The organism is Spongiibacter marinus, assembly GCF_016906995.1.
GTDB classification, from domain to species: domain Bacteria; phylum Pseudomonadota; class Gammaproteobacteria; order Pseudomonadales; family Spongiibacteraceae; genus Spongiibacter; species Spongiibacter marinus.
The window spans coordinates 57672-115342 of the sequence record NZ_JAFBBD010000011.1 but is presented as its reverse complement, the minus strand read 5'-3'; the positions used below and the strand labels follow the sequence as shown (position 1 = coordinate 115342).

Below are 57671 nucleotides of genomic sequence, written 5' to 3'. Positions count from 1 at the left end.
ATTTCTGTCATACCAAACGCAGGGTACTGCGTCGACGCGAAAGGCAGGGACTGCCTAGGGCCGAGCACGATACAACATGCCCTGTAAAAATGGAACGCAGCCCCGAGACCGCAGGCGCCACAAAAGCTAGAAATTACGTTAACATTCGGTAAATACGCCTTATAGCACCACAAGTCTTTGTTATAATGGTCAAAAAAACGCCAAATGACATTTACCCGGAACCACGATGCTTGACCGCCAAAAAAAACGACACGCAGCCTTCCGGGAAGGCCCTCGCTTCCCACGGCGGCATTTAGCTATTGCCGCGTCAACGCTGATCGCCTTGGGGATCTCCCTGCTGATGCTGCCCGGAGAAAATGCCGAGGCCAAACGCACAGCGATTCCTCTTAACCTGGAACTCACGCCGATCAGTCCGAGCGAACAGGAACCGGAGCCCCTCTCACCCATAGAACCGCAGCGCGAGTGGCTGGAGATCGAGGTTCGGCCAGGCGACTCGCTCTCAAGCATTTTCAATCGCGCCAAGCTGAGCCCGCAAGACCTACACGAGCTGATAAGCACCGCTAAGAAAACCAAGGCATTGAATCGCATTCGCCCCGGCCAGAAACTCGGCTTTCAGATTAGCGACCAAGGCAAGCTGGACGCGATGAGCCTGCAAGTTGATAAGCTCAACAGCCTGATATATGAGCGCGGCGTAACCGGCTTTTCTACGACAGAAGTCAGCGAAACCCCAGAGGTTCGACAACGCGTCGCGAGTGCGACCATTACCAGTTCTCTATATAAAGCAGCGCAAGAAGCCGGGGTCAGCCAGAGCATCATCATGGAGCTTGCCAATATTTTTGGCGGGGTTCTGGACTTCGTCTACGATGTGCGGAAGAACGATTATTTCATCGTCATCTATGAGGAACTCTACCTCAATGGAGAACACCTTGGCAGCGGCCAAATCCTCGCGGCCCAGTACTTTAACCGCGGCGACTCCTTCCAAGCGTACCGCTATGTGAACAAACAGGGTGAGATCGACTACTTCTCGGAAAGCGGCGAGAGCATGCGCAAGGCGTTTTTGCGAGCCCCACTCGATTTTACCCGCATCAGCTCCCGCTTTGACCCCAAACGCCTTCACCCCGTCTTTAAAACGGTGCGCCCGCACCGAGGCGTTGACTACGCAGCCCCCCGCGGCACACCGGTATATGCGGCAGGCGATGGCAGAGTGCTGGAGGCCGGCTACTCAAGAGCAAACGGCAACTACGTTTTTATCAAACATGGCGAAGCGTACGTGACCAAATACCTCCACCTGCACAAACGCGCCGTATCTCGCGGAGAACGAGTTCGGCAGCGGGAGACTATTGGCTGGGTAGGCTCAACAGGCTATGCCACGGGGCCACACTTGCACTACGAATTCCTGATGAATGGCGTGCACCGCAACCCCGCCACGATCGTCGACAAATTGCCGCCGCCTACTCGCGTCGGGCGTAACGACATGCCGGACTTTTTACAACAGATCAGCGGTCTGCAGTTACAGCTGCGCACCTATGCCGCACAGCGCAACTACAACAGCCCCGGCTCCGAAGGGTGAGCAGCTCGCTATATATTGGGCTGATGTGTGGCACCAGCCTCGATGCAATAGACATTGCCCTGATTGACACCGCGAACCAGTGCAAACTACTTGCCGCCGCCGAGGTGCCACTGCCCAGTGCGCTTCGCAACGCTCTGCTCGCACTGTGCAGTGCTGGCGACAACGAAATTGAGCGAATGGGCCAGGCCGATCGCGAGCTTGCCCTCGCCCTTGCGCAAGCGGTGAATCAGTTTCTGCGCTCCCAAAGCTTAAACGCTCAACAGATCGCCGCCATCGGCTCTCACGGCCAAACAATACGCCACCGCCCCACAAGCCCGCAAAGGCCTGTTGAGCAGGCATATACACTGCAGATTGGCGACCCAAACACACTTGCCGAAGAGACCGGCATAACCACCATTGCCGACTTCCGTCGCCGCGATATCGCCGCTGGCGGCCAAGGTGCACCGCTCGTCCCCGCCTTCCATGCGGCCGTCTTCTCCCGCGCGGACAGCAATCGGGTGATCGCAAATATCGGTGGTATGGCCAACATCACTGTATTGCACAAGAACGGCAGCGTTAACGGCTATGATACCGGCCCTGGCAATGTCCTTATGGACAGCTGGATTCAACATCGCAGGAATAGCGAGTACGACCGCGATGGCGATTGGGCCCGCAGCGGAACCGTAGACACCGGCTTACTCGAGAAGCTGCTCGACAACCCCTATTATCGGCAAACCGGCCCCAAAAGCACCGGCCGAGAGCACTACAACCTTGCCACCCTGACGGCACTGTTAAATACACTCCCGCCAATACCCGACAACGACGTTCAGGCAACACTGCTTGAAGCAACAGCGGTAACATTGAGCGATGCGATTAAAGCTGAAAGCTTGGAGGGCGAGGTATCGCTATTTCTTTGTGGCGGAGGAGCATATAACGGCGCATTGCGGCAGCGGCTTGAAGAAAAACTATCAGAGATGATCGTTGAAAAGACAGATGCTCTCGGCATTCCGGCCAACGCAGTAGAGTCCGCCGCATTTGCGTGGCTGGCCTATGCCGCGCTCAACGGCAAGCCCGGCAATGTGCCAAGCGTAACGGGCGCCAAAGGCGCCCGCATACTAGGGGCTATCTACCCCGGCTAAGTTAGCGCTTAAAACTTGTAACCCACGCTAATGGTGTAAACCATCGGATCCACATCAATATCTGCGGTGAACTTACTACCACCGTCAGTGCGAATTTCGGCCTCAGTTTCCAGGTCGAGCCAACGCGCCGACACATTCACTAACCAACGCTCGTTCACGTGGTAGTCAGCGCCCACTTGCAAGGCGATACCGAATGAGTCTTCAAGGTCGATACTGCCCTTGTCTACCGCGCTTTCGAATTCAGACGTCAGGTCCTCGTCAAACAGCACTGTATAGTTCAAACCCACACCAGCGTAGGGTTGAAAGCCGTTCACCGATGCAAAGTGATAAACCATGCTCAAGGTGGGTGGCAAATGTTTGAAGGTAGCGATATCAACACCGGCTAACGCACCGCGACCTGTCGCCGTATGTTCGAACGGTGTTGCCGCTAACAACTCGACCCCCCAGTTCGCATCCAGCATATACTCGGCGGTAATACCCAACTGCGTGTCGCTGTCCAGGCCCACTTTCGCGGCCATCGGGCTTCCATTCGCAACGATATTATCGCTACTTTCCCGCGGGTCAGTCGTGGTAACACCACCACGCACCACCCAATCACCAGCTTCGAAACTGTGTGCGGCAATTGGCGCTACCAAGCTACCAAGAAGAAGGGGAACCCATGCTTTCATCTGTTTCATATCGTCATCCTCATGAGGAGTTATCTTCGTTCTGGGTTCCATTAGAACGAATTTTCTGAGGGCGACTCTTGATCTAGATTAAGCCTTACTAAAAATAAGGGAATTTAGCGATTGCATAAAAAAATACTGGCTGGCGCCAGTATCTTAAATGCGCGTCAGCGCAGATTTACTCAGACGAGAGTTAAATAGAAAAGGACGAACCACAACCACAGGTAGTACTGGCATTTGGGTTGCTAACAACAAAACGCGAGCCTTCCAAGCCTTCGGTATAGTCGAGCTCAGCACCTTCAATATACTGATAGCTAAGCGGATCGACCAATACAACGACGCCCTCTTTCTCAACCAGCGTATCGTCTTCCTCTGCCAACTCGTCAAAGGTAAAACCGTATTGAAAACCAGAGCATCCACCACCGGTGACAAACACCCGAAGCTTGAGGTCATCATTCGCCTCTTCTTCCATCAGGTGTTTAACCTTCGCCACAGCACGCTCCGTTAACTGCAATACTGACGGCGTATACTCTTCTACTACTGACATACCTTACCTCACTGCTTTTACCCAAAGGGCAGGACACAATTATCCTCTTATCCGAGTAAAACAGTCAAGAATGCCAGACACTAGGGCAACAGCGCGGCACCATCCAGGCCCGCAGACTCATCCAAGCCGAACATCAGATTCATATTTTGAATGGCCTGGCCCGAAGCACCTTTTACGAGGTTGTCGATCACCGACAGCACCACCAGCGTGTTGCGGTTTTGCGGGCGATGCAGCGCAATGCGGCAGGTATTTACACCGCGCACTGTCCTTGTTTGCGGCAGACTTCCCAGCGGCATTACGTCGACAAAGGGTGCATCGGCATAGCGCTTTTCGTACATAAACTGCAGCTCGTCCAAACCCACGGCGGGGTCCAACAGCTCTGAGTACAAAGTGGCGTGGATACCGCGCACTTGTGGCAACAAATGCGGTGTGAAGGTCAACTGCACGGGCTTGCCAGATGCCGACGACAACTCCTGCTCAATCTCAGGTAAATGGCGGTGGCCCGCCACGCCATAGGCTTTAAAGCTACCATCTAACTCGGCAAACAAGGTATCCACCTTCGCCTGCCGGCCAGCGCCACTCACCCCAGACGCCGCACTGGCAATAAGCCGCTGATCGTCAATTAGCTGCTGCTCAAGTAGTGGCAAAAACCCTAACTCCACCGCCGTTGGGTAACAACCCGGGCAGGCGATCAAGCGCGCGCCTTTTATCGCGTCGCTGTTGCGCTCTGGCAACCCGTACACCGCTTCGGTGAGCAACTCGGGGCAGGCGTGCTCTTCGTTGTACCATTGTGACCACAACGCGGCATCGCGGATACGGAAGTCGGCCGACAAATCAATCACCCGCGTGCCGCCAGCAAGCAGTTCGGGCACCAGCTGCATTGCGACGTTGTGCGGAGTCGCGAAGAACACAACGTCACAGGAAGACAGTGCTGCCACATCAGGCACTGAGAAGGCGAGATCACAGACACCGCGCAAACTTGGAAAGAGCTGATCAACCGGCACGCCGTCTTCGGCCCTTGAGGTAATCATTGCCACTTCAGCATTGGGGTGGGCGGCAATAAGGCGCAGCAGCTCCGCACCGGTATACCCCGTTCCACCAACAATCCCAACCTTTAACACGGGCCTATCTCCTATTCACTTATCTGTCGTCGATGAAGTATTGCTAGCGACCTCATCATCTTGCTTGCTTTTGAGCAAATGCTCCCAACTGCGAACTAAATCCTGTGCGAGCACGTGGTATACCGGCTGCGGCATTACCAGCTTTGAAACGACCGTTGCCGCTAATGCACTCACCATTAAGGCCGGTAGTATATCGTGATTATTCCCTGTTAACTCTAAAACAATCACGAAGGCGGTGATTGGCCGCTGCACCACACCAGCGAAATAGCTCGCCATGCCGACGAGTATCAATGCTGTCGCCTGCACATTGGGGAAGAGGCTCGTCATCGATGCACCCAACTCCGCCCCCGCCGCCAAGCTGGGCGAAAAGATCCCGCCGGGAATACCACTGAAATAGGTAAGCATCGTCGCCAGAATCCGGCCAAACGCCGTCCACCAACTGCCCTCCGCTTGCTGAGCCAGCAGCGCTTTTGCCTCCACGTAGCCACTACCCATGGTCGCGCCGCCGGATACCAACCCCATCAGCGCCAACACCACGCCAATCACCATTGCCACTCGCATTGGTCGCGCTCGCACCAAAGGCGCCACCGCACGACTTCCTTCGACCAAAAAGAAACTGAACAAACCACCGAGTAATCCGCAGACGACACTGGCAGCAATAATGAAGGGATAGTCTTCAAACGGCATGGCGGCGACATCTGGCACGCCGAAGTAACTGTAGTGACCAGCAAACATGAGCACGACAACACCCGAGAGGATGATTGCCATAATCAACGTCCCCGTTGTGCGCGCCTCCATCGACTGCTGCAGTTCTTCGATGGCAAAAACGATACCGGCCAACGGTGCATTGAACGCAGCAGACACTCCAGCGGCACCCCCGGCCACAATCAGGCTGCTTTCAATTTGTTTTTGCTTCAACTTTGCCCAATGACCAAATTGATACATTAGCGCGGCGCCAACATGTACGCTGGGACCCTCACGCCCCACTGTTGCCCCCAACAGCAACGCGGCACAGGTTAGCAGTACTTTTAATATCGCGACCGGCAGCGATAGGAAGGGGCCTCGAAGCCAGTGATAACTCTGTTTGTGCACCAACAGCACCTGCGGTATCCCACTGCCTCGCGACGCCTTGGCCAAACGGTTCATCAACCACACAATCGCCATCAGGCCGAGTGGCGTTATCACCAGAAACGCATACGGATACTGCGAGTGCGCGTGCTCAAAAAGAGAAAAACTCTCCTCAGAGAGCCAGGCGAACCCCTGTATCACCAACCCCACAGTTAAGGCGCCAAGCCAAAACACTGCACGCATTTTCCAATCTTCCAGCGTACCGAGCTGACGCCGAGTGTGACGACGGTTCAATATCCACCACAAACGCAAGCGACGACGAGCGCGAGCAATGATGCTGTATTCCATGCCAATAAAGCCTGCGGGTAATTGCGAGAAGTGAGATAGCAGCCTAGCCAGACTGCCCAATAAGCGCGCAACTATTGTATGCTAAAGCCACCTACCGCCCAACTGCTGAGTAACATAAGCGAGCCCCACCCCATGCTCTGGTTTAAAGCCCTGCATATTATTGCCGTTGTTTGCTGGTTTGCCGGCATATTTTACCTCCCCCGCCTGTTTGTTTATCACGCCATGGCTGAAGACGCCGCCACCCAGCGTCATCTCTCTACCATGGAGCAAAAGCTCTACCGCTTCGTTAGCCCGTTTGCGATATTGACCGTCATCTTTGGCATCGCCATGATGGCGTACAACCCCAATTACTACCTGCACGCTGGCTGGCTGTGGCTTAAGCTGGCCTTTGTCGCCTTTTTAATCGTGTACCACCTATACTGCGGCAAACTCGTAAAACGCTTTGCGAATAACGAGAACCAACGTGGCCATGTGTTTTACCGCTGGTTCAACGAAGCGCCCGTTATTGCGCTGTTCGCTATTGTATTTCTTGTTGTACTCAAACCCTTTTAAAACCCGTATACCCAGTGAAGCCGACGACAAGATGTCGCGCTTCCCTAGGAAAAATCGCCCCAAGTCGGGATAATACCCGGCGCTTATCTGCCCAATATTGAGGTTCTCGCATCCACCATGAGTCGTTCAGAGCAGCTATTCCAGCAAGCCCGCCAACACATCCCCGGCGGTGTAAACAGCCCCGTCAGAGCCTTCAAAGCCGTTGGCGGCACCCCGCGTTTTATTGAACGCGCAGAAGGGGCCTATGTCTTTGATGTCGATGGCAAACGCTATATTGACTACGTTCTCTCGTGGGGGCCTATGCTGCTCGGTCACGCCAACCCCTCAGTGATTACTGCGGTAACAGAACAAATTCAAAAGGGCCTCAGCTTCGGCGCACCCACCGAAATAGAAACACGACTGGCAGATCGTCTTTGCGATATCGTTCCCGGCATGGACATGGTGCGCATGGTGAACTCTGGCACCGAGGCGACGATGAGCGCGATACGCCTGGCGCGAGGTGCCACGGGGCGAGATAAAATTATCAAATTCGAAGGCTGCTACCACGGTCACTCCGACTCCCTGCTAATCAAAGCCGGCTCTGGAGCACTGACCTTTGGCGTACCCAGCTCACCAGGGGTACCGGCCGCACTCGCCGAGCATACCGTCACCCTCAGTTACAACGATATTGAGGGCGTACAAAAGGCGTTTGCTGAGTTTGGCGACCAAGTTGCCTGTGTGATCGTTGAGCCCGTCGCTGGCAACATGAACTGCGTTCCCCCGCTGCCCGGGTTCTTGGAGTGCCTGCGCGAGTGTTGCGACGCTCACCAAAGCCTGCTGATTATCGATGAAGTAATGACCGGCTTCCGTCTTGGCCTGCAAGGCGCTCAAGGCTATTACGGCGTAACAGCAGACATCACCTGCCTGGGCAAAGTGATCGGCGGCGGCATGCCGGTGGCTGCCTTCGGGGGTCGACGCGACATTATGGAACAGCTGGCACCCAGCGGCCCCGTCTATCAAGCGGGAACCCTGTCCGGCAACCCCGCGGCCATGGCCGCCGGTCTGGCGATGATTGACGCCATTTCTCAGCCGGACTTCTACAACATACCCTTCGCTCGCACTGACATGCTTATTAATGGCTTACATGCACGCGCTGAAGCGGCTGGCATTCCCCTGAGCAGCAACCATGTTGGCACCATGTTCGGTGTGTTCTTCACCGAAGAGAAACGCATCAGCAACTACCAGCAGGTCATGGCCTGTGACACCGACCGCTTTAACCGCTTCTTCCACGGCATGCTGGAGGGCGGCGTATACCTCGCCCCAGCGTCCTATGAAGCAGGCTTTATGTCGGCGGCCCACACTGAGGCCGATATTCAGGAAACGCTGGATGTTGCTGAGCGCGTGTTCGCCAACCTTCGCTGATCCCACATTACAAGGATGCAAATCATGACGACCTCCCTGCAACGCGGTGCTTTTCCTGCCACGCGGATGCGTCGCTTACGCGCAGCTGATTTCAGTCGCCGCCTGGCGCGCGAAAGCTCACTCACGCCGGACGACCTGATATACCCGATGTTCGTCCACGAGGGTGAGAATCGGCGCGAGGCCGTGGCGTCCATGCCCGGTGTCGAGCGGTTGAGCATCGACCTGCTCGCCAAAGAAGCGAAAGTCTTGGTCGAGCTCGGCATACCGGCGATTGCCCTGTTCCCTGTTGTCGGCGACGGCGGCAAATCTCTTCACGCCGAAGAGGCTTACAACCCCGACGGTTTGGCGCAGCGAGCGATCAAAGCCGTCAAAGATGCCGCGCCCGAACTGGGCGTGATTACCGATGTCGCCCTCGACCCTTACACCACGCACGGCCAAGACGGCATCATTGATAAGCACGGCTATGTACTCAACGACATCACCACCGAAGTACTGTGTAAGCAGGCTCTCGCACAAGCGGATGCTGGCGCCGACGTCGTGGCCCCCTCTGACATGATGGACGGCCGTATCGGCGCCATCCGCCAGAATCTCGAAGCCGCGGGGCACATCAATACCTGCATACTCAGCTACGCCGCCAAATATGCATCGAGTTACTACGGCCCGTTCCGCGACGCCGTCGGCTCAGCGGGCAACCTGGGTAGCGGCAACAAGTACAGCTATCAAATGGACCCCGCCAACAGCAACGAAGCACTTCATGAATGCGCTCTCGACCTTGCCGAGGGTGCCGACATGATCATGGTGAAGCCCGGCATGCCCTACCTGGACATTGTTCGCCGAGTGAAAGATGAGCTGCGTGTCCCCACCTACGCCTACCAAGTGAGTGGGGAATACGCCATGCACTGCGCAGCATTCGACAATGGCTGGCTGAATCGCGAAGCAGTCATTTTGGAATCGCTACTGTCATTCAAGCGCGCTGGCGCCGACGGTGTTTTGAGCTACTTTGCCAAAGAAGCGGCAATATTACTGAACCGCTAGTCTTTACCCTGTAACAGGGAGGACTTATGGTTCTAAAACAATAGTTACGCACAACAAGAAATAACGACCACAACAGGGGAAGAGCATGATCAACAAAAAATTGATGACCGCAGCAATGCTAGCGACATTCGCGGCCGGCACACAGGCCGACATTCTCGGTGCCACAGCAGGTGCCTATCAGTGGAAGCAAAGCTGGGAAGGTGACGTTCAATCAGGCCCAGACGCCATCGACATGAACGACGACCTGGGCTACGACGACGAGACGGGCACCAGTATTTACGTCGCCCTGGAACACCCCATTCCGGTACTCCCTAATATCCGCCTGCAGCGCACCGACCTGGATATTTCTGAGCGCAACAACCTGTCTCGTACTTTCACGTTCGAAGGAGACGTCTACACCGCGGCTGATACCGTCGATTCAACGACCGACCTCACGCATACCGATGCCACGTTCTACTACGAAGTGTTGGACAACTGGGTAAACCTGGATGTCGGCCTGACGGTTCGTATGTTCGACGGTGAGGTTCGCCTGGCCACCACCGGCCGCGAAGGTTCGATCGAGCTGGATGCGCCGGTACCGATGCTCTACGGTAACGCACGTTTCAACCTGCCCTTAACCGGTTTGTATGCACAGGCAGTGGGCAATGTGATTAGCTTTGGCGACAACAGCGTGACCGACATGGCAGTAGGACTGGGCTACGAAGTGGCTATCGTGTCTCTGGAAGTCGGCTACCGCAACTTTGACGTCTCGCTGGAAGATGACGACGAAGAAGCCAGTGTGACTGTCGATGGCATTTACTTTGGCGTTAACATCGACATCTAAGCCCCGCGGTAAATAGAGGCTTCACAAACGCGCAGTACGGGGAACCGCTGCGCGTTTTTATTTGTCTGATGATCACATAGCCCCGCGATAACCCGAGTACGACAACATGCTCCGATTATTCGGCCCACTGCTACTCTCATTGCTAAGCCCATCAGTCCTCGCCTGCGACTGCCTGTGGCAGGGCCCCTTCAAAGCCGTATACGACAACGCAGACCTGCTCGCGCATGTGCGTGTTGAGGCCACCAAAGGCAATAGCGCCGACCTCAGGTTATTAGAGACCCTATCCGGAAAAGAGTATCGTGAGAACATTCGCTTGTGGGCAGACACTGGTGAACTCTGCCGCCCGGAAATCGACCAGTTCAGCGAGGGCAGCGAGTGGGTAATTGCGGCGCAGCGCATCGACACCCCGCCCGAAGATAGCTTTAACCCCTTCAAGCCCAACATCAGTTTTGGCCGCCGAGGCGATTACTTTTTGTCCAGCTGCGGCGTATATTGGCTCCCGGTCAAAGGCGGACGCGTCAGCGGTAACATATTAACGGCAACCCGCTGGCAGTACCTCGACCCCAAAAAAACGCCTGTCATCATGCCCTTGTTTTACCAGTGGCTAAACGGCGAAGTCAGCGACGCCACGCTAAACGAAGCCGTTCGTCCGCAGCCAGGCTCTCGCCAACTGCTTAACGATACAAAAATATTCCTATGGCAGCTTGAGCGGGAGCGGCGCGAGACCGAGTAACTCGTCCAGCATCGCCAGGGACATTCCCCATATCCGCCGACCACCATAAAAGTAGCAGGGTAAATTCAACGCCAGCTTTCCCCTGCGCCACTCCATTCGCTCGCGGTTACTGTGGTCCATTAAGAATGCCAGTGGCACCCATACCGCTTCGGCCACTTCGTGATTGGGGGTAATGCCCACCGGCGTATGCAAGCGGTAAACGTAGGGCGAAACCACCATTGGCCGGCGCCCGGAATGAGGCCTGCTGACCAAGTCCGATAGTCGGCCAATGCAATGACCGGCCTTTTCCAAATCGACACCCAGCTCTTCCAAGGTTTCGCGCTCTGCAGTGCGAATGCCCGTTATGTCATCTGGATCCATGCGCCCACCGGGAAAACCCATGTGACCGGACCAGGGGTCGCCCTCCCTTTCGGCCCGCTTTATCATCAAAACCTCTAACTCATCAGCATGCTCGCGAAGCACAAGCGCCACCGCCGAGCGCTTAACCCAACGACGCCACCAGCGGCGGCGCGGGCGCGATGCGCTAAGTGCCGACATGAGATGTTTCAGGGTTAATTTGCTGCCTTTCACCGTTTTCAGCCTCGCGTTTCCCAGAACTTAGCCATAAAGGCGTTGCAAGCGATCTACCGCTTTTTCCAGTTGCGCCATACTGGTGGTATAGGCAAACCTAACATGCTTCTCTGCACCGTAACGGCCGAAGTCTGCCCCCGGTGTTATTGCAATGCCGTGCTCCTCGAGTAATTCCAGGCAAAATTGCTGGCTGTCCTTGGCAAACCGGTCAATGCCCGCGTAAAGGTAGAACGCCCCAGCCGGACAATGTGGAATCGAAAAACCGAGGTCGCGCAGCGCTGGGTACAAGAAGTCGCGGCGACGGGCAAACTCGTCTCGACGCGCATCCAGAATCACTCTGCTTTCAGGGGCAAACGCTGCCAAAGCGCCGTACTGCCCCATCGTCGACATGGAAATAAATAAATTCTGCGCGAGCTTCTCTAAATGAGGCACCGCCCACTCCGGCGCCACCAGCCAGCCCAGCCGCCAGCCGGTCATACCAAAGTATTTTGAGAAACTGTTGATCACAAAGGCCTCGTCGGTAATCGACAGGACACTCGGTGCCGCCTCGCCAAAACTCAGGCCATGATAAATTTCATCAACAACGAGGTGGCCGTTGCGCTGTTTGCAGAGCGTGTGCAGATCGCGCAATTGGCTGGCGCTCAGTATCTCGCCACTCGGGTTGGCGGGCGAGGCCACCATCACCCCGCAGGTATTGGGGCGCCAGTGCTGCTCGGCAAGTTGCGCATCGAGCTGATAACGCTGCTCGGGACCAACCGGCACCAATTGACCCTCACCCTCGACCAAGCGCAGGAAGTGACGATTACAGGGGTAGCCTGGGTCGGTCATCAACATTCCCTCACCAGGGTTGACCAGCAGGCCCGCCAGCAACATCAGCGCTCCACTCGCGCCCGGCGTGATCATGATGCGCTGCGGATCGATGTCCAATCCGTAGTCACTGCGGTAATAGTCTGACAGCGCCTGGCGCAGCTGAGGAATTCCCGCAGCGGGACTGTACTGAGTCTCGCCCCGCGCCAACGCCTGCTGCGCAGCGACAACGATGGGCTCTGCCGTTGTGAAGTCAGGCTCACCGGCCGCCATGTGAACAATATCCTCACCGGCCTGCTGCAGGGCCTTGGCGCGAGTGAGAACCTCTACAACACGAAACGGTTCAATATCAGCGAGACGATCCGCGAAACGCATTACCACAACGACCTCCAGTCCGTTTTTCAGCCCCCTAGTGTAACAGCGCCCCTCACCCACCGGCAGCGCTACATCGCTTTCTGCGCGTTTTTCTGTAGCACCAACTACACTTATCTGGTAGTTTTGCCGGTTTGGCGGCACAGCGTCGCGCGCACATCCGCGGTCTGCGGTTAACGGCTTGTTAATAAAGAGGGCCAAGCATGCCTGCAAAGGACACAGCACAAGAAAGCCTTAAGTCATTTGTTCCCTACGTTCCCAAAAAGGGCGAGGAATACATGAACGAGGCGCAAAAAGATCATTTCCGTAAAATCCTGTTCAGCTGGAAGGCCGAACTGATGGAGGAAGTTGATCGCACGGTAACTCACATGAAAGACGAGGCGGCGAACTTCCCCGATCCCGCCGACCGCGCCACCCAAGAAGAAGAGTTCAGCCTGGAACTTCGCACCCGTGATCGCGAGCGCAAGCTGATCAAAAAGATCGACGCCACGCTCGACCTTATTGATGAAGACGACTACGGCTTCTGTGACACCTGCGGTATTGAAATCGGCATTAAACGCCTAGAGGCACGCCCAACGGCGACACTGTGCATTGATTGCAAAACCCTGGACGAAATTAAAGAGCGCCAGGAGCGCGGTTAAACGACAGGGCGGCCACCGCCGCCCCATAAGTCTCTGTGTATGGCCCACTCCCACGCTGGCTATGTCGGCCGCTTTGCACCCTCGCCCACCGGCCCCCTGCATTTCGGTTCACTGTGTAGTGCGCTGGCTAGCTATTTAGATGCCCGCGCTCACAACGGCCACTGGCTGCTACGTATAGAGAACCTAGACCCTCCTCGCGAACAAGTCGGCGCCGACCACGCCATTATCGAGTCGTTAAAAGCCCATCGGTTGCTCTGGGATGGCGAAGTACTCTGGCAAAGCGATCGCCTGAGAGCCTACCAAGATGCACTGGACCAACTCCTGACAGCCGAACACGCCTTCCTTTGCAGTTGCTCGCGCGCGCAGCTGGCAAGTCGTAATGGCATTCATCTCGGTAGCTGCATTGCCCCCCTGGACCGCAACGACGCGGCCGTCAGGCTGCGCACAAACCACCAAACCTATACCATTGAGGACCGACTGCTAGGCCCACAGCAACACCGCGTCGAGGACGGCGGCGATGTCGTGCTAAAGCGCCGGGATGGTCTGTTCGCCTACCAACTTGCCGTCGTCGTCGACGATGCCTACAGCGGCATTACCGATGTCGTTCGCGGCAGCGACCTGCTCAGCTCCACGGCCTGGCAATGGTTGCTGCAAGAGCGCTTGAACTACGCGCACCCAAGGTACCTCCACCTCCCCCTGCTCACCGACGACAAAGGGGACAAACTCAGCAAACGCAGCCACGCCCCGGCGCTAGACAACAGCTGCGCTGAGGACAATATTCGCGCTGCGTTGCGCTACTTGGGTCAGCCATCGCCACCACCACTAGGGAGCCTTGATGCAGTGCTAACGTGGGCGGCTCAGCATTGGTCTGCCAGTGCGATTCCCCACAGCGATATCGTCGTGCGCTAACACAGGCTTTGCAGTTTGCCGATGCGGCAGTAATAATTCGCACCATTACCTCTGCACACGGCTCACTCATGCGCTTACAAGCCCCACTACTATTGCTGCTCTGTTTCATGGTGGTGTTCACCCCCACGCTGAACCACTGGATATACAGCGGCGGGCAGGCCTGGTACCGACTGCATTTACTGTGGCTGGCCGTTATTGTTTTTGTTTTCCTGGCCAACTATCGGCGCAAGCGCGATGTTTGAAGCCAATGTTCTGCTGCTCTGCGCGCTCGCCTATCTGCTCACCTTGTTTGCCATCGCTTATGCCAGTGAGCATCGCTGGCTGCCGAGCAAGTTAATTGATCACCCGGCGGTCTATGTTTTGTCGCTCGGTGTCTACGCCAGCGCTTTCGCTTTTTACGGCGTAACGGGCATGGCCAAGGCCTATGGCCTGGGTTACCTTAATTATTACCTTGGCATTTCAGCTGCACTGTTTTTGTTACCGATCGTTATTACCCCGCTGTATCACATCTGCAAAAACTACCAGCTGCATTCACTGGCCGACTTGTTGAGCTTCCGCTATCGCAGCCAGTGGGTAGGCTCTTTAACGACTGTTTTCTGCAGCATCGCCATGTGGCCGCTGCTGGCGATGCAAATTCAAACAGTCTCCGATGCCACGCTACTACTTACGCCCTCAGCATCTGAGACTGACAGCAGCACGTTCAGGCACCTGTCTGCATTTATGTTCTGCCTGATCATTAGCCTGTTTACCATCCTCTTTGGCTCTCGCAATTTATCCTCGCGCGATAGCCACCAGGGGTTAGTCGTCGCACTGGCATTCGAGTCGCTGGTTAAACTTGTCGCTTTTATTTGCCTGGGCGCCGCGGCGATATTTGGCATATTCGGCGGTTTCAGCGACATGCAGAATTGGTTGCAAACTCAGCCTGAGTTAATTGAAAAATTACGAGATGCCAGCCAGCGAGAAAATGCCCGCATGATGCTGGTGCTGTTCTTCTCGGCATCGCTGTGCATGCCACATGTCTTCCACATGCTCTTCGCGGAAAACCCCAGTGGCAAAAAACTCTACGGCGCAGGCTGGGGCCTCCCCCTTTATTTATTGCTTATCAGCCTGCCCGTACTGCCACTTTTGTGGGCAAGCACGGCAATTGGCGGCGGGGAAAGTAGCGGCGACTATGCCGCGCTGCACGTGCTGAGCGCGCTTGATAGCCCTTTACTCACATTGCTCGTATTCATTGGCGGGATCTCCGCGGCCAGCGGCGCAATTATTGTCGCCACCCTGGCAACCGCCTCCATGAACCTCAACCACATTGTCCTGCCGCTACACAGCCCCCAGCGCCGCCCAGGCGATATTTATCGCCAATTGCTCTGGTCGCGACAGCTGCTGATATTCACCACCATCATGCTGGGCTACTTGCTATACGTCCTTATCCCTGAGCGGCAAGTGCTCAGCTCACTGGCCGTCATTTCCATCGCCGGTTGCGCGCAGTTTCTACCCGGTTTGCTGGCGGTCATGTACTGGCCCTCTGCAAACAGAAACGGCTTTATCGCCGGACTGCTTACCGGCTTTTCTGTCTGGCTACTCGGCCTGCTGATACCAGCATTTGGCCTGGAAACACCTGCGCTAATCCTTGCCCTGCCAGGCATCGACCCCAGCCGAGGCCCGCAGTGGATGGAGATCGCCACACTCTCACTCGGGCTAAATGCCTTTGTAATGATCCTCGTCTCACTATTAAGTGAAACCTCCAAAGAAGAACAAAGCGCCGCAGAAGCCTGCGCCATTGACGACTTAAACCGCCCTGGCCGCCAGGCACTTACGCTCAAAAGCGCTCACGAGATGCGCCACCGCCTTGCCGAGTCGCTCGGCAGCGCCGTCGCAAAGGAAGAGCTGGATCGGGCTCTGGAGGAACTCCAACTCGACGACAATGAGACCCGCCCTTACGCCCTGCGACGTATTCGCGACCGCATAGAGGTCAACCTCTCTGCGTTACTCGGCCCGACGATCGCCCGCAGGGTCATCGACCGCAGCCTGCCTTATGCCAGCAATTTGATGGGCGAGGGCGAAGACATCAATTACATCGAAGATCGCTTAGAGCATTATCAGGCCCACCTCACGGGGCTGGCCGCCGACCTCGACGCCCTGCGGCGGTACCACCGCCAAACCCTCGAAGATTTACCCACAGGCGTCTGCGCCTTGGCCGCCGATCAGGAAATCCTGCTGTGGAATAAAAGCATGGCGACCATCACCGGCGTGGCCAGCGGCGATATCACCGGGTCCAGCCTCAGCGGGCTCCCCGCCGAGTGGCAAACCTTGCTGCGAGATTTCAGCGCGAGCAAAGACCAACACTGGAGCAAGGCAGGCATTGTTGTCGACGGCGCGCCCCGCTGGCTAAATCTCCACAAAACGGATTCCGAGCTGCCCGGGCGCGACGAGCTGATTATCGTCGTTGAAGACATCACTGACACCCAGCTGCTGGAAAAAGAACTCGGACACCAGGAGCGACTAGCCTCTATCGGCCGACTGGCCGCTGGCGTTGCTCATGAAATCGGCAACCCGGTCACCGGTATCGCCAGCCTGGCCCAGAACCTGCGCTATGAAACCGACGACCCCCTACTACTGGAAAGCGCCGAACAAATCGTCAAGCAGACCCAGCGCATTAGCAGCATTGTGCAAAGCCTGGTCAACTTCGCGCACAATGGCCGCGAACACCCAACGCGAGCGAAAGAGGCGGTTGCGATACGCAGCTGCATCGCCGAGGCCATTCAGCTACTCGAGCTCGATCGCGCCGCCGAGCAGGTCCGCTTCGTGAATCAATGCCCCACTGACCTCGACGTCGCCGGCGACCAGCAACGGCTAATGCAGGTATTTATTAATTTGCTCACCAACGCCCGGGATGCCAGCCCCGGCGGCGGCCAGGTGACTATCGATGCCAATGCAGACGACCACCGTCCCTGGGCACATATTCGAATCAGCGACCAGGGCGGCGGCATCGATGCAGATTTGATCGAGCAGATATTCGAGCCATTCTTTACCACAAAAGAACCTGGCAAAGGCACCGGACTAGGCCTTGCTCTGGTCTATCGAATCATCGATGACCTCGGCGGCGAAATCAGCGTAGAAAGCCCCTATAACGACGGCGCTGAGCGCGGCACCCGCTTCCATATCCGGCTGCCTCTGGCCTGTCACCTCAGCGGCGACTGCGCTCCCCCAACACCCTCTGAAAAGTAGAAATATAGAGCCGGACGCGTTATGTTGTTCGGCTGAACTCAGGCAAGCAAATGTAGCGATGGAGTCCTCAATATGCCTCGTATTTTGATCGTTGAAGACGAAGATGTCATTCGCCTTGCGCTGCGGCGCCTGCTCGAACGCAACGACTATCAGGTAGACGAGGCCGGTTCGGTTCAAGAGGCCCTGGAGCGCTTCGACCTCAATAGTTACCAGCTACTGATCAGCGACCTGCGGCTGCCCGGCGCACCGGGCACGGAGCTGATTAGCAAAACCGAGCGCCCGGTTCTTATCATGACCAGCTACGCCAGCTTGAAGTCCGCGGTCGACTCGATGAAACAGGGGGCAATTGACTATATTGCCAAACCCTTTGACCACGATGAAATGCTGGAAACCGTCGCGCGCATCATTGCCGATAACGCCAGCAATCCGCCGCCGATGCCTGGCCAGCAAAAAGCCCTGCAGGCAGACACCAGCGGCATGATCGGTAGCTGCAAACCCATGCAGCGATTATATGAATACATCAACCGCGTAGCCCCCACCGACACAACCGTACTGGTACATGGTGAAACCGGTACCGGTAAAGAGCTGGTGGCCAGAGCCATTCACAGCCAGAGCACCCGCGCAAGCAAACCCATCGTTTGCGTGAACTGCGCGGCAATACCTGAGACTTTAATTGAGTCAGAACTTTTCGGATACGAGAAAGGTGCCTTTACCGGGGCGAACGCCAATCGCATCGGCCTTATCGAAGCCGCGGATGGCGGCACGCTCTTCCTCGACGAAATTGGCGAGCTGCCACTGGAAGCGCAAGCGCGCCTGCTGCGCTTCATTCAGGAAGACGAAATCCGCCGCATCGGTTCAGTGGAGTCAAACAAAGTCGATGTACGGCTGATTTGTGCCACGCACCGCGACCTCAAAGACATGGCCCACAATGGCCGCTTCCGCGAGGATTTATATTACCGCATCAATGTGATGAAGCTGGAACTCCCCCCTCTTCGCGAGCGCGGCAAGGATATCCTGGAAATCGCGGAAACACTGCTTAGCCGGCGCTGCGAGGCACTGGGGCGGGGGCCACTCAAATTCAGTCCCAAAGCCATCCAAGCAATTACCACCTACGTTTGGCCCGGCAATATTCGCGAGCTGGAAAACGCTGTGGAGCGCGCGGTGATTCTCTGCGAAGGCGATGAGATCGACAACGAGCTATTGGATATCGATCTGGAGCTGGTAGACATCAGCCAAATTCGCGGCCGCAAACCCGACCGCAATCGCAGCAGCAATAATCTGGGAAGCGATCGCAAAGACAGCCGCCCCAGCAGAGTGCGAAGCTCGGATCCCGCGGAAGACCTGTCACTCGAAGACTACTTCCAACGCTTCGTACTGGAACATCAGGACAGCATGAGCGAAACAGAGCTCGCACAGAAACTCGGTGTTAGCCGAAAGTGCCTGTGGGAAAGAAGACAACGCTTGGGCATTCCGCGCAAGAAGAGCTCGCGCTCCAGTAGCAACTGACACCGTTACCCAAACCAGCTGCGCGTAACAAACACCGTTTACTAAGGTAACAACCGGCCATAAAAATCACGTCACCGCCAACACCCAAAAAAACACAACCCATTGATTTATATACAAAATAAAAAGTTGGCACAGGCAGTGCATTTATAAGCAACAAAGAAGAATAACAAATACAATAAAAATAATAAGAACGCGGAAAAATAAAAATAATAGACGTAGTAAAAAGACCTGGGTGGGGAAGACATTGTTTTCCCCTTCTTCATTTCTGGCCCCTCGAAAACCTTTCCCCTTCCAAAAAGCGCCTTCAGTTCTGCTTGTGCTAGAATACTCGCTTTGCCCTTCCAGGCTGACATCGAGAGCAATGAGCGCAAACACCGTTTCAGGACTTTGGAAAAAACTCGCTGGCAAACTAAGCCGTTCCAACAAAGGTTCGCATAGCCCGACTATTATCCCCCGCGACGACCACGGCGTGTCGCGCAGCATGATCAGCGACAGCGCCCTAAAGGTCATTCACCGCCTCAACCAATCGGGCCACGAGGCCTATCTTGTAGGCGGCGGCGTCCGCGACATTCTGCTGGGCGGCGATCCCAAAGACTTTGACGTCGCCACCGACGCCACCCCCGAGCAAGTACGGGGCTTATTCCGCAACAGTCGCATCATTGGCCGGCGCTTTCGCATAGTCCACGTCCGCTTTGGGCGCGAAGTTATCGAGGTGACCACCTTTCGTGGCAGCCACGATGCTCCGACTTCGCAGAGCAGCCCGAAAGGCAAACACTCTGCACGCAATGAAGCCGGCATGCTGCTGCGGGATAATGTCTATGGCAGCATCGATGAAGATGCCATGCGCCGCGACCTCAGCATTAACGCGCTGTACTACTCCAGCCGGGACTTCGCCATCTACGACTTCGTCGGCGGCATCGAAGATTTGGAACGCAGACTGATACGCGTAATCGGCGACCCCGAAACACGCTATCGAGAAGACCCTGTGCGCATGCTGCGCGTTGTGCGCTTTGCCGCCAAGCTAGACTTCGACATTGAAGCTGCAACAGAGGCGCCCTTGCGGGAACTCGCGCCACTGCTTGGCGATATCGCCGCCGCCCGTATGTTTGACGAGGTGCTAAAACTATTCATGGGTGGCCGCGCTCTGCAAACGTATGCCCTGATGCAGCGCTACGGGCTATTCGCCCCACTATTCCCTGCCACTCAGCGCTTGCTTGATGAAGAGTGCCCGGAAACACAAGAACTCATCCATCAGGGCCTGGCAAATACCGACGCGCGCATTGCCGCAGGCAAGCCAGTCACCCCGGCCTTCCTTTACGCGGTACTGTTATGGCCAGTCGTGAAGAAGCTGCATAAAGAGGTGCTGGAGGATGGCGTCCCGCCGATTCCGGCCCTCCATCAAGCCGCCGAGCGCTGCCTCCACAAGCAGCAGCAACGCATTGCTATTCCCAAGCGCTTCTCGCTACCTATGCGCGACATTTGGGAGCTACAGCTGCGCTTTGAGCGCCAGTCCGGCAAACGCGCCTCGCAATTAGTCGAGCATCGCTATTTCCGCGCCGGTTACGATTTCCTGCTATTGCGTGAGCAATCCGGCGAAGTCAGCGAGCAGCTCAGCCAGTGGTGGCAAGCATTCTATGAGGCGCAGCCAACAACTCGCAGCGATATGCAGAAGCACACCAACGACGCCGCCGAGCGGGAGCGCAACCGCCGCCCCAGACGTCGACGCAGAGGTCCGCGCAAGCCATCATGATTCGCTGTTATATCGGCCTGGGCAGCAACCAGGCCTCTCCGCTCGCACAAATTTACGGCGCCCTGAACGCACTGCGGCGGCTGCCGGGCAGCCGCTTAGTGGAGAGTTCACGGTTCTATGGCAGTCGCGCTATCGGCCCTGGCGAACAGCCCGACTACATCAATGCCGTCGCCGCGCTAGACACCGCGCTCTCCCCTGAAGACCTGCTCGCCGCCCTGCAACGCATTGAGCATCAGCATGGTCGCAAACGTGATGTACGCTGGGGCGCGCGCACACTAGACCTGGACATCCTGTTGTACGGCGAACAACACATAGACAATAACACGCTGCAGATCCCGCATCCGCGCATGCCCATGCGCCCCTTCGTACTCGCCCCACTGGCAGACCTGTCTGAGGAACTTGCCCGGCAACACAGCCAGCTCAGTGCCCCGGCCGACCAGTGGGTAGGCAGCGAAGAACTCTGGCTTATAGGCACTGAAGAACTGTCGCAATATGCAGAATAGACCGCTGTTCAAGTCCGACGCACCACCACGCCATATCGCTATAGAAGGCCCGATTGGTGTGGGTAAAAGCACACTGATGCGGCGCCTTGCTGAATCATTAGGCTACGCAACCCTCGAAGAGAAGGCGGACGAGAACCCCTTTCTGGAGCGCTTTTACAGCAATCGCCAGCACGCCGCTCTCGCCACACAGCTGTTTTTTCTGTTTCAGCGCGCCCAGCAGCTCAGCGATCTGCAACAAAGCGACCTCTTTGCTCAGGGCTACGTCGCCGACTTCCTCTTTCAAAAAGATCCGCTATTTGCACAACTCACCTTAGACGCCAACGAACTTGAGCTATACCAAAAGGTTTACCAACAACTTGCCGTCGACCTGCCACCGGCCGATCTTGTGATTTACCTACAAGCGCCGAGCAAGGTACTCAAGGATCGCATCCAGCAGCGCGGCGTTCGCTTTGAGCGCAATATCGACAGCCATTACCTGGAGCAGGTAAACGAGGCGTACAGCGAATATTTTCTTCATTACAGCGCCTCGCCACTCTTGATCGTGAACGCAGAAGATATAGACTTCGCCCACAACGACCGCGATTATCAGCAACTACTCGACTATTTGCTGGAAATTCCCAGCGGCCGCCATTACTTTAACCCCACCTTCTTCTGAGTCTCCGCGAGGCCCACTATGAGCAAAATCAGCATCCCCAGCCTGATGCAGAAAAAACAGCGTGGCGAGAAATTTGCCGTTGTCACCTGCTACGACGCCAGTTTTGCCCGCCTGGTGGAGAAAGCCGAGATTGAAGTCATTCTTGTTGGCGACTCCTTAGGAATGGTCCTGCAAGGCCACGACTCCACCATCCCCGTGACCGTCGATGACATGGCCTACCATACCGCCTGCGTGGCCCGCGGCTGCTCAGCACCACTCATCATCGCCGACCTGCCGTTCGCCAGCTACCACAGCACTCAGCAATGCCTCGACAATGCAACGCAACTGATGCGCGCCGGCGCACAGATGGTCAAATTAGAGGGCGGAGACTGGCTCTGCGACGACATCCGCCTGCTAAGTCGTGCAGGCATTCCGGTTTGCGGACACCTTGGGCTTACGCCTCAGTCGGTGAATGTGCTCGGTGGATACCGCGTACAGGGGCGCGACGATGACCAGGCCCAGCGCATCATCAACGATGCAAAAGCACTAGAAGCTGCCGGCGCCGCAATGCTGGTGCTGGAATGCGTACCCCGCCAACTGGCCAAACAAATCAGCCAAACCCTTGCCATCCCCGTTATCGGCATTGGCGCCGGCGCTGAAACCGACGCGCAAGTACTGGTGCTGCATGACCTGCTTGGCATCACCGAGAAAACCGCCCGTTTTGTCCGCAACTTTGCCCAGGACAGCTCCAGCATCGAACACGCCCTGCAGCGCTATCGCAGCGCAGTGCTTGATGGCAGCTTTCCCGCCGCCGAACACGGTTTTGACTAAGCGGCTGAAATCCCTGAAACTGTTACCCAGCGAAACACTTTTGAGCGGTAACAATGCCATGAATTTTTTGTTACCAAGGCATTGAACGGCCATTGCTCTTGGGGCATACTTGCCCGCCACCGTAGAACTGGTCAGTTTGTGACCAATGTAAGCAGTGTAAACGCACCGCGGTGGAAAGGTCGCCAGCCCGCAGAATCAGCGGACTGACTTCACAGCAAACTGCCTTTACGCAAAGCGCGTAAAGATCGAGATTGGGAAGTTAGGTGGTATGAAAACATACAGCACAACCGCAGCGCTCAGGGCAGCACTTTCCGCCGCTCGCCGCGCAGGTAAAACTGTTGCCTTCGTTCCCACTATGGGTAATCTGCACGAAGGCCACTTATCGCTGGTGAGACGCGCGGCTCGCGAGGCCGATGTCGTTGTCGTGAGTATTTTTGTCAACCCGCTGCAGTTTTCCGCTAGCGAGGATCTAGGCAATTACCCGCGCACCCTGGCGGCTGACAAAGAGAAACTGTTCGCTGAAGGCGTCCAGTTCCTGTTCCAACCTCAGGTGGAAGAAATCTACCCAGAAGGCATGGAGCAGCACACCAAAGTTTCCGTTCCCGCCGTGTCGGAACAGCACTGCGGAGCCAGTCGCCCAGGCCACTTCACCGGTGTGGCGACTATTGTGAACAAACTGTTCAATATGGTTCAGCCAGACACTGCGGTGTTTGGTGAAAAAGACTTTCAGCAGTTGAGCGTGATCCGCAAGATGGTTAAGGATCTCTGCATGCCCATCAACATTATTGGTGTGGCAACTGCCCGAGCTGAAGACGGCCTGGCTCTGAGTTCGCGCAACGGCTACCTAGACGATAGCCAGCGCAATACCGCGCCCCTGCTGCACCGGGTGCTGCAAGAAATGCGCGAAGCCATCGCCTGCGGCTACGACAGCTACAGCGACCTTGAGCTCTACGCCAAACTGGCGCTCAAGGACGGCGGCTTTGAACCCGATTATGTAAATATTTGTGATGCCCGCAGCCTAGAGCAGGTTCGCCCGGACACAGAAGAAGTTGTTATACTAGCCGCCGCTAAGCTCGGCTCGACGCGGCTTATCGACAACGTCACCCTGACCCTGAATCCCAGTGCCGACTGGGGCATGCTGGCGGCTAACTAAGCCCCGGCCGAGACCGAAGAGAAAGGAACAGCGTTATGCAGTCCGTTATGCTGAAAGCCAAACTCCATAAAGCTCGCGTGACCCATGCGGTATTAAACTACGAGGGCTCGTGCGCCATAGATGGCAAACTGCTGGACATGTCTGGCATTCGTGAGTTTGAACAGATTCAAATCTACAACGTCACCAATGGTGAACGCTTCACGACCTACGCCATTCGCGGTGAAGATAACAGTGGCATCATCTCCATTAACGGTGCAGCCGCCCACAAGGCCGGCGTCGGTGACACTATTATTATCTGCGCGTACGCGAGCTATACCGAAGCGGAACTGCTTAACTTCAAGCCGCGCCTGATTTATATGAACGAAGACAATACCGTGAGTCACTCGAGCAACGCCATCCCTGTACAGGTTGCGTAAACTCGCTCACAGACTTCCTTAAAGGCCCCTTATGGGGCCTTTTTTATTGCCAATTTATAGACTTGCTCACATTTCGCGAGGCTGAGACATTGCCTTGCCCCCCTACCTCGTTACTATTTGCCAGCACCTGCCGGGGCCCAGCGCCTGCGGCAGCATAACAACAATAACAACGGCAGCACCGCGCGCCATCGCAGTGATCCATTCGCTGTATGCGGCTGCGCCTTGCCTCCAATACAAAAATAAGGAAATCTATGAAGCACTTTCTTAGCAGTCGCTTGCCTGTTCTGCGCCGCTGCGCGGCAGCCTGCGCCATGGTTACTGCCAGCATGTCAGCACAAGCACTGAACTTAGGCGCCCTATTCGGCGGCGGCAGCGAAACACTACCGCTCCCCCAAGCGGTTAGCTTTACCTATACCGCCGGTGAGCAGCTTATTCCCGACAAACTCACCGCGGAGGGGATTGAGTTGACCCCCGCCGTCAACGGGGAGGCCCTTACGCACTACCGGCTGTACTGGGCAGATACGCAAGGCAACAAAATCCTCAGCCTACCGCTGCTCGGCACACCCGCCCTGATTACCGAACTCCCCGCCGAGAGCGGCGAACTCAACTATCGGTTTGACGAAGACACCATTGTGCCCATTCAAGCTTTCTCGGTACTCGCCTGCTCGGTGGGAGCAAATGGGGAATACTGTGGCGGCAGCGCTGAGGACAAGGTCGTCTATCGTTTCAGAGATAGCGATCTGCCTGGCCTACTGACCGAGCTCCCTCTTTTAGTTGGCGATATCGGCGGGCTTGCCACATGCCCTAGTCTGGAGATCGCCGCCAGCTGCGGCAACCAGATGTGCGACGCCCTCGAGACCGCCGACAATTGCCCCGCCGACTGCGGCGATTGGCAACTCGCCTCTTACAACTACCAAACCCTGTGCGACGACATTGAAACACTGCATACCCCCAGTAGCGTTGACGAGGTAAAACAACTGGTGAGTGCAGCTGCCGCGGCTGGGAAACGCGTGAAGGTCACAGGCAAAGCCCATTCCGCGACCGATGTAATGTGCACCGATGGCGTATTAATCAGCACCGCACAGCTCACGATGCACAACCCCAATATGGGCATACAACTGGAGACCTTTGAAGGCGTCGACGTTGTCAACGTGCCCGCGGGCACACTGATGTGGGATCTCTCGGAATGGCTGCATCCTCGCGGCAAGTCCATTGGCTACACCCACCTGGGTTACGCATTTCCCACCGTAGCAGGGCATATTGCAACCAGCTCACACGGCAGCTCTCCCAAGCATCGCACCGTGCTTTCCCACAGCGTGGTCAGCATGGACGTCGTGACCGCGGACGGGCAGTTGCGACACTTCTCTCGCGGCACAACGAATAAAGACGAGTGGAAAGCCCTGACCGCCAACCTCGGTTATCTCGGCGTTGTCACCCGTCTGAGAATCGAGGTGCAAGACACTAAAAACCTTCACGTCAAAGTCACCTACCACGATGACGACTACCTGTTTAACAACGGCCCCGATTCAGCCTGGGAGAACATTAAGCAGTGTGATTTCGGCCAGTACAACTGGTATCCCGGTGTTGGCAAGGTCGTGCGAACCTGCGGCAAAGAAACAACCGCCGCCGCCGAGCCCGGCGCCCAGAATCGCCTATTGAACCCCTCCGTGCCCGCGCAGATTTTCCCCTTCTTCAAACAGGCCATGCACACCGCCGCGTGTAACCCTGGCGGGTATCTCGACGGGGTAATGGAGCGATTCCGCTATCTGCAGTTTGTGAATCAACCGCCCTTTACCAAAGAGCAAGACGGAAAAACGGTATTCAGCGCCGATGTTATTGGCCCCCAACACCGAATGATTACCAGCCCCCTGGTCGACGGCCAAGACGGCTTCTTCCAAATGGACTGGGAAGTCGCGGTTCCTCGCGCCAATGCTGCCGCCGCCATGGAATATATCAACCGCTTCCTGCACGGCCAGAACCGCAAGAACCTTGACGTTCGGCTTCCTCTTGTCGGCGTCTTCACCCGCTACGCAAAAAGTGAGGACCACACTCTCATGGCCTACACAGGCACCGGCGGCCCATTTGAAGACAACAGCCATGTCGTCCACATTGAGATGCCGATCTACGTGCCGGCCGGTTTCAGCGACGCAGAGCTGGAAGCGTATATGGCACCCTTTGTGGAGTATGTCACGGTATTGATTGAAGACTTCGGCGCTCGAGCCCACTGGGCAAAGAATCGTGAATGGGCCTTCGACCTGCAACGTGAACTCGGCGTTTACGACTACGGCAAACGCCTCAGCCGCTTTAATAAAGTGCTGGCAAAATTGGACCCCAATGGGGTTTTCGCCAATGAGTACGCCAAGCGCATCGGGCTTGAATACCCCAACTTCGACTACCCCGAACACTGGTAGCTCGCGCACAGGGCCTTCGGGCCCTTTTGCCCCACCATCCGCCCATTCGAGCGGAAATATCGCTAAAAAATCCCCTTCGACTTTAGTCTATTTGGGCTTCAACGGCGTGTTATCAGCAGGTATGCTCAATGCATCGGTCGCTGCCTAATGGATTCCGGCAGCCACAATAAATGCAATAAACAGGATGCGCCATGACGACTTTTACTCCCCACTCCGTACCCGAAGCCTTTGCCCGTGATGCGCATATTGATCGCGATCGCTACGAAGAAATGTATCGGCAATCCATCGACGACCCAGACACCTTCTGGGCGCAACAAGCCAGTGAAATGCTGAGCTGGGACACGCCTTGGAACAATATCTGTGAGTACGATTTCCCCAAGGGAGAAGCCAGCTGGTTTGACGGTGGCAAGCTGAATGTAAGTTATAACTGCATCGACCGGCACCTGGAAAGCCGCGGCGATCAAACGGCGATTATCTGGGAGGGCGACGACCCCAGCGACAGCGCTCATATCAGCTACCGCGAACTGCACACCGCGGTGTGCAAACTCGCCAACGTGCTGAAAGCACGCGGCGTGACGAAGGGCGATCGAGTATGCATTTACATGCCGATGATTCCCGAGGCGGCTTACGCCATGATGGCCTGCGCCCGCATCGGCGCCGTGCACTCAGTGGTATTCGGCGGGTTCTCCCCCGAGGCACTGAAAGACCGCATTCAGAACGCCGAATGCAAAATGCTGATCACCGCTGATGAGGGTGTTCGCGGCGGCAAGGCAATTCCCTTGAAAGAGAATGCCGACAAAGCACTCGCCGACTGCCCCACCGTCGACAGCTGTATTGTGGTGCGCCGCACCGGCGCCGATGTCAGCTGGCAGGAAGGCCGCGACGTTTGCTACGAAGAAGCCACCCAGGCGGCAAGCGCCGAATGCGCCCCTGAGGCCGTCGAGAGCGAGGCGCCTCTATTTATCCTCTACACCTCCGGCTCAACCGGCAAACCTAAAGGCGTGCTGCACACCAGCGCTGGCTATCTGTTGCAGTCAGCCATGAGCCACAAATACGTCTTTGACTACAAAGACGGCGAGGTCTACTGGTGTACCGCCGACGTCGGCTGGGTAACCGGACATAGCTATATCGTATACGGCCCACTGGCTAATGGCGCGACCACGCTACTCTTTGAGGGCGTACCCACTTACCCCGATGCCTCGCGCTTTTGGCAGGTCATCGACAAGCACAATGTCAGTATTTTCTACACAGCACCCACGGCAATTCGCGCACTCATGGGGGCAGGCGATGAATTTGTGGAGCGCAGCTCGCGCAGTAGTCTGCGACTGCTGGGCACCGTCGGTGAGCCGATCAACCCAGAAGCCTGGGAGTGGTACTACCGCGTTGTTGGCGACAAACGTTGCCCGATCGTAGACACATGGTGGCAAACAGAAACCGGCGCGCATATGCTCACCCCCCTGCCCGGCGCCACCGACATGAAGCCGGGAGCAGCCACCAAGCCCTTCTTTGGCGTTGAGCCCGCCCTGCTGGACACCGAAGGCAACGAAATTGAAGGCCCCGGTGAAGGCCTGCTGGTAATCAAACGCTCCTGGCCTAGCCAAATTCGCAGCGTCTACGGCGACCATCAACGGATGATCGACACCTACTTTAGCGCTTACCCCGGCTACTATTTCACCGGTGACGGCGCGCGCCGCGATGAAGACGGCGACTACTGGATTACCGGCCGCGTCGATGATGTACTGAATATCTCCGGCCACCGCATGGGTACCGCCGAGGTTGAAAGCGCTCTGGTACTGCACGACAAGGTCGCCGAAGCGGCAGTGGTCGGCTACCCCCACGATGTGAAGGGCCAGGGTATCTATGCCTACGTCACGCTAATGCATGACGTAGAAGGCAGCGAGGAACTGGTTAAAGAACTCACCGCGCTCTGCGTGCAGGAAATCGGCCCCATCGCAAAACCGGACCTGGTTCAGTGGGCACCGGGGCTACCCAAGACCCGCTCCGGCAAAATTATGCGGCGCATCCTGCGCAAGGTTGCCGCCAATGAGCTGGAGAACCTCGGCGACACCTCAACACTGGCCGACCCCTCGGTTGTCGACCAGCTGATCGACCAGCGGCTCAACCGCTAACCCCATAAGCTGAAACGAAAACGGAGCCATAAGGCTCCGTTTTTTTTGCTAGCAGACAACGTTGTCTCAGTAGACAAACTCGTCTTCGCTAACATCCATCAACGCGTCAGCCCCCGCTAGCATAGCCGCCTTGTGGGTTGCAGTGCGCGGCAGCAGGCGCTGGAAGTAGAAGCGCGCCGTTTTAACCTTACCTCGGTACAGACCGTTGTCTTCACCGGCATCCAATTTCTGCTGGGCCACCTCGGCCATTTGCGCCCAAATGTAGGCAAATGCGACATAACCGGAGTACATCAGGTAATCCACCGACGCCGCGCCGACTTCGTCAGCATTGTTCATCGCTTTTTCACCCACCGCCATGGTGAGCTCGCCCCACTCTTTGTTCAGCGCCGCCAGCGGTTCAACAAATTCAGTCATCGCACTGTTGTCTTTGTGAGACTCGCAGTACTTGTGAATGATTTTGGTAAAGTGACGCAGCACTTCGCCACCGCTGCCCATTACCTTGCGGCCAATCAAGTCCAGCGACTGAATACCAGTGGTTCCTTCGTACACTGTTGAGATGCGGTTATCACGCGCGATGCGCTCCATGCCGTGCTCACTGATGTAGCCGTGACCACCAAATACCTGCATGCCAAGGTAGGTAACTTCTTGGGCCGTTTCCGTACAGAATGCCTTGGCAATGGGTGTCAGTAACTCCAACAACTTGCCCGCGTGTGCCTGCTGTTCTTCATCGCCGTGCTTGGTTAAATCCACCTGTTGAGCCAACCAGTAGATGAACGCGCGCTGGCCTTCCACAAAGGCCTTCTGAGTAAGCAGCATTCGGCGCACATCGGGGTGAACAATAATCGGGTCGGCGGGGCCATCTGGGTTCTTCGGCCCTGTCAATGAGCGCATCTGCAAACGCTCGCGGGCATAATCCATCGCACCCTGATAGGCGATCTCACCCATGGCCAGCCCTTGCAAGGCGGTCCCCAAACGGGCGGAGTTCATCAGCTTAAACATAATTTCCAAGCCGCGATTCTCTTCGCCCAACAACACCGCCCGCGCGCCGTCGTAGTTCATTACGCAGGTCGCCGAGGCTTTCAAACCCATTTTCTTTTCAATGGAGCCGCAGTTGATGTTGTTGAAGTCGCCCGTTGAGCCGTCTTCATTCACCCAGTATTTCGGCGCGATAAACAGTGACACGCCCTTGGTGCCCTCAGGCGCCCCGTCAACACGCGCCAAAATGGCGTGAATGATGTTGTCGGTCATATCCTGCTCGCCACCCGAGATAAAGATCTTGGTGCCCTGCAGGGTGTAGGTACCATCGTCATTCTTGGTGGCTTTTGTGCGCAGCAGGCCGACGTCGGAGCCACAGTGCGCCTCGGTCAGACACATTGTGCCTGCCCACTCGCCGCTTAGCAGTTTGGGGAGATAGCGCTGTTTTTGCTCCTCAGTGCCGCCGTTAAGCAGGCAGGTAACGGGAGCCAATGCGAGGCCGCCGTACATACTGAATGCCCAGCTCGGGGCGCCGACCATTTCACCAATCACCGTGCCAAGCGACGAAGGCAAGCCCTGGCCACCGTCTTCAGCAGGTACACCCAAGGCCTGCCAGCCGCCTTCGCCCCACTGGCGAAAGGCTTCCTTGAAACCATCTGGCGTAGAGACCTTACCATCAACGAATTTACAGCCCTGCTCATCACCAGTAGCGGCAATGGGGTTAACGACGTTCTCTGCGAACTTGGCCCCTTCGCTAATGATCGCATCCATCAGGTCACTGCTAAGCTGCTCACAGCCCTGCAGACCAGCATAGTGTTGTTCACTATTAAGGAAGTCATTCAAGACAAAATCGATATCACGCAGGGGAGCTTTATAATCGGCCATCACGAACCTCGTGGTGCATAATCTATTGGACAAAACGAGGCCGAAGCATAGCAGATACGCCGAAACGGTTGAGTAACATTGGGGGTCAATACAAGAACAGTTCGTGCGCCTAGCGGCCGGCCGCCCTTACTCGGCGTCAGCCGCCAGCCAGCAGTAGGCATAGGGCGGCAGCATTAGATCGCCGCGCTCGGCGCCAATCTCCGCGCCGCTGAGCAATTCCCGCCAGCGCAAGCCAGCATCGAGATTCAGCTCGGCAAGGGGCAGTCGCTGCGTGTCCGCACTGAGGTTGTAGATTGCCAGCAGGGTTTGCTCTGCGCCTTCAACAACGCTCTCTCGGCGCAGGCCAAACAGGGCGCTGCCCAAGTGAAGCGGGTACTGGGCGGCATTGGGGTGAAACGCCGGCTGCTGAGCGCGCCGACGAATCATCGCTTTAAGGGTATCGAATATCCGCCGGTGATGACCGCCCTCCGCCAGCGCGCTGGCGAGCTCGTCAGCCTGCCACTGGTGACGATTAATCGCGCGGTTGTGGTTGCTATGCGCTACGCGCTGCTCATCGTTAGGCGTCGCCAATAGGCTGTGAATATAAAACGCGGGTATGCCCTGCAGGGCCAGCATCAAAGCGTGAGCGCAGAGAAAACGCGCCTCCTGGAAGCCATCCTCGCCCGCGCCCTGGCGCTGGCGCATCGCATCGAACAAGCTAATGTTAATCTCGTAGGGGCGACTGGCACCACTACCCAAGGCGCGCCACGACACCCGGCCACCGCTGCGCTGCATCAGCGCCACCAGGTCATCAATTTCGGCATCGCTCAACAAGCCCTCGGCCGGGCGCAAACCAATGCCGTCGTGAGAGGCAATAAAGTTGAAGTAACTGGTACCGTCCTGCGCCGCTGGCATTCCCATCATCCAGTTAGTCAACGCGGCGCTGTCACCGCTGACCAGCGCATTGAGCAGCAGTGGCGGCAATGAGAAGTTGTACACCAGATGCGCTTCATTGGCGTTGCCGAAGTAGGCCAAATTTTCTCGCAGCGGGATATTCGTCTCTGTAATCAGAATGGCATCTGGCGCGGCGTGCTCAACCAAGCTGCGAAACAGCCTGACAATTTCGTGGGTCTGACTCAAATTTAGGCAGCTGCCACCGACCTCCTTCCACAGAAAGGCAACCGCATCGAGACGAAAAATTTTTACCCCCTGATCCAGGTAGTGCCGAATAATGCGCACAAACTCCAGCAGCACCTCGGGGTTGCGAAAATTGAGGTCAACCTGGTCGTGGCTGAAGGTGCACCAGACATGGCGCTTACCGTCTAGCGTTTGCACCTCCGCCAGCAAATCGCTGGTTCGCGGCCTGACCACCGCAGACAGGTCCCATTGCGGGTCACCCTCTACGAAGTAGTCCTTTCCCGGGTGGCGGCGCTGCTTGTAATTTTCAAACCACTGACTGCGGCTGGAGCAATGATTGACGACCAAGTCAGCCATTAGATCGAAGTCGCGAGCAATGGCGCTCACGTCCTGCCACTCACCCAGCGCCGGATTCACCTCAACGTAGTTGATAACCGAAAAGCCGTCATCAGAACTCCAAGGATAGAACGGCAAGATATGCACACCACTGATCACCCCACGGCATTCGCTGCGCAAGAAGTCGTGCAAGGTATGCAGCGGCCACTCCCCCTCTTTGAGCAATGAATCGCCGTAGGCAATCATTAAACAGTCGCGCTCGTCCCACAGGTTCTTGTGTGGCTCAGGCATAAAACAGCGCTGATTGAGGTCCATCAGCGCAATCATTTTTTCTACGAGCTTGTCAGCATTTTCAGCGGGGTAGATATGCTCAACATGCGCATAGAGCTTGTCTTTCAAGTGCTGCTGGGCGTCGCTACCTGTCATTGGCTGTACTCGGCCATATCAGCGTCCACCGCCGCCAGCAATTCGCCGGGAAGTCGGGGCTCAGCGCTACACACGCGGTTCCAGCTGGGAATGAAGGGCGTCTCCATCGGGTTGTCGAGAAAATCATTGCCCGCTTTAACAATATTGCCGGCAAACAACTCCACCGCCTCTTCCTCTCGGTGAAGATCCAGGTCCAGACCATTCATCACGGCGTCATTGCGATAGCTCTCAACAAAGTCCAAGGCCACGCGAAAATACGTTGCTTTGATGGAGCGGAAGGTCTCGCTGTTAAACACCACGCCGGTAGTCGCCAACTTGCGAAAAATCGCCTTGGATATGTCGATAGACATTTTCGACAAGCCACCGGCGTCGTTATCGGCAGACAGTGATTGATGCTTGTGATCGTAGGCATCCGCGATGTCTGCCTGACAGAGACGGTTCGTCGAGTAATTGCGGTACATCTCCGACAGTACGCCGATCTCCAGCCCCCAGTCGCTGGGGATACGCAGGTCATTGAGCACGTCTCGTCGCATGGAGAATTCTCCGGACAAGGGGTAGCGATAGCTATCCAAATACTCCAAGTAATCGAGATCACCAAAAATCTTTTTGAGTGAGCGAATCAAGGGGGTCACCAACAAGCGACTAACCCGGCCATTCATCCTGCCGTCGGCAACCCGCGCATAGAAACCCTTGCAAAACTCGTAGTTGAAAGCGGGGTTGGCAACCGGATAAAACAGCTGTGCAAGCAGGCGTCGATCATAGGTCAATATATCGCAGTCATGCAGCGCGATCGCCTCACTGTCGCCAGACGCCAATATGTAGCCGAGGCAATACCAAACGTTTCGCCCCTTGCCCGCCTCGAGCGGCGCCAGCCCGCGCCCTTGCAGTTTGGCATCCAGGGCGCGCAGGCGCGGACCATCATTCCATAACACTCTGTGACGCTGAGGAAGGCGGTTGAAAAAGGCCAAGGCGTGGCGGTACTGCGCCTCATCCGCTTGGTCTAAGCCGATCACCACCTCGTTGATGTAGGGGACTTTGGCGATTTCATCAATGATATTCGCCAGTGCCGGTCCCTCAAGCTCGGAGAACAGCGATGGCAACACCAGCGCCATCGGCCGATGTTGCGCGAATTGGCTGAGCTCTGCCTCAAGGGCTTCAATGGGGCGATCAACCAGATTATGCAATGTGGTGATGATGCCGTTTTGATAAAAATCTGCCATGGGGTTTCCCTGTCGTTATTGTCCGTCTGTGCGTGCCGCCTCGCTGCCCTAGCATTGTCGAGGTGGCAATCAGACGCCCGATTACCTATACATTACTAGGCATTTTCCGTGCCGTTTCTAGCGTTGTCGTCCAACAGCGCTAATACAGCGCTATTCCACCCCTCAGGGCCAACAGCATCGGTTAATTGTAGGCGCCCTCTCGGCGCAGGAACCGGCGGTGGCGCATTGGCATGGGAGCGAATCAACACCGCCTCATCCGCCAGCGCGAGCATGGGCACATCATTCCCGCCGTCACCCAAGGCAATGGTGCGAGGGGCCTGGCAGCCCTCGACCAGACGAGGCGCCAGCCAGAGCATGGCCTGCCCCTTGTCGCAGTGGTCGCTGATATGAATAAATCGTCCGCCACGCTGAGCTCGGAGCCCCTCCGCCGTTAACCGTCGCTCAAAGCGCTGCCAGCTCGCATCGTCGCCCTGCCAGACAATCGGCTCGGAATATTCCCGCTGCAAAGCCGCCTCCGCTTCATTTTGGGTCAACCCGGTTTCGTCGCACAACTCTGGTGCACTCATATCCGCAAAGCCGCGAAAGCGAACCCCCTCCTCCGCTCGCCACTGGTGCAAGCGTGGAAGGAAGTCCTCTCGACAGCGGGCCAATTGCTTTACCCGCCCCCAGCGACACTCGCGCAAGCCGTCCGGCGCATTCTCCGGGTAAATCACCGCCGCGCCATTCTCGACAATGTAGGGATAACGATTGTTCAGCTGTTGGCGGAGTACTGACATCTCGGCGGCCGTTTTGCTGCTGTTCAATATCCAGGGGATGTTGCGCAACGCCAGCAACGCCAGCGCTTGCGCGGCCGCCGCAAACGAGTAGCTGTCGTGGTCGAGTAAGCTGCCATCTAAGTCGGTAAACACAACACAGGGCTTCACGAGTCTGCCTCCCGGTACTGTAATGCTCGCACTCGGCGCTGAGCGTCAAGCACCATGCAGGCATCGGCCTGCGCCGGCAACACCGTAATGGCATGCCGCGTTAAGCGCTCGTAATGGCTGATAAACCGATGTATCTGGGCGGCGCTCATAAACTGTGCGTTGGGGTCATTCGCTCGCCGAGCCATTAGCTTTTTTTCCTGTTCACTGCGCCAGTGTGCCACACAGTCAAAGCTCGGCGCCTGCAGCATCAGTAAATAATCGAGCTCGGCAAACAGCGGTTGATACACCGCTTGCAACTGCTCATTCACCCAGCGGCGCCAGTTTCCCGAGGCATCTTCGCCATGCTCCAGGGCGTTAATTGGGTCACGTAATTCGGCATCCCGCTGAGGGGGCACCCCCAGGCACCAGCCCTCGAAAATCACCACATCGACACCGCTCACCTGAGGCCATTCGACTGAGGGAAAGGCGCGATCCCGCGCTTTATCAAATCGCGGTAACGAGCACGCCTCGCCTGCCCTGAGCGCGGACAAGGTGCGACGAGCCAAGGCAACATCGTGCGTGCCAGGCACGCCTCGGGTAGCGAGTAAGGGGTGAACCTGCTGCGCCAATTGTTCGCGCTGTTCAGGGGAGAGGTAGAAATCATCCAAAGAGATAGCCGCCACGCGAAGGCCACAACACTCACTCAAATACCATTGATAAAAGGCCGTTAACGTGGATTTACCACTGCCTTGCGCGCCGTGAATACCCAGCACGCGAACACCCTCGGCCGGGGCTGCCAGATACCCCTGAATAAAGGGCAGAAAATACTCATGGATTTGCTGGGAATACCTGGCCGGCAACGACTCACGCTGCAAAAACGCTGCGATACCAAGTTCTAATTGAGACACTCAATGCTTCTCCTTGAATTCTTATAAGCATAATAGCCACCAATAAAAGCGGCCGCTCAAGGTAAACAAGCAGGTTTCTTGCCAGCAACGGCGACAGGGTGAAACACGGGGGGAAAATACGAAAGTGGGGAACCCAGGGGGGACAGGCCGATGGCTACCGGCCCGTCAAACCGCTCAATCAGTGCACGTGACCGTGAGCAATTTCCTCTTCGCTTGCCTGACGCACGTCGGCAATGCTGACTTCGAAGTGAAGTGTTTGGCCTGCCAGTGGATGGTTGGCGTCGACCGTGACGTTCTCGTCATCAACCGCTTTTACAACGACCATCTGCACTTGACCACCAGCGCCCTGCGCCTGGAACTGCATACCCACCTCGATCTGCTCTACACCTTGGAAAGCGTCGCGGGGCACAGCTTGAATCAGCTCGGGGTTGAGCTCGCCATAGGCGTCGCCTGGCTGAACAGTCACTTTCAATTCATCACCCGCGGCTTTGCCTTCCAGCTCGCGCTCAAGACCGGGGATAATGCCGCCATGGCCATGCAGATACGCCAGGGGATCCTGACCTTTTGATGAATCGAGTTCCACACCGTTGTCATCGGTGAGGGTGTAGTGAAATGCCACCACGCAATCGTTGGCAATATTCATGGGAACCTCCCGTTAAAATGAGGCGGCAAGCATGACAGCTTTAGCCGACGAGGTCACGCGAAGCGGCGGTTCAGGCCAGGGTTTGGGGAATATTTGTCCGATTAATGGGGCATGGCCAAGTGTTCTCTAAGCCACTTGCAAGCGCTGTCGCGCGAGGGAAATAACTCTAGTTTAAGTACGTGATCGCGTGGCAGACGACGAATAACATCGAAAACCAAGTCACTGCGCGGAAATTGCCGAACGATGGCGATAGCCTGTAAGCCCGCAACATTTCCCAAGTCGGCCTGCGCTTCAAAGCCCAGCGAGAAATCTAAGGAGCCCGTGACCAACACCGCAAACCGCGGGGGCATATGCGCGCCTATCCACGTGCGAAATTCAGTGAGGGACTGGAGCGTCAATTCACGCCCCTCGTCAATACAGAGTTCGACAATATTGCCGACTGGTCGAACGCGACCAAAACTCAACTGGTGCACCCCGGATGCCCTACAGATAAAAACTGCAGTTTACGCAGTGCCGGCGGGCGGCTATATAAGTAAATCTCGCTAGCCGTGCTCGATCATTTCCTGGCCCATATCAACGATGCGGCGGCGCAACCAAATGTGACCGGGGTCGTGCTGCAGGAGCGGACTCCAAGCCAGTTTCAGCTCGATGGGAATAATCATAAATGGCGGCTTGCGAACTGCCAGCCGTGGATCTTCGGCGTACAACTTGGCGACCTGGGTAGGCAGGGTAGCGATCAGGTCGGGGTGCCTCGCCAGCAAGGCAGCCACTTGATAGTGGCGCGTGAAAACGCGAATCTGACGTTCGTGCCCCACTTCGGCCAGTGCCTCATCCACCCAGCCCAAGCGCTGACTGTCTCTGTGGCTCATGCCACGGCCAACCCCCATACCGGTCTTGCTTACCCAGATATGCGGCGCAGCAAGAAAGGCATCCATATCAAAGTTCTCCAGCGCCTTATTCTCGCTGCTCATCAGGCAGGAAAAACTGTCGCGCCAGACGGTAGCCTGATGGAAGGATTGCGGCAAACGGTCGAAACGGTTGACCGCCATATCGATCTTGCCTTGCTCAAGGTCCTGGAAGGTCACATCGGAGGGCGTCAGGATATCCAGTGTAATATTAGGTGCCTCGTCGCGGAGCTTGAACAAGAGCCTCGTCAACAAGGTCGACTCGGCGTAGTCACTGGCCATAACCCGGAACACCCGCGTGCTCTCTGTCACTTCAAAGTCTGATACGGGCAGCACCGCCTGTTCTACTGAGGACAGAATATTCCTTACCTGCGGCTGCAGCTCCAGCGCGCGCTCTGTCGGCGTCATCCCCTCACTGGTGCGCACTAAAAGCGGGTCATTAAACAGGTCACGTAAGCGCCGCAAACCGTTACTCAGGGCTGGCTGGGTAATTCCCAACTGCTCCGCCGCTCGCGTGACATTTTTCTCGCGCAGAAGCACGTCCAGGTAAACCAGCAGGTTCAGGTCGATACGCGATAAATTCATGAGACTGATGACTCCGCTACTCAATATAATACGGGGTGATTATGGGCAGTTTTTCGCCACTTCGCCAGCAAAGCACATAGAAAGCAGGCAAAAAAAAGGCCCGGTAGAACCGGGCCAAGCCTCACTGACAGGAAATCGTTGTGGACCGGAGTCCTTAAGCGCCGTGCTTCGCTTTGTATTCAATACGGCGGCGGTGCAATACTGGTTCTGTGTAGCCACTGGGCTGTTTGACACCTTCAAAAACCAGCTCACAAGCGGCCTGGAAAGCCACACTATCGTCGAAGTTCGGCGCCATATTGCGGTAGCTTGCATCGCCGGCATTCTGGCGATCAACAACTGCCGCCATCCGCTGCATAGTTTCCATTACCTGCTCTTCGCTGCAGATGCCGTGGCGCAACCAGTTGGCGATGTGCTGACTAGAAATACGCAGTGTCGCGCGGTCTTCCATCAGGCCCACATCGTTGATGTCTGGCACTTTAGAGCAGCCCACGCCCTGATCGATCCAGCGAACAACATAGCCGAGAATACCCTGGGCATTGTTATCCAGCTCGTTCTGAATCTCTTCGGCGCTCCAGTCGGTGTTTTCGGCGACTGGGATGGTCAAAATATCTTCCAAAGCGGCGCGCTGACGGTCCGCCAACTGCTCTTGCTGGCTGCGCACATTCACTTCATGGTAGTGCATTACGTGCAGGGTGGCTGCCGTGGGCGACGGTACCCAGGCACAGTTGGCGCCAGCTTTGGGGTGGCCGATTTTGGCTTCCATCATCTGCGCCATTTCGTCTGGCATGGCCCACATGCCCTTACCGATTTGCGCCTTGCCACTGAGGCCGCAGGCCAGACCGATATCGACGTTCCAGTCTTCGTAGGCGTTGATCCAAGCCTGTTGCTTCATGTCAGCCTTGCGGACAAAAGCGCCGGCTTCCATGCTGGTGTGAATTTCATCGCCGGTGCGATCCAAAAAGCCGGTATTGATAAAGATCACGCGCTCACTGGCGGCAGCAATACAGGCTTTAAGGTTAACCGTGGTACGGCGCTCCTCATCCATAATGCCTATTTTCAGGGTATTGCGAGCCAGACCCAGAGCGTCTTCAACGCGGCCAAACAGCTCGGCGGCAAATGCCACTTCTTCGGGGCCGTGCATTTTCGGCTTAACGATATAAACACTGCCGGTGCGCGAGTTGCTCAGGCTGCCGGTCTTTTTCAAATCGTGCATCGCCGCCAGTACGGTAACCATGGCGTCCATAATGCCTTCAGGGATTTCGTTGCCCTGTGCATCGATAATCGCGTTATTGGTCATCAGGTGACCGACGTTACGCACCAGCAGCAGGCTGCGGCCGTGCAGCACTTTTTCTCCGCCATTGGGCGCGGTGAACACGCGGTCTTCAGCCATGCGACGAGTCTGCTCTTTGCCACCTTTGCTAAAGGTTTCGCTGAGGTTGCCCTTCATCAGGCCGAGCCAGTTGCTGTAGGCCACACACTTGTCTTCCGCGTCTACCGCAGCAACTGAGTCTTCACAGTCCTGAATGGTGGTCAGGGCAGATTCCAGGCAAACATCTTTCACCTGAGCGGCATCGGTTTTGCCAATCGGGTGGCTGCCGTCAATCTGAATATCAATATGCAGGCCGTTGTTAACCAACAGGATATTGCTGGGCGCAGCGGCATCGCCGATATAACCGGCAAATTTCTCCGGCGCTTGCAGACCGGTATTGGCGCCATTCGCCAGGCTAACTACCAGACTGCCATTTTCTACTTTGTATGCCGTGGCATCGGCGTGACTGCCTTCAGCCAGAGCAACATGCTTGTCGAGGAAGGCCTTGGCATAGGCGACAACCTTATCACCGCGAACCGGGTTGTAAGCGCCAGCGCGCTCGGCACCACCCTCTTCAGAAATCACATCGGTGCCGTACAGAGCGTCGTACAGGCTACCCCAACGGGCGTTGGCAGCATTCAGACCAAACCGGGCATTCATCACCGGCACTACCAGTTGAGGGCCAGCGAGTTCGGCAATTTCTTGATCGACGTTTTCGGTGGTAATGGTAAAATCAGCGGGCTCGGGCAGCAGATAACCCAGCTCTTCCAGGAAAGTTTTATACGCCGCCATATCCGGCTTACCCGGGTTGGCGCGGTGATAATCGTCGATCTTGGCCTGAATCTCGTCCCGCTTGGCCAACAGAGCTTTGTTCTTTGGCGCCAGATCAGCGACAATCTCGGCCAGTGCAGACCAGAATGCGTCGGGCTCGATGCCGGTACCCGGGGCAACTTGCTCATTCACCAGACGGTACAAGACCTCGGCAATCTGAAGACCACTGTGTTCTACCCGGTTGATTTGCTGCGCTGACATCTGCCACTCCTTCTAGCGTCGGTGAGTCTGTAAACCGCCCTTCATATAAGAAGCATGAATGTTAACAGCTAACACATGCAAATCAGAGATAACGGCTTAGAAGTACATCCTAGCTACCCGCCAATAATTTCACAAATATATCCACATTATGCTTGTTATTCATTTATTAAATGGTGGACGGGCAGCAGGCCCCGCAGCAATTTATTAAAATAGAAATCGCTTAACATAAGCGAAGCAGCACAACCCCCAGCAATATTCCCACCGAAAATACCGAATATAGAATCTATAAATTAGAAAAATTTATAGGTCGCGAGTACACTAGCCTGCGTTAAACCACCCACCGCAATGAAAAGGGACCGCATATGTCATCGTTAGAAGCAGACATCCAATCCATCGCCGGACTTAAAGAACAAGCCGGTAGCCCATGGGATGCTATCAACCCCGAATCTGCCGCGCGCATGCGTGCTCAGAACAAATTCAAAACCGGCCTGGACATTGCCAAGTACACTGCTGGCATCATGCGTCGCGACATGGCCGAGTTCGACAAAGACAAAACCAAGTACACTCAGTCTCTGGGCTGCTGGCACGGTTTTGTTGGTCAGCAAAAGCTGATCTCTATCAAAAAGCACTTCGGCTCAACTGAGCGCCGCTACCTCTACCTGTCTGGCTGGATGGTTGCTGCACTGCGCTCTAGCTTTGGCCCTCTGCCTGACCAGTCTATGCACGAGAAAACCGTTGTTGCCGACCTGGTAAGAGAGCTGTACACCTTCCTGCGCCAAGCTGACGCACGTGAGCTGGGTGGCTTGTTCCGCGAGCTGGACGCAGCGCGTGAAGCTGGCGACAGCGCTAAAGAAGCTGAAATCCAAAGCAAGATCGACAACCACGAAACTCACGTTGTACCCATCGTTGCAGACATCGATGCCGGTTTTGGTAACGCTGAAGCGACTTACCTGATGGCCAAGCAAATGATCGAAGCCGGTGCATGCTGCCTGCAGATCGAAAACCAGGTTGCCGATGAGAAGCAGTGTGGTCACCAGGACGGAAAAGTAACCGTACCTCACGCTGACTTCCACGCTAAGCTGCGCGCGCTGCGTTACGCATTCCTTGAGCTGGGTGTTGATGACGGTGTTATCGTTGCACGTACTGACTCTGAAGGTGCTGGCCTGACCAAAGAGATCGCTGTTGTTCGCGAGCCAGGCGACCAAGGTGACATTTACAACTCTTTCCTGGATTGTGAAGAAGTTGCCCCAGAAGACACTGCTGAAGGCGATGTACTGATCAGCCGCAACGGCAAGCTGGTTCGTCCTAAGCGCCTGCCTTCAGGTCTGTACCAGTTCCGCCAGGGCACTGGCCACGAGCGTTGCGTATTTGACTGCATCGAAGCGATCAACGCTGGCGCTGACCTGCTGTGGATCGAAACTGCAGTACCGACTGTTCACGAAATCAAAGGCATGATGGACGAGATTCGCAAGGTTCACCCCGATGCGAAACTGGTTTACAACAACTCGCCTTCGTTCAACTGGACACTGAACTTCCGTCAGCAGACTTACGATGCATGGGCGGCTGAAGGTAAAGACGTTTCTGCTTACGACCGTGACAACCTGATGTCTGCTGAGTACGACGACTCTGAACTGTCTGCTGCAGCTGATGCGCGTGTACGCACCTTCCAGGCAGACACTGCCCGTGAAGCGAACGTATTCCACCACCTGATCACTCTGCCGACTTACCACACTACAGCACTGTCTGTAGACAACCTGGCGAAAGAGTACTTCGGTGACAAAGCAATGCTGGGTTACGTTGAAGGCGTTCAGCGTAAAGAGATCCGTCAGGGTATCGCCTGTGTTAAGCACCAAAACATGGCCGGTTCTGACCTGGGCGACGATCACAAAGAGTACTACGCAGGTGAAATGGCACTGAAAGCAGGTGGTGCGAAAAACACCTCTAACCAGTTCAGCTAAATCTGAACACGCGTTAGGCGACGTGCCCGGCAATTAGCAACACGCGGGGCACAGCGCACTTGCGAATCGAAAGGCGACACCTTAAAAAGGCGTCGCCTTTTTTGTGGGCAGAATTAGCTAAATAAGATAATCGCAGACCTTTTAGGGCCCGCAGAGATATTGCTAAGCTGTGCAAAGCTTCCCTAAACTTCTACATGCTTTCCAACTCAAACCGACTGTGTAACTTCTACTATGACTGACGCACCAGATTTTCTTAAAGATGCCAGGGCTTTATTAAGCGAACAGGGCTTTACCACCAGCAGCACGTGGTATCACGGTACCTCTTCGGCGCTGGTTGACGCCATCATGGAGCAGGGCTTAAAACGCTCCGGCGACAAGGCACTGAAGCAAGCGGCCAAAGAAACCATGGCCACTATCGGCAATAGCTATTCCGAATCCATTGAGCCGGTCTTCTTAACCCAGAGCAAGGAATTGGCTTTTTACTGGGCCGAGCAAACCGTGAGAAATCGCCTCGTAAGGTTTCAGGGCGAGGAGCAGCCAGTTGTACTTGCGGTAACACTTCCTGAAGAACTGAACGCCAAAGTGAAACCCGATGTAGGCGCCGCCAGCTTATTATTAGTCGAAGAGGGCGAGCAATTTATGGCTTATCTGGCAGGTATTTACCAAACTAACAATTTCGACGCGCCCGAAATAGACCTAATGAAAGCCGACCGCTTGGAGTACCTAAATAAATTGGGCATGGCCTATTACGATGCAGATATTAGTGCATCGTGCCTCGCTGTAGTCACAGACTAAGGCCCAAACCGAATCATTTATTTTATGCTCAGCGCCAACACTGCCGCGTTGAGCCCCGGAGGAAAATCATGCCCATCTCTACACCCGATCTCTGCGACGAATTCGGCGACGACGTACGCGTTCTTGAACTGCCGCTGCGCCACTACGGCGCGACTCACAATTTCGGCGGCCAAGTTGTCACCATTAAGTGCTTTGAAGACAACTCCCTGGTTGCCGAGCAAGTTAAACAGCCTGGCGAAGGCCGCGTATTAGTCGTTGATGGCGGCGGCTCAGTGCGACGTTCACTGCTTGGAGACAACCTTGCTGGCGCCGCGGTTAAAAATGGTTGGAGCGGTATTATCATCTACGGCTACCTGCGCGATGTGGAAGAGATCGCCCCGATGGAGCTAGGCATATTGGCACTGGGCAGCGTGCCGCGTAAAACCGAGAAGCGCAACGAGGGGCAACTCAATGTTGCCCTACACTTTGGTGCTATCGATATCGCACCGGGCGACTATGCCTATGCCGATGAAACCGGCGTTATCTTCTCCAGCAAAGCGCTGGTAAGCTAACCGATTCAAGGGGGCGCAGGGCCCCGCTAAAATAATAAGGGGAACAGCAATGAAACTGGGACTACTACTGGGCTACTCAGGTGCGAAATTAACGCTGCCAATGGATGACATTAAACACGCCGAAGCCCTGGGCTTCGACTCAGTGTGGACAGCTGAAGCCTATGGTTCTGATGCCGTTAGCCCGGCCGCCTGGATACTTGCACAAACCGAAAAAATTAAGGTGGGTACTGCCATTATGCAGATGCCTGCTCGCAGCCCCGCCATGGCAGCGATGACGGCAATGAGCCTGGACTCCCTGTCCGATGGCCGCTTTATCGTCGGCCTGGGTGCATCGGGACCGCAGGTGGTGGAAGGCTGGCACGGCGTGCCCTACGGCAAGCCCGTCACCCGCACCCGCGAGTACATCAAAATTATGAAGCAGATTTTCGAGCGTAAAGGCCCGCTGGAGTTTGACGGCAAGATGTACCAGATTCCCAACAAAGGCGAAGGCACCACCGGCCTGGGCAAAGCGCTTAAGTCAATTTTGCACGGCGACCCCAGCATCCCCATTTACACGGCGTCCATCACTCCCGCCGGGGTAGCCGCCTCGGCCGAAGTCGCCGACGGCGTATTCCCGGTGTGGATGAGCCCAGACAAATATTCGGTGCTTGAGCCCGCGATCAACAAGGGCCTGGAGAAGAGTGGCCGCAGCAAGGCCGACTTCGATGTCGCCCCCTTTGTCGGCGTTATCATGGACGACAACCTCGATGGCTGTCGCCACTTCATTAAAGACTTCCTCGCGCTATATATTGGCGGCATGGGCGCCAAGGGCAAGAACTTCTACACTGACTACGCCACCCGTATGGGCTACGGCGACGCGGCAGAAAAAGTGCAGGACCTCTACCTGGCCGGCAAGAAGGATGAAGCCCGCGAAGCGGTGCCCAACGAACTTGTCGACGAGGTCGCGCTGGTTGGCCCAGAAGCCCGCATTCGCGAGCGCGCCCAGGATTGGAAAGCAGCGAATCAACGCGGCGAAGTCGGCACAATGATCCTCAACTGCCAGCAGGCTGAAGCCCGTGAAGTAATGGCGGACTGCTTCCTGTAAGCGCAAACATCACAGCCCCCCACTGCCCGACTTCGCTTTTCTGCGAAAGTCGGGCAGACTCTTAGCCATACCCTCCTACGTGACAGGACACTACCAGCAATGACCGCTGTTACCCGCCGACTCGCGATGGCCATTCTCAATGGCTTCGATGCGTTTTTCGCCGAATTTAAAAATATCACCCTCGGCGCCCAAGCCCGTTTTGAAGCCGCCGATTGGCACGGCTCTCAAGAGGCGATGCGCGCGCGCCTCAACCTCTGGAAGCAAAAACGGGTCATTGTCGCCGAAGCCGCCCACACCATTACCGGCGGCAGCGTGCAGGACCGCGAGCACTGGGAAGTTGCCAAGCAAGAATACGCCGAGCTAATTCAGAATCACGACAATTACGAGATTGCACAATCCTTCTTTAACTCCATTTACTGCTACGTCTTCGAGCACGAAAAAATTCGGGATCAACACACCTTTGCCACCACACCGGCAGGACACCGAGGCCCAATCGACAGCGACTCTATTCTCCGGCGCTACAAGTTCAACGGCGATAATGGCGCCGCCATCGTCAAACAAATGTTGGACGACTGTGAGTTCAATATTCCCTGGGAAGACCAGCAGCGCGACATTCAATTTGTCATGAACGTCGTCAACCAAGACCTGGTTCCCCGCATCCCCGAAGGCACTGGGGAGATCTGGGTCGAGACCCTGGAGTCACTATTCTTTCGTAACAAAGCGGCGTATTTGGTTGGGCGCGCCTACAGCGGCAATTTCAGCAAGCCCTTCGTGCTGCCGATCCTGCACTCCGATGACGGTTCGCTCTTCGTCGACACCCTGTTGCACGAGCCTGACGACCTCTCAATTCTTTTCAGCTTCAGCCGCAGCTACTTCATGGTCGACGCCTCGATTCCTTCGGAATACGTGGCATTTTTACGACGCCTCATGCCGCACAAAGAGGTGTTTGAACTCTACAACGCAATCGGTATGCAAAAGCACGGTAAAACGGAGTTTTACCGCTTTGCCGTCAACGATACGTTAAACAGCGAAGATCCCTACGTGATCGCCCCCGGGATCAAGGGCATGGTGATGCTGGTATTCACCCGGCCAGACTTCGGGTACGTGTACAAAGTGATCAAAGACAAGTTCACGCCTCCTAAAGAGATGAGCCGGGAACACGTTAGAAAATGCTACAGCCTGGTAAAACGCTGGGACCGCGGCGGCCGCATGGCCGACACCCAGGAATTTAACAACCTGGCCTTTGACCGCCGCCGTTTCTCCGACGAGCTCATGGCCGAGCTCTACAAAGAGGCTCCCTCGCTGGTCGAGGAGCACGGCAATGTGTTGATACTCAAGCACGTCTATATTGAGCGGAAAATGATTCCTCTCAACCTCTACCTGAAAGACTGCAACGAAGAGCAGCTTTACAGCGTGATGGACGAATACGGCAGCGCCATTAAACAGCTCGCCGCGGGGAATATTTTCCCCGGCGATATGCTGCTTAAAAACTTTGGCGTTACCCGCCACGGACGCGTGGTGTTCTATGACTACGACGAAATTTGTCCACTGACCGACTGTAACTTCCGCCGCCTGCCAGAGCCCAAAACAGAGGAGCAGGCCATGGCCACTCACCCCTGGTATGAGGTCAAACCCGAGGATGTGTTCCCGGAAGAGTTTCGCCTGTTCTTCTCAGGGAATCAGCGCGCCAAGAAGGTATTTGACGAATTGCACAGCGACCTCTACGACCCCGATTACTGGCGCGAGCTGCAGGACAAGATTCGCAACGGTTATGTCGCCGACGTATTCCCGTATAGAAAGAAACAGCGCTTTCAACAGCGCGATGGCGGCAACAACAGCCCGGCCACCTCAAATTAACTCTGGCTGGGAATAACACCTATATAGGCAGCAATTTCAGGGATCGCGATTACCGTGTTAAGAAAACGCCTCAAGTTCGTACTACCACCGTTAATCGTTATCGGCGCACTGCTGCTGGCCAAGGTGCTCATCAGCAGCCGGCCAGAGCTTGTATCCCAACCCCGCGTGGACGAGCAACCGCTTGTGCAGGTGCACACCATCGAGCGCCAAGGGGCCGCGATGACCCTTGGCTCGCACGGCACGGTGAGAGCAAAAACCACCTTGCAATTAACCAGTGACGTCGCCGGCAGAGTCACCTGGGTGAACCCTGCGCTGGAGGTCGGCGCCATTATCGCTGCCGATACCCCCATCGCCAGAGTAGACCGCAGCCAATACAAACTGGCAGAAGCCCAGGCGCTACTCGCCCTGCGCGATGCCGAGCTAGCCTTGGCAGACACCCGCAGCCGCTTTGAAACCCGCAACCCACGCCACCCGCAAATTCGACGGGCGCGCGCCCAGATTGCCGCCGCCAAAGCGCAAATCCGCAAGGCCAATGTCGACCTTTCGCGGACAGAAATCTCGCTGCCGATGGAAGCGCTGGTCAGTATCAAACAAGTGGCTCTCGGGCAGTATGTGGCTCCCGGCAGTGTCCTCGCCAGCTTTCAAGCGGTCGACCAAGTAGAGATTCCCCTGCCGATTAGCCACGCCGAGTTAGAGATGCTGGAGGCAGTCGATGGCGCCAGCGTTACGCTCCATGCCATCGACCAACAAACCGGTCGCTGGCAAGCGCGCCTCGGTCGCCTCAATCAACAATTGGACGACGCGACTCGGGTCGCCTATGCCGTGGCAGTGCTGGATGCCCCCTACGCAACCAAGCCGGCGTTGCGCATCGGTCAGTTTGTTCGCGCCGACATTCACGGCGTTGAATTTGACGACGCCTTTCGCATTCCCGAGAGCGCGGTTTTTGAAAACCGCTTCGTTTACCGCCTCGACCCACAGCAGCAATTGCAGAGCGTGGCGGTAACCCTACTGCAAAAGAATGCCCAATACGCCGTGGTAAGAGGAGACATAAACGTCGGCGACCAGCTGGTACTCAGCCGCCTCGACATTATGACCGAGGGCATGAAAGTTAGAGTCGAGTCGCTATGACCTCCTATGATCGCCGCAGTGGCGCCATTGGCTGGATGGCCCGCAATCCTGTCGCCGCCAACCTGTTAATGGCCGTGGTGATGCTCGCCGGGCTGGTCTCCCTGTTAGATTTGCGCAAAGAGGTCTTCCCCACAATCCCACTGGAGATGATCCGTATCACTGTTCCCTACCCTGGCAGCTCCCCCAGCGAGGTAGAGGAAGGCATTCTGATCAAAATTGAAGAAGCCCTGCAGGATATGGAAGACGTCGACGACATCATTGCTGAAGCCAATGAGAATGTCGCCACAGTGCTAGTGCAAATGCAGCCCAAGACCGATATGGCGCCGGTGCTCAACGATGTCACCTCCCGCGTTAACGCCATCGCGTCGTTTCCCGCCAATGCCGAAAAACCCATCATTGAAGAAATACTGGCCAAGAATCACACCATCAACCTGAGTATCGCTGGCGAAAAGCTTAGCGAGCATCAACTCAAAGCCCTTGCGGACGACGTGCGCGACGACCTGCTGGCCACCGGCGAGATTACCCAGATTGAACTCGTCGGTGTACGCGATTACGAGGTGGCCATCGAGCTCTCCGACAGCACACTTCGCCAGTACGGCCTGAGTTTCGACCAAGTGGTAACGCTCATTCGCAGTCGATCCGAAAACTTGCCCGGCGGCAATGTTCGCACCGACAGCGGTACGATTACTCTTCGCTCACAAGGTCAGGCCTACAGTGGCGATGAGTATCGCCGCATTCCGCTACTCACCCGCCCGGACGGCACCCGCTTGCTGCTAGGCGATATTGCCAATGTGCGCGATGGTTTCAGCGAGCAGCCTATTCTCAGCCGACTGAATGGCGCCAACGGCGCGCGGCTCACAATCTTCACCGTCGGCCGCCAGAGCACCCTCGATGTCAGCCAGTTAGTCAAAGACTACGCTGCCCAGAAGCAACTGGAATTACCCGATGGTGTCAGCCTCAATGTCTGGTTCGATAACTCGCGCATCCTCAAAGGCCGAATTGACCTACTACTCAAAAATGCGCTGCAAGGGGGCATTTTAGTTCTATTGGCACTGGCGCTATTTTTACGCCTGAGCATGGCCTTTTGGGTGTTAATCGGCGTGCCATTCAGCTTTCTTGGCGCCATGATGGTAATGAACCTTGGCTTTTTCGACTACTCGATAAACCTGATGTCGCTATTCGGCTTTTTGCTCGTGCTGGGCATTGTGGTGGACGATGCCATTGTTACCGGCGAGAGTGCCTACAGCTACCTGGAGAGAGAACAGCAAGGCTTAGACAGCATTATTCACGGGGTAAAACGCGTCTCGACAGCGACAATTTTTGGCGTGCTTACGACTATTATCGCCTTCACCCCAATGCTGACAATGACCTCGCACATCGGCCGCTTTGGCTCCAATATCGCGGTGGTCGTGATCTTCTGCCTGATCTTTTCTCTGATAGAAACCAAGCTGATCCTGCCCGCCCACCTTCGTCATATCAAGCTGGATAAAAAATCCACCGGCCCCATCGCGGCCCTGCAAAACGGCCTTGACCGCCAGCTAAAAGCGTTTGTGTACAATATTTATCGCCCCGCGTTGCAAACCTTGCTTGCGTATCGCTATGTCAGCCTCGCCGTATTTGTGGCCGGCTTTATTGTCGTTCTCAGCCTGGTGCCCGCTGGCATTGTCCGCATGGTGTTCTTCCCCGATGTTCCCTCAGACCAGATCGTAATTAGCCTGCGGCTGCCGCCCAGCGCGCCCTACCAACTCACTCATGACTACGCGCTGAAAATTGAGGCGGCGGCCACGACCGTCAATGAGCGCTACCGCGAACGCACTGGTGAAGATGTCGACGCCATAAGCAATATTGAAACCCTGAGCAGCTCCGACGACCAGGCAAGAATTTGGGCGTCCCTCGTCCCTTCGGAACAACGGCAAATCGATTCCGTTATTCTCGCCCAGTGGTGGCGAGAAGCGATTGGCCCACTCCCCGGCATTAAACAGCTGAGCTTCGATGCGAAAGCGGGCCCGGGCGAAGGCGTCGACCTCGACGTTGCGCTAGAGTCTGACGACCTCGCTGAGCTGCAGCGCGCCGCACAGTGGCTCAAAGCGGAGCTTCAGCAAATAAGCGGTGTATTCGATATCCGCGATACCTTTGGCGCCGGCGCACCGGAGGTGGATATTCGCATTAAACCCGCCGGCGAATTGCTGGGGCTCGGCCAGGCTGAAATTGCCCGCCAAGTGCGCCAAGCCTTCTTTGGTGCTGAAATTCAGCGTTTCCAACGCGGCCGTCACGAAGTGCGAGTCTACGCGAGACTGCCGCTCGCCGAGCGCAACACGCTGGAAACCCTGGAACAATTGTGGATCAAGCTGCCTAGTGGTGAGCGGGTACCCTTCAGTGAAGTGGCCGAAGCGCAATATTCCTCCGGCATTTCCAGCATCAAACGGGTCGACAGAAAGCGCGTGGTCAATATCCAAACGGGCATCGACAAAGCCACCATTGAACCCGATGCGGTGGTCGCCAAGCTCGACCGGGACGTGATGCCCACACTACTGAAACAATTCCCTACGGTTAGCTATTACTACACCGGCCAGGTGGAAGAGCAGCAAAAAGACACCCGCGAACTGCAGGTGATGGGGTCGCTGGTATTACTGCTGATTTTTGCCGCACTGGCCATTCCGCTGAAGTCCTATATCCAGCCGCTGTATATCATGTCGGCAATTCCCTTTTCAGTGGCAGGCGCCATTATTGGACACTGGCTCACCGGCAATGATCTGAGCATGCTGTCTATTATCGGTGTGGTTGCGCTCGCCGGGGTGGTGGTGAATGACTCGCTGGTTCTGGTGGACTTCATCAACCAGAAGGTTTCCGAGGGGGAGGAAAAACTCAAAGCCGTGGTCGAAGCCGGACAGATGCGCTTTCGCGCGGTGATACTGACCTCACTGACCACTTTTTTGGGGCTACTGCCCATTCAGCTGGAAACCTCGATACAGGCGCAATTCATCAAACCGATGGCCACCTCCGTTGGCTTCGGTATATTGTTTGCCACGGCGGTCACATTATTTTTAGTGCCAATCCTGTTTTTTATCGCCCATGACATCAGCCAGTTTTTTGCTAAACGACTGAGCCCAAAAACCCTCTGAAGCGTGCAAAAAAAACGGCGCTCCCTGCGCCGTTTTTTTTGCCGCCGCCGCAGTTAAAACTGCACGCGGCCACTAATGCCAAAGCTGTCTGTATCCAGGTCGCCAACAAAGCTGCGATTCAGCTCCGCTGCCACAGAGACCAGCGGCGTCACGTAGAGTCGCACACCAGCACCAAGCACAGCGCCGCTATCGTCACCGTTATCGTAATCTGCGTGGGCATAACCCGCACTGAGATTACCCTCTATATTATTGGTCAGCCAGGTGCGTGATTGCACACTCGCTGCCAAGGTATCGATGTCGTTGTCACCCCGGTCGGGATCGGTATAGCTGTAGTCCAGCGCCAATACTAAGTCGCTGCGCTCAGATATCCGCATCGGATGGCCCACACCGAGGCTCACCACATCGGCCTCACCGGGGTCAAAATCCAGATTACCCACTGACGCGCGAATAAATACATTGCGATCCAAGGCCAGCGAGCCGCCACCATAAAGGTAGTCGCCATCGCGATCATCCACCTCAATATCAGCCACCCCTAATTCCGCATAACTGTAGCTAAATTCCTTTGCCATCAGTGGTGAGCTGACCGCAAGTGCAAGAAAGCCAGCGGGAACCATTAGAGTCGATGTAATGCGCTTCATAAGACATCCTTTTTTTGCCAATAGATGCCTTTTAGACGAGCTCATATTACTGAGTTCACCGAAAAAACCGGCTTTGTGAAGAAGTTGACACAGACGCAAAAAACGACAAAAACGCGGGAACCGCGTTGCCATAAATCTGTCGGGAGTGGGATAACGTTACGATTCCAGTAGAAAAGTCACCGGCCCGTCATTGAGCAGAGAGATCTGCATATCCGCGCCAAACTCTCCGCTTGCCAGTTTTGCCTGGCGAGGAGAAAGCCACGCCAGGGCATGATCGTAAAGCTGGCGGGCGCGCTCGGGTTCCGCGGCCGTTGAAAATCCGGGGCGCCGCCCCTTACTGGTTTGTGCCGCAAGAGTAAACTGGGAAACCACCAACAGCCCGCCATCAACATCGCGCAGCGACAAATTCATACGCCCCTGCTCATCGGAAAAAATGCGGTAATTCAGTACCCTTTCCAATAACTTTTCCAGCTCGGTTTCACTGTCGTGTTTTTCCAGCCCGAGAAACAACAATATTCCCTGACTAATTTCACCAACGCAGTGCCGATCAACCTCGACCTTCGCGTGGCGAACCCGTTGAAGTAGTGCTTTCATTCAATTCTCAATACGTAAATCCGTGGCGCAGTATTATGCGCCCTCGCCCGAAAACTGCCGTACCAGCACCTCGGCAATCTCATCTGTCGCCTTAACCAGGGCATCACTCATGCTCGGCTCAAAAGCGGAGTGCCCGGCATCGCGAACCACGAACAACTCGGCGGCTGGCCAGTATTGCGATAGTTTCATCGCATTGTCCAGCGGGCAGATCATATCGTAACGACCGTGGACAATAACCCCGGGTATATCTGCCAGCGCCGACATATTATCCAGGATTTCCTGATTCAACAGGTACGGGTCACTGCGGAAAAAGTGATTCTCGATATGCGCCATCGCCACAGCGGTGTGAGCGTCCAGCAAATGCGACTCAACATCGTGGTTAGGACGCAGCGTTGAGCAGCGCCCCTCCCAGTGGCACCAAGCCTTTGCCGCCGACATCCGCGCCAGTTCATTACTGCCGTGCAACTGCCGATAATAAGCCTCGATCCAGCTCTCACCGGGCTGGCGATGGGCAGCCTCGTCAAACTCCTGCCAGTAATCGGGAAAGACGCGGCTCGCACCTCCCTCCTCGTAAAACCACTGAAGCTCCTGAGGACGGCACAAAAATATACCGCGCAATATCATCGCCAGCACGCGGCTCGGGTGACGTTGTGCATAGGCAATACTGAGCGTGGATCCCCAGGAGCCACCAAACAGCACCCAGTGATGTACACCCAAATACTCTCGAATGGCTTCCATGTCTTCGATCAACGCTTGCGTCGTATTGTTGTCCAGACAGGCATGGGGCTCGGATTGGCCACAGCCGCGCTGGTCAAACAAAATAATGCGGTAGACTTCTGGGTCGAAAAAGCAGCGCGCCTTGGGGCTGCAACCCGCACCGGGACCGCCGTGCACAAATAGCACGGGGATACCGTCCGGGTTACCAGATTCTTCTACATAGAGAACGTGGGGGGCTTGAACAGCCAGACGATGACGTTGATAAGGTTTGATATCGGGATAAAGTGCCAACATTCAGCGCACCTGAGGTCGATTAACAGCGGAGACCTTCAGTGTAGCGCAGCGAGGGACGGCTTGCCCGCCCTCGCCCCAGGCAAATTATTTTGCCGCGCGTTTGCGCTCGTTTTCCGTTAGCAGCTTTTTACGCAGGCGAATGCTCTTCGGCGTCACTTCCACCAACTCGTCGTCTTCAATGAACTCGAGCGCTTGCTCAAGGGTATGACGTACCGGCGGCGTCAGCGTCAGCGCATCATCGGTGCCAGAAGCGCGAACGTTAGTCAGCTGCTTGGCCTTGGTCGCATTCACCACCAGGTCGTTGCTACGGCTGTGCAAACCGATAATCTGCCCTTCGTAAATCTCCTCAGCGTGGCCGAGGAACAAGCGACCGCGATCCTGCAGGTTAAACAAACCGTAGGCAAGGGTTTTGCCCTTCACCATTGAGACCAACACTCCGTTTTGGCGCTTGGCCATCTCACCGCCTTTCACTTCACCGTAGTGGTCGAAGACTGTGGTCATAATACCGCTGCCCGAGGTCAGCGTCAGGAATTGACCACGGAAGCCGATCAGGCCACGCGCAGGCGCAATAAACTCAAGCTTAACGCGACCTTTGCCGTCGGGCTCCATGTTGGTCAGCTCTGCCTTGCGCAGACCCAACTCTTCCATGACGGCACCTTGGTGCTGCTCTTCAACGTCGATAACAACCTGCTCGTAGGGCTCTTGCAGAACGCCGTCAATTTCTCGCTGAACAACTTCTGGGCGTGACACACCCAGCTCAAAACCCTCGCGACGCATGGTTTCAATCAATACCGACAAGTGCAGCTCACCGCGACCGGACACTTTGAATTTGTCGGGGCTGTCGCCCTGCTCAACCCGCAGCGCCACATTGTGGATCAGCTCTTGCTGGAGACGGTCGTTGATATTACGCGAGGTAACAAACTTGCCTTCCAAACCGGCAAACGGTGAATCGTTAACCTGGAAGGTCATACTGACGGTGGGCTCGTCAACGGTCAGCGCTGGCAACGCTTCCGGCTGACTGGGCGAACAGATGGTATCGGAAATATTTAAGCCTTCGATACCGGTGATACATACAATATCGCCGGCTTGTGCTTGCTCGACTTCAACACGCTCCAGACCGTGATAACCCATCACCGTAAGCACACGCCCTTTGCGCTGCTTACCATCGGCGCCAACAACCACAACCTGCTCATTGGGCTTCATGGTACCGCGCGTGATGCGGCCAACACCGATAACGCCGACATAGCTGTTGTAGTCCAGCGCTGAAATTTGCATTTGCAGCGGGCCGTCAACATCGACATCTGGCGAAGGCACTTTATCCACGATCATCTCAAACAGCGGCGTCATATCCTCCGCCAGCTCGTCGGCCTCTGGGCCGGCAATACCGTTCAAGGCAGATGCGTAAATGATGGGGAAATCAAGCTGTTCGTCGGTCGCCCCCAGGCGGTCGAACAGGTCAAACACTTGGTCGATTACCCAGTCAGGGCGAGAGCCTGGGCGGTCGACTTTATTGACGACAACAATGGGCTTGAGACCGCGCTCGAACGCTTTTTGTGTAACGAAGCGTGTTTGCGGCATAGGGCCGTCTACGGCGTCTACCAGCAGCAGTACACAATCAACCATCGACAACACCCGCTCAACTTCACCGCCAAAGTCGGCGTGCCCTGGGGTGTCCACAATGTTAATGCGGTAGTCGTTCCAGCGGATCGCGGTGTTCTTAGCAAGGATGGTAATGCCGCGCTCTTTCTCCTGATCATTGGAGTCCATAACACGCTCGGTGTCTTGGTTGCGGCGGTCGAGCGTACCCGACTGACTCAGCAGTTTATCAACCAGGGTCGTTTTACCGTGGTCAACGTGGGCGATGATGGCAATATTGCGCAGCTTATCAATCATGGGCGAGGTCGTCGTCGGATAAATTTGGGCGCGCAGTATACACCAGCGGCGCCGAGATACGCACAACTCATCAGCATCTACGACATATTGCCAGTGTTTCCTCGGCCACCGCACTGGCCAAACCTTGGGCCGAAGTACCATTTACCGCTACAATTCCCAAAAAAGCCTTCCCGCGACGGAAAAATAATATGAGTAAAGCCCTTTCGGCCCCCGAGGGCGTGACATGGAAATCGCGCTGGACATTTATACTTGCCGCCACAGGCTCAGCCGTCGGCCTTGGCAACATTTGGAAATTTCCCTACATCACCGGTGAATATGGCGGCGGTGCATTTGTACTGGTTTATCTCGCCTGCATATTGATGATCGGCATTCCCGTGATGATTGCTGAAGTTATGCTCGGCCGCGCCGGGCGCAGCGACCCCGCCGACTCAATGGCCAAACTGGCAAAAGAAAGCGGACGCAGTCGCTACTGGGGCGTGATCGGGGGTGTCGGCATGCTCGCCGGCCTGCTTATCATGATGTTTTACAGCGTTGTCGCTGGCTGGGCGTTGGAATACGTATCACAGAGTATCGGCGGCACTTACAGCAATTTAGACCCGGCGCAAATCGAGAGCAATTTCAGCGGCTTACTCGCCAGCAACAGCCAACAGCTGCTTTGGCACAGCGTGTTCTGCGTGCTCACTGCCGGCGTTGTGGCAGCGGGGGTCACACAGGGCATCGGCAAGGCCGTCGACATTTTGATGCCCATGCTGTTTTTCTTCCTGTTACTACTGGTGGGCTACAGCGCAGTAAACGGCGATTTCGAAGCCGGGCTGCACTTTATGTTCGACACGGATTTTAGCCGCCTAAACGGCGAGGCAATACTGGTAGCGATGGGGCACGCCTTCTTTACCCTGAGCCTCGGCATGGGCGCCATCATGGCCTATGGCGCATACTTTCCCGGGCATTCGTCCATCGGCAAAACTGTCATGACGATCGCCGCACTGGATACCATTATTGCCCTATTGGCGGGCATGGCGATGTTCCCGCTGGTCTTCGCTAACGACTTAACACCGGGCCAAGGGCCGGGGCTGATGTTTGTCACACTGCCGATCGCCTTCTCCAACATGAGCGGCGGCATCTTTTTCGGCACCCTGTTTTTCACGCTGGTGAGCATCGCCGCACTCAGTTCGTCGATCTCCCTTATTGAGCCGGGCGTCGCGTGGCTGGAAAAGCACGGCGTCAAGCGGCCGGTATCCACCTTCGGCTTGGCCGGTATCGCATGGCTGGGCGGCATCGCGAGCATTCATTACGAGTCCGTGTTCAACGCCCTGGACTACCTGACGGCCAACGTTATGCTGCCGCTTGGCGGCCTGTTAATCGCGGTATTTGTCGGCTGGCTGATGCCTAGCGACCGGGTGCTCGACGAAACCGGCATATTGCACGCCAAGGTCTTCAAAGCCTGGCGCTTTTTGTTGCGCTACATTGCGCCACTGGGCATTATCGCGGTGTTCCTGCACAGCCTGGGCCTACTCGGCTGGCTTATGCGCCACTGATACCGCTAGCACCTCATTTAGGATCACTTGTGAACAGCACCCTGCTCCGCAGCTTTATTTTGGTTGGTCTCATTGCCTTTGGTGGCCTGTATTACTACAGCAGCCAAGTCGAAGAGCAGTACGGCGAGCCCGCGCGCAGTTATTTAGACACGGCACTGAGCAGCATTTCGAGCTGGCAGCCCGCAGCGCTGCGCGCCCAGCTCAGCCGCGAAACACTGGCGCAAGTCAATGATAAGCAACTGGCTGCACTCAGCGCGCAATACCAGCATTTAGGGCAATATCAGCGCATGGATGAGTTGCGCTTTTCTCGCCTGAGTGGCGCCCTATCTCTCTTTGCAGACTCGCCGCGACTCAGTTACAGCAGCAAGCTTTATTTCGAAAACGGCAGCGCGATCATGACCGCAACGCTGACCCTGCAAGATCAACGCTTCAAACTGTATAACTTCAATTTGGCTACGCCCTGACGCGGCAAAAGCGCTAGCTTTCGATCAGCGACCGCGCCAGTACGACCCTGGCAGCAGCAGAAATAGCCTCCGGCCGGTGATCCTCATTCACATGTACCAGGGTGGCATCGCCCTCTGCCACCAGCTGCTCACCATCGTCACTAAATAGCGCTTGCCGCAAACTAAAGCTACTGTTCCCCACGCGCGCAACCCAGGCGCGCGCCCGCAGCGATCGGCCGTGCCGCCACTCCTGCCGGTAATTCAAAGCGATGGCCGCAATCACAAGCCGAAAGCCGCCCAGGGCTAGCATTTCCTCGGAGCGCAGCCAGTGCACTCGCGCCTCTTCAAGATAAGAGAAGTACTGCACGTGATTGATATGCCCCAGGCTGTCTTGATCGGCCCAGCGAGGCGCTATCTCGACATCAAATAACGGCGGTTGCGTGTAGATAGTCATGAGGGGCGATACACCTTAATGTTGTCATACCCCTGCTCAAGCAGGTGTGCAGCATGCAGACGACTCATCACTCCCTTGTCGCAATACAGCTGGTAGACCGTGTCGCGATCGAGCTCAACGCAGCGCTTATGCAATTCATAAAAGGGCATGCACGCCACGCGATTGCGTTCCAACTTGAGCGGCTTGCGGTCAACTTCATCGGGGTGGCGCACATCCAGCACCACGGCGTCAGCCAAGGGAATCGGCAGCACCTCGACCTCGGTATGGCTGACCTCTTCATCTGCCAATTTGTCGATGTTGATATATTTGGCACTGGCAACCGCGCGCTCAAGCACTGAAAAATCGAACTTCTCTTCCTCCGCAGCAATCCGCTCCGGGCGCGCGCGCGTGGTGGGCTTCACAGAAATCACACCGCAGTATTCAGGCATATTCGCGGCAAATTGCTCGGTGCCAATTCTGGACGCGGTATTGATAATATCCAACTTGTCGGTGGTGATCAGCGGGCGCAACACCAGGGTATCAGTCACC

50 protein-coding genes (1 of these 50 only partly in view) are annotated in these 57671 nt (G+C 56.1%); 29 read left to right on the top strand and 21 right to left on the bottom strand.

What is annotated here, in order from left to right:
• Positions 1–226 precede the first annotated feature (226 nt).
• Positions 227–1570 carry an OapA family protein gene (locus HNR64_RS15965; protein ID WP_204997400.1) on the top strand — a complete coding sequence of 448 codons (1344 nt, stop codon included), beginning with the start codon at positions 227–229 and terminating at the stop codon, positions 1568–1570.
• Positions 1567–2688, top strand: coding sequence for an anhydro-N-acetylmuramic acid kinase (locus tag HNR64_RS15960; protein WP_204997399.1), 1122 nt, complete (start codon positions 1567–1569; stop codon positions 2686–2688). Before HNR64_RS15965 ends, HNR64_RS15960 begins: the two co-directional genes overlap by 4 nt.
• Before the next feature lie 8 nt (positions 2689–2696).
• On the opposite strand, the gene HNR64_RS15955 is transcribed toward HNR64_RS15960, so the two are convergent.
• From HNR64_RS15955 to HNR64_RS15940, 4 genes are all read right to left on the bottom strand, one after another.
• On the bottom strand, positions 2697–3365 hold the full coding sequence (locus HNR64_RS15955) for an OmpW/AlkL family protein (protein WP_204997398.1): 669 nt from the start codon (positions 3363–3365) through the stop codon (positions 2697–2699).
• A 181-nt stretch (positions 3366–3546) separates the two neighbouring features.
• Positions 3547–3900 (bottom strand): iron-sulfur cluster insertion protein ErpA, encoded by a 354-nt coding sequence (gene erpA / locus HNR64_RS15950; protein ID WP_027873028.1) that lies wholly within the window; start codon positions 3898–3900, stop codon positions 3547–3549.
• Between the two features lie 80 nt (positions 3901–3980).
• A complete protein-coding gene (gene argC, locus HNR64_RS15945) occupies positions 3981–5021 on the bottom strand; it encodes an N-acetyl-gamma-glutamyl-phosphate reductase (protein ID WP_204997397.1) in 1041 nt (346 codons plus the stop codon).
• 15 nt (positions 5022–5036) lie between these two features.
• Entirely contained in the window at positions 5037–6437 is a 1401-nt protein-coding gene (locus HNR64_RS15940; RefSeq protein ID WP_239547919.1) for a chloride channel protein, read from the bottom strand.
• 132 nt (positions 6438–6569) lie between these two features.
• On the opposite strand from HNR64_RS15940, the gene hemJ reads away from it, so the two are divergent.
• The 5 genes from hemJ to HNR64_RS15915 all read left to right on the top strand — a co-directional run bounded on the left by hemJ (position 6570) and on the right by HNR64_RS15915 (position 10981).
• Positions 6570–6989, top strand: a complete 420-nt coding sequence (gene hemJ / locus HNR64_RS15935) for a protoporphyrinogen oxidase HemJ (RefSeq protein ID WP_204997406.1) — start codon at positions 6570–6572, stop codon at positions 6987–6989.
• A gap of 117 nt (positions 6990–7106) precedes the next feature.
• Positions 7107–8390 (top strand): glutamate-1-semialdehyde 2,1-aminomutase, encoded by a 1284-nt coding sequence (gene hemL / locus HNR64_RS15930; protein WP_204997396.1) that lies wholly within the window; start codon positions 7107–7109, stop codon positions 8388–8390.
• A gap of 24 nt (positions 8391–8414) precedes the next feature.
• A complete protein-coding gene (gene hemB, locus HNR64_RS15925; RefSeq protein ID WP_204997395.1) occupies positions 8415–9425 on the top strand; it encodes a porphobilinogen synthase in 1011 nt (336 codons plus the stop codon).
• 85 nt (positions 9426–9510) lie between these two features.
• The gene (locus HNR64_RS15920) at positions 9511–10248 is read left to right on the top strand and encodes a TIGR04219 family outer membrane beta-barrel protein (protein ID WP_204997394.1); all 738 of its coding nucleotides are present in this window, start codon (positions 9511–9513) and stop codon (positions 10246–10248) included.
• 106 nt (positions 10249–10354) lie between these two features.
• A complete protein-coding gene (locus HNR64_RS15915; protein ID WP_204997393.1) occupies positions 10355–10981 on the top strand; it encodes a hypothetical protein in 627 nt (208 codons plus the stop codon).
• Here the strand turns inward: HNR64_RS15915 and HNR64_RS15910 are convergent.
• Together HNR64_RS15910 and HNR64_RS15905 are read right to left on the bottom strand one after the other, a co-directional pair.
• Positions 10943–11551 (bottom strand): NUDIX hydrolase, encoded by a 609-nt coding sequence (locus HNR64_RS15910; RefSeq protein ID WP_338061864.1) that lies wholly within the window; start codon positions 11549–11551, stop codon positions 10943–10945. The genes HNR64_RS15915 and HNR64_RS15910 overlap by 39 nt on opposite strands.
• Positions 11552–11578: 27 nt before the next feature.
• Positions 11579–12733, bottom strand: coding sequence for a pyridoxal phosphate-dependent aminotransferase (locus HNR64_RS15905; RefSeq protein ID WP_239547925.1), 1155 nt, complete (start codon positions 12731–12733; stop codon positions 11579–11581).
• A 200-nt stretch (positions 12734–12933) separates the two neighbouring features.
• On the opposite strand from HNR64_RS15905, the gene dksA reads away from it, so the two are divergent.
• The 13 genes from dksA (at position 12934) to acs (ending at position 28838) form a co-directional block, all read left to right on the top strand.
• Positions 12934–13371: an RNA polymerase-binding protein DksA gene (gene dksA, locus HNR64_RS15900; protein ID WP_027873037.1), complete on the top strand. Its 438-nt coding sequence runs from the start codon at positions 12934–12936 to the stop codon at positions 13369–13371.
• Between the two features lie 39 nt (positions 13372–13410).
• Positions 13411–14280, top strand: a complete 870-nt coding sequence (gluQRS, locus tag HNR64_RS15895) for a tRNA glutamyl-Q(34) synthetase GluQRS (protein WP_204997391.1) — start codon at positions 13411–13413, stop codon at positions 14278–14280.
• 68 nt (positions 14281–14348) lie between these two features.
• Complete coding sequence (locus HNR64_RS15890) at positions 14349–14522, top strand: hypothetical protein (protein WP_204997390.1); 174 nt, start codon at positions 14349–14351, stop codon at positions 14520–14522.
• The gene (locus HNR64_RS15885) at positions 14515–17505 is read left to right on the top strand and encodes a sodium:solute symporter family transporter (protein WP_204997389.1); all 2991 of its coding nucleotides are present in this window, start codon (positions 14515–14517) and stop codon (positions 17503–17505) included. Before HNR64_RS15890 ends, HNR64_RS15885 begins: the two co-directional genes overlap by 8 nt.
• Positions 17506–17577: 72 nt before the next feature.
• Positions 17578–19011 (top strand): sigma-54-dependent transcriptional regulator, encoded by a 1434-nt coding sequence (locus HNR64_RS15880; protein ID WP_027873039.1) that lies wholly within the window; start codon positions 17578–17580, stop codon positions 19009–19011.
• Between the two features lie 361 nt (positions 19012–19372).
• Positions 19373–20761, top strand: a complete 1389-nt coding sequence (pcnB, locus tag HNR64_RS15875; RefSeq protein WP_204997388.1) for a polynucleotide adenylyltransferase PcnB — start codon at positions 19373–19375, stop codon at positions 20759–20761.
• On the top strand, positions 20758–21264 hold the full coding sequence (gene folK, locus HNR64_RS15870; protein WP_204997387.1) for a 2-amino-4-hydroxy-6-hydroxymethyldihydropteridine diphosphokinase: 507 nt from the start codon (positions 20758–20760) through the stop codon (positions 21262–21264). Before pcnB ends, folK begins: the two co-directional genes overlap by 4 nt.
• The gene (locus tag HNR64_RS15865) at positions 21254–21919 is read left to right on the top strand and encodes a deoxynucleoside kinase (RefSeq protein WP_204997386.1); all 666 of its coding nucleotides are present in this window, start codon (positions 21254–21256) and stop codon (positions 21917–21919) included. Before folK ends, HNR64_RS15865 begins: the two co-directional genes overlap by 11 nt.
• Before the next feature lie 18 nt (positions 21920–21937).
• Complete coding sequence (gene panB, locus HNR64_RS15860; protein WP_204997385.1) at positions 21938–22729, top strand: 3-methyl-2-oxobutanoate hydroxymethyltransferase; 792 nt, start codon at positions 21938–21940, stop codon at positions 22727–22729.
• A 268-nt stretch (positions 22730–22997) separates the two neighbouring features.
• Positions 22998–23882, top strand: coding sequence for a pantoate--beta-alanine ligase (gene panC, locus HNR64_RS15855; RefSeq protein ID WP_027873043.1), 885 nt, complete (start codon positions 22998–23000; stop codon positions 23880–23882).
• A gap of 35 nt (positions 23883–23917) precedes the next feature.
• A complete protein-coding gene (gene panD, locus HNR64_RS15850) occupies positions 23918–24298 on the top strand; it encodes an aspartate 1-decarboxylase (RefSeq protein WP_027873044.1) in 381 nt (126 codons plus the stop codon).
• Between the two features lie 251 nt (positions 24299–24549).
• Complete coding sequence (locus HNR64_RS15845) at positions 24550–26709, top strand: FAD-binding protein (RefSeq protein ID WP_204997384.1); 2160 nt, start codon at positions 24550–24552, stop codon at positions 26707–26709.
• Positions 26710–26900: 191 nt separating this feature from the next.
• Entirely contained in the window at positions 26901–28838 is a 1938-nt protein-coding gene (acs, locus tag HNR64_RS15840) for an acetate--CoA ligase (protein ID WP_204997383.1), read from the top strand.
• A gap of 66 nt (positions 28839–28904) precedes the next feature.
• On the opposite strand, the gene HNR64_RS15835 is transcribed toward acs, so the two are convergent.
• From HNR64_RS15835 to HNR64_RS15795, 9 genes are all read right to left on the bottom strand, one after another.
• On the bottom strand, positions 28905–30698 hold the full coding sequence (locus HNR64_RS15835; protein WP_204997382.1) for an acyl-CoA dehydrogenase C-terminal domain-containing protein: 1794 nt from the start codon (positions 30696–30698) through the stop codon (positions 28905–28907).
• Positions 30699–30824: 126 nt separating this feature from the next.
• Entirely contained in the window at positions 30825–32576 is a 1752-nt protein-coding gene (locus HNR64_RS15830) for an alpha-amylase family glycosyl hydrolase (RefSeq protein WP_204997381.1), read from the bottom strand.
• Positions 32573–33796 (bottom strand): glycosyltransferase family protein, encoded by a 1224-nt coding sequence (locus HNR64_RS15825; protein WP_204997380.1) that lies wholly within the window; start codon positions 33794–33796, stop codon positions 32573–32575. Before HNR64_RS15825 ends, HNR64_RS15830 begins: the two co-directional genes overlap by 4 nt.
• Positions 33797–33891: 95 nt before the next feature.
• Entirely contained in the window at positions 33892–34719 is an 828-nt protein-coding gene (locus tag HNR64_RS15820; RefSeq protein ID WP_204997379.1) for an HAD-IIB family hydrolase, read from the bottom strand.
• Complete coding sequence (locus tag HNR64_RS15815; protein WP_204997378.1) at positions 34716–35606, bottom strand: phosphoribulokinase; 891 nt, start codon at positions 35604–35606, stop codon at positions 34716–34718. Before HNR64_RS15815 ends, HNR64_RS15820 begins: the two co-directional genes overlap by 4 nt.
• A 178-nt stretch (positions 35607–35784) precedes the next feature.
• The gene (locus HNR64_RS15810; RefSeq protein WP_027873052.1) at positions 35785–36249 is read right to left on the bottom strand and encodes an FKBP-type peptidyl-prolyl cis-trans isomerase; all 465 of its coding nucleotides are present in this window, start codon (positions 36247–36249) and stop codon (positions 35785–35787) included.
• 101 nt (positions 36250–36350) lie between these two features.
• The gene (locus HNR64_RS15805; RefSeq protein WP_204997377.1) at positions 36351–36713 is read right to left on the bottom strand and encodes a hypothetical protein; all 363 of its coding nucleotides are present in this window, start codon (positions 36711–36713) and stop codon (positions 36351–36353) included.
• A 78-nt stretch (positions 36714–36791) separates the two neighbouring features.
• Positions 36792–37739 (bottom strand): LysR family transcriptional regulator, encoded by a 948-nt coding sequence (locus HNR64_RS15800; RefSeq protein WP_204997376.1) that lies wholly within the window; start codon positions 37737–37739, stop codon positions 36792–36794.
• A 154-nt stretch (positions 37740–37893) separates the two neighbouring features.
• Positions 37894–40080 (bottom strand): malate synthase G, encoded by a 2187-nt coding sequence (locus HNR64_RS15795; protein WP_204997375.1) that lies wholly within the window; start codon positions 40078–40080, stop codon positions 37894–37896.
• A 362-nt stretch (positions 40081–40442) separates the two neighbouring features.
• Between HNR64_RS15795 and HNR64_RS15790 the strand changes: the two genes are divergently transcribed.
• The 7 genes from HNR64_RS15790 (at position 40443) to HNR64_RS15760 (ending at position 50575) form a co-directional block, all read left to right on the top strand.
• Positions 40443–42038, top strand: coding sequence for an isocitrate lyase (locus HNR64_RS15790; protein WP_204997374.1), 1596 nt, complete (start codon positions 40443–40445; stop codon positions 42036–42038).
• Positions 42039–42269: 231 nt separating this feature from the next.
• Positions 42270–42833, top strand: coding sequence for a hypothetical protein (locus HNR64_RS15785; protein ID WP_204997373.1), 564 nt, complete (start codon positions 42270–42272; stop codon positions 42831–42833).
• A gap of 68 nt (positions 42834–42901) precedes the next feature.
• Positions 42902–43384, top strand: coding sequence for a ribonuclease E activity regulator RraA (gene rraA / locus HNR64_RS15780; RefSeq protein WP_204997372.1), 483 nt, complete (start codon positions 42902–42904; stop codon positions 43382–43384).
• Between the two features lie 49 nt (positions 43385–43433).
• Positions 43434–44468: an LLM class F420-dependent oxidoreductase gene (locus tag HNR64_RS15775; protein ID WP_204997371.1), complete on the top strand. Its 1035-nt coding sequence runs from the start codon at positions 43434–43436 to the stop codon at positions 44466–44468.
• A 99-nt stretch (positions 44469–44567) separates the two neighbouring features.
• A complete protein-coding gene (gene aceK, locus HNR64_RS15770; protein WP_204997370.1) occupies positions 44568–46325 on the top strand; it encodes a bifunctional isocitrate dehydrogenase kinase/phosphatase in 1758 nt (585 codons plus the stop codon).
• Positions 46326–46379: 54 nt separating this feature from the next.
• Positions 46380–47453 carry an efflux RND transporter periplasmic adaptor subunit gene (locus HNR64_RS15765; protein WP_204997369.1) on the top strand — a complete coding sequence of 358 codons (1074 nt, stop codon included), beginning with the start codon at positions 46380–46382 and terminating at the stop codon, positions 47451–47453.
• Entirely contained in the window at positions 47450–50575 is a 3126-nt protein-coding gene (locus HNR64_RS15760) for an efflux RND transporter permease subunit (protein ID WP_204997368.1), read from the top strand. The genes HNR64_RS15765 and HNR64_RS15760 overlap by 4 nt, the downstream gene beginning before the upstream one ends.
• 53 nt (positions 50576–50628) lie before the next feature.
• On the opposite strand, the gene HNR64_RS15755 is transcribed toward HNR64_RS15760, so the two are convergent.
• The 4 genes from HNR64_RS15755 to typA all read right to left on the bottom strand — a co-directional run bounded on the left by HNR64_RS15755 (position 50629) and on the right by typA (position 54711).
• Positions 50629–51213 carry a porin family protein gene (locus tag HNR64_RS15755; RefSeq protein ID WP_204997367.1) on the bottom strand — a complete coding sequence of 195 codons (585 nt, stop codon included), beginning with the start codon at positions 51211–51213 and terminating at the stop codon, positions 50629–50631.
• 156 nt (positions 51214–51369) lie between these two features.
• Complete coding sequence (dtd, locus tag HNR64_RS15750) at positions 51370–51807, bottom strand: D-aminoacyl-tRNA deacylase (protein ID WP_204997366.1); 438 nt, start codon at positions 51805–51807, stop codon at positions 51370–51372.
• A 33-nt stretch (positions 51808–51840) separates the two neighbouring features.
• Positions 51841–52818, bottom strand: a complete 978-nt coding sequence (pip, locus tag HNR64_RS15745) for a prolyl aminopeptidase (RefSeq protein ID WP_204997365.1) — start codon at positions 52816–52818, stop codon at positions 51841–51843.
• Between the two features lie 84 nt (positions 52819–52902).
• Positions 52903–54711 (bottom strand): translational GTPase TypA, encoded by a 1809-nt coding sequence (typA, locus tag HNR64_RS15740; protein WP_204997364.1) that lies wholly within the window; start codon positions 54709–54711, stop codon positions 52903–52905.
• Between the two features lie 188 nt (positions 54712–54899).
• On the opposite strand from typA, the gene HNR64_RS15735 reads away from it, so the two are divergent.
• Entirely contained in the window at positions 54900–56246 is a 1347-nt protein-coding gene (locus tag HNR64_RS15735) for a sodium-dependent transporter (RefSeq protein ID WP_204997363.1), read from the top strand.
• Between the two features lie 29 nt (positions 56247–56275).
• Complete coding sequence (locus HNR64_RS15730; protein WP_204997362.1) at positions 56276–56710, top strand: hypothetical protein; 435 nt, start codon at positions 56276–56278, stop codon at positions 56708–56710.
• Between the two features lie 13 nt (positions 56711–56723).
• On the opposite strand, the gene HNR64_RS15725 is transcribed toward HNR64_RS15730, so the two are convergent.
• Positions 56724–57143 carry an acyl-CoA thioesterase gene (locus HNR64_RS15725; RefSeq protein ID WP_204997361.1) on the bottom strand — a complete coding sequence of 140 codons (420 nt, stop codon included), beginning with the start codon at positions 57141–57143 and terminating at the stop codon, positions 56724–56726.
• Positions 57140–57671 carry the 3' portion of a tRNA uracil 4-sulfurtransferase ThiI gene (gene thiI, locus HNR64_RS15720; RefSeq protein WP_204997360.1) on the bottom strand. Its footprint extends 923 nt past the window's final position, so only the last 532 of its 1455 coding nucleotides appear in the window; the start codon falls outside the window, past its right edge; the stop codon is at positions 57140–57142. Before thiI ends, HNR64_RS15725 begins: the two co-directional genes overlap by 4 nt.

Coding starts and splice junctions, on each gene's coding strand:
- HNR64_RS15755 (WP_204997367.1), bottom strand. CDS start 51,213: ATGAAGCGCATTACATCGACTCTAATGGTTCCCGCTGGCTTTCTTGCA.
- HNR64_RS15830 (WP_204997381.1), bottom strand. CDS start 32,576: ATGACAGGTAGCGACGCCCAGCAGCACTTGAAAGACAAGCTCTATGCG.
- HNR64_RS15810 (WP_027873052.1), bottom strand. CDS start 36,249: ATGAATATTGCCAACGATTGCGTGGTGGCATTTCACTACACCCTCACC.
- aceK (WP_204997370.1), top strand. CDS start 44,568: ATGACCGCTGTTACCCGCCGACTCGCGATGGCCATTCTCAATGGCTTC.
- dtd (WP_204997366.1), bottom strand. CDS start 51,807: ATGAAAGCACTACTTCAACGGGTTCGCCACGCGAAGGTCGAGGTTGAT.
- hemB (WP_204997395.1), top strand. CDS start 8,415: ATGACGACCTCCCTGCAACGCGGTGCTTTTCCTGCCACGCGGATGCGT.
- HNR64_RS15725 (WP_204997361.1), bottom strand. CDS start 57,143: ATGACTATCTACACGCAACCGCCGTTATTTGATGTCGAGATAGCGCCT.
- HNR64_RS15885 (WP_204997389.1), top strand. CDS start 14,515: ATGTTTGAAGCCAATGTTCTGCTGCTCTGCGCGCTCGCCTATCTGCTC.
- HNR64_RS15735 (WP_204997363.1), top strand. CDS start 54,900: ATGAGTAAAGCCCTTTCGGCCCCCGAGGGCGTGACATGGAAATCGCGC.
- HNR64_RS15880 (WP_027873039.1), top strand. CDS start 17,578: ATGCCTCGTATTTTGATCGTTGAAGACGAAGATGTCATTCGCCTTGCG.
- HNR64_RS15760 (WP_204997368.1), top strand. CDS start 47,450: ATGACCTCCTATGATCGCCGCAGTGGCGCCATTGGCTGGATGGCCCGC.
- panC (WP_027873043.1), top strand. CDS start 22,998: ATGAAAACATACAGCACAACCGCAGCGCTCAGGGCAGCACTTTCCGCC.
- gluQRS (WP_204997391.1), top strand. CDS start 13,411: ATGGCCCACTCCCACGCTGGCTATGTCGGCCGCTTTGCACCCTCGCCC.
- HNR64_RS15890 (WP_204997390.1), top strand. CDS start 14,349: ATGCGCTTACAAGCCCCACTACTATTGCTGCTCTGTTTCATGGTGGTG.
- acs (WP_204997383.1), top strand. CDS start 26,901: ATGACGACTTTTACTCCCCACTCCGTACCCGAAGCCTTTGCCCGTGAT.
- erpA (WP_027873028.1), bottom strand. CDS start 3,900: ATGTCAGTAGTAGAAGAGTATACGCCGTCAGTATTGCAGTTAACGGAG.
- HNR64_RS15825 (WP_204997380.1), bottom strand. CDS start 33,796: ATGGCAGATTTTTATCAAAACGGCATCATCACCACATTGCATAATCTG.
- dksA (WP_027873037.1), top strand. CDS start 12,934: ATGCCTGCAAAGGACACAGCACAAGAAAGCCTTAAGTCATTTGTTCCC.
- HNR64_RS15955 (WP_204997398.1), bottom strand. CDS start 3,365: ATGAAACAGATGAAAGCATGGGTTCCCCTTCTTCTTGGTAGCTTGGTA.
- HNR64_RS15790 (WP_204997374.1), top strand. CDS start 40,443: ATGTCATCGTTAGAAGCAGACATCCAATCCATCGCCGGACTTAAAGAA.
- panD (WP_027873044.1), top strand. CDS start 23,918: ATGCAGTCCGTTATGCTGAAAGCCAAACTCCATAAAGCTCGCGTGACC.
- pcnB (WP_204997388.1), top strand. CDS start 19,373: ATGAGCGCAAACACCGTTTCAGGACTTTGGAAAAAACTCGCTGGCAAA.
- HNR64_RS15915 (WP_204997393.1), top strand. CDS start 10,355: ATGCTCCGATTATTCGGCCCACTGCTACTCTCATTGCTAAGCCCATCA.
- folK (WP_204997387.1), top strand. CDS start 20,758: ATGATTCGCTGTTATATCGGCCTGGGCAGCAACCAGGCCTCTCCGCTC.
- panB (WP_204997385.1), top strand. CDS start 21,938: ATGAGCAAAATCAGCATCCCCAGCCTGATGCAGAAAAAACAGCGTGGC.
- rraA (WP_204997372.1), top strand. CDS start 42,902: ATGCCCATCTCTACACCCGATCTCTGCGACGAATTCGGCGACGACGTA.
- hemJ (WP_204997406.1), top strand. CDS start 6,570: ATGCTCTGGTTTAAAGCCCTGCATATTATTGCCGTTGTTTGCTGGTTT.
- HNR64_RS15795 (WP_204997375.1), bottom strand. CDS start 40,080: ATGTCAGCGCAGCAAATCAACCGGGTAGAACACAGTGGTCTTCAGATT.
- HNR64_RS15965 (WP_204997400.1), top strand. CDS start 227: ATGCTTGACCGCCAAAAAAAACGACACGCAGCCTTCCGGGAAGGCCCT.
- HNR64_RS15905 (WP_239547925.1), bottom strand. CDS start 12,733: ATGCGTTTCGCGGATCGTCTCGCTGATATTGAACCGTTTCGTGTTGTA.
- HNR64_RS15920 (WP_204997394.1), top strand. CDS start 9,511: ATGATCAACAAAAAATTGATGACCGCAGCAATGCTAGCGACATTCGCG.
- HNR64_RS15775 (WP_204997371.1), top strand. CDS start 43,434: ATGAAACTGGGACTACTACTGGGCTACTCAGGTGCGAAATTAACGCTG.
- HNR64_RS15845 (WP_204997384.1), top strand. CDS start 24,550: ATGAAGCACTTTCTTAGCAGTCGCTTGCCTGTTCTGCGCCGCTGCGCG.
- hemL (WP_204997396.1), top strand. CDS start 7,107: ATGAGTCGTTCAGAGCAGCTATTCCAGCAAGCCCGCCAACACATCCCC.
- pip (WP_204997365.1), bottom strand. CDS start 52,818: ATGTTGGCACTTTATCCCGATATCAAACCTTATCAACGTCATCGTCTG.
- HNR64_RS15800 (WP_204997376.1), bottom strand. CDS start 37,739: ATGAATTTATCGCGTATCGACCTGAACCTGCTGGTTTACCTGGACGTG.
- HNR64_RS15835 (WP_204997382.1), bottom strand. CDS start 30,698: ATGGCCGATTATAAAGCTCCCCTGCGTGATATCGATTTTGTCTTGAAT.
- HNR64_RS15940 (WP_239547919.1), bottom strand. CDS start 6,437: ATGGAATACAGCATCATTGCTCGCGCTCGTCGTCGCTTGCGTTTGTGG.
- typA (WP_204997364.1), bottom strand. CDS start 54,711: ATGATTGATAAGCTGCGCAATATTGCCATCATCGCCCACGTTGACCAC.
- HNR64_RS15865 (WP_204997386.1), top strand. CDS start 21,254: ATGCAGAATAGACCGCTGTTCAAGTCCGACGCACCACCACGCCATATC.
- HNR64_RS15785 (WP_204997373.1), top strand. CDS start 42,270: ATGACTGACGCACCAGATTTTCTTAAAGATGCCAGGGCTTTATTAAGC.